Source organism: Paenibacillus chartarius, from assembly GCF_042432825.1.
In the GTDB taxonomy this organism is placed as follows: Bacteria; Bacillota; Bacilli; order Paenibacillales; family NBRC-103111; genus Gordoniibacillus; species Gordoniibacillus chartarius.
In genome coordinates this window covers 57,672-113,859 of sequence record NZ_JBHLWN010000098.1, presented here as the reverse complement: position 1 = coordinate 113,859, position 56,188 = coordinate 57,672, and the positions used below count along the sequence as shown (strand labels likewise).

Here is a 56,188-nt window from a genome sequence, read left to right as displayed (position 1 = left end):
CGCCGCATCGGAGTACGGAATGGCCTCGGATACGATGGCGGCGCTCTGTTTGTTCATGCTGAGCGACGCGAGGAAGCTGGAGGCGCTGATCATCACGAGCAGGACAATAATGGCGGTAACATATAGCAGGGACGCACGGGACCGAGACATCGGCATGGGAGCTCACCTTTTCAGGAAAGTAGGATCGAATGATGCGGTAATGATTCTATCGACATTTTGCTTCGTAAACTGAACAGTCCGATGAATCTAAGATGATTATACCAGACTCATCATGAACCGGGGGTCATCTTTGAAAAATGAGCATTGCAAATCGTGGAAGAGTCCATTACAATTCGTAACATATAATAACACTTATGTAACATTAAATATTAGGTTATATGACATGAATGGGGGCGTCATGATGGCATTGCAGAACATAAAGCTCCCCGCTTTATCTGAGGTTGTCCCCTATTACCAGCCGATCGTTTCCTTGCAAACACTTCGCGTATACGGCTATGAGGCATTGGGGCGGTGGCTTGCGGACGGCGAACGCGTACAAAGCCTTGGGCCGTTCTTTGCCAATCCTCATGTCAGGGATAACGAGCATATTCAGATCGACCGGCATCTGCGGCAGCTGGCCATGTCACATTTGGTTGCAGCGGGCGGGGAAGAACGGCTGTTTCTAAATTTGAAGCCGTCCTGGATTTACCGTACCTTCCGGGAACGGGGCCGGCTGGAGACGCTGGACATCATCGACCGCGCCGGCATCGATCCGCAGCGGATCGTTATCGAGATCACGGAGGAGGAGTTCACCTCGCCGCTGCAGGAGCTGACCGAGATTGTAGAGCTGTACAGGGAGCGCGGCTGTGCCATTGCGATCGACGACATCGGCAGCGGATCGAGCAATTTCGATCGGATTGCGCTGCTGCGCCCGCAGATCATGAAGGTAGATCTCACTATCATGAAGAAGAGCGGCACCCATGCCGGCTATCGCTCGCTGCTGCAGTCCTTCTCCATTCTGGCCGAGCGGGTCGGGGCGTCGCTGCTGATTGAGGGCATTGAGACGCAGGACGATTTGCGCGGAGCGCTGCAGGCCGGGGCTAGGTATTTGCAAGGGTATCTGTTCGCCCGCGCCGAGCCGGAGCTGCAGCCGGCCGGCGCATATGCCGGCTTGCTGCGGGAGGAAATCAAGCGCTTCGCGAACCGGGCGATCCGGCAGCAGGAGCGGCTGCAGGCGCTGCAGGAGCAGCTTCATGCAGCGCTGCATCAGGCGGGGGCGGATGGGGGAGACGCACCCGAGCGCGGATTCGACGCAGCGGATGAGGCTTTGGCGGAGCTGCTCGCAGAGCTGCCGCCGATCACGCAGCGCGTCTATTTGTGCAGAGAAGACGGTTATCAAGTATCCTCCAACTTCAGCCGCCGCAATGGGGGATGGGTGCGGGAGGAGCGATACCGGGGCTCGAACTGGAGCTGGCGTCCCTATTTCATCAGCAATATCGTGATGCTGAAGCGCCAGCGGCAGGGAACACTGTCGCAGGTATACACGGACCTTGACACGTCGCTGCCGATCCAGACGTTCTCTTGTCCGTACGGGGACAAGTTTTATTTGTTCGTGGATGTCGGGCTGGAAGCGGAAGGGTGAACCGCAGTGCGGTTAGCTCTTTTAACGTGCGATTTCAGCGGATGCGGATTGAGCTATGAATCAGACTCGAGGCGGTAGCCTCGGTCATGACGGGATTCATATTTATGTATCGCCCGGCGGCGAATCGGCAGTCCTTGGCCTTTGGGTCCGGAGCTGCCGATGTTTCTAAATTCGAGACCGAATTAAAATAGCTTCAGCGGCTTGCCCGACTTCATATAGATTTGATGAATCAGATCGGTAGCTTTGGCTGCCTCTTCACCGCTGATGGCGGGAGGCCGTTCTTGCTCGATGGCAGCAAGGAAATCTTCCGCCAGTTTTACAAACAATACGTCGTTATGAGCGCTGGCCGGGTCGAAATCGGGCTTCTCGACGCCCGGAACCTCGAACGTGAGAAAACCTTTGTAATCGGCGCTTACGCTGCCTAAAGTACCGGATATTTCGATCCGTTCCTGCTCCATGCCAACGCTGGCGGTGGAAGCTTGGATCATTCCGACCGCTCCGTTGCGGTAGCGAATGACGGCGTAGCCATGGTCCTCGGTTTCGATATCGTGATATACCTGGAAAAGCTTGGCGTCCAGCACCTCCTGCGCGCCTCCGCACAACCACTGGACCATATCGATCAGATGGCTGCCCTGCTGCATGAAAGGACCGCCTCCGTCCTGTTCGTAAGTCCCGTGCCATGAATCGTAGTAAGCCTTCGCCCGGAAGTGCTTCATCGTTACGTCAGCCACGGTAATTCGTCCGAGCTTGCCGGACTCCATGAGCTCCTTCAGCCACTCGATGTGGGGAATGAATCTGCGCATATAAGAAACGCCTAAACGGACGTTATGCTCGCTGCAGCGCCGGATCATTTCTTGCTGCTTAGCCGGATCGATGTGGAGCGGTTTCTCGCACAGGCAGTGCAGGCCAAGCTCTGCGGCGGCGAGTACATGGCCGTAGTGCGCCGCATTCGGCGTGCATATAATGACGGCCGTCGCTTCGGCTTCGGCCGCAACCTTGGCAAGATCGGTGCCGTAGAAACGGAGCCGATGCGTTTCCGCGAACAGCTTGACCTTCTCTTCGGTTCGTCCGACGACGCCGACGATTTCCGCCCGCTCCAGCTTCGCGAATGCAGACATATACGATCGGCTGATATTGCCATGGCCAATAATGATGAAACGATGTTTCCTCATGATGATTGCCCGTCCCTCTTTCCATTGGAGGTATTATCAACCATTATATATGAAACAAGCCCCCTCATGCCCCATAAAAATTGAACGGCTGCAGAAAAACTCGACGCCCCGCCAACACAAAGGGCAAGCCCGACGCGAAGAGCGTCAAGCTTGCCCCGAATCCTACCACTCCACCCACTCGCGGCGCAGGGTGAACAGCTCCCGCAGCTCTTCGGTGGACAGCTCCGTAATCCAGTTCTCGCCGCCGCCGACGATTTGCTGGCTGAGCCCGGCTTTGCGTTCGATCAGCTCGTCGATGCGCTCCTCCAGCGTGCCCAGCGTGACGAACTTGTGCACCTGCACATGGCGCGTTTGGCCGATGCGGAAGGCACGGTCGGTCGCTTGATTTTCCACGGCGGGGTTCCACCAGCGGTCGAAGTGAAACACATGGTTCGCCGCGGTCAAATTCAATCCCGTACCGCCCGCCTTTAAGGACAGCAGGAAGATCGCCCCGGTTTCCTCGACAGGCGCCTTGTCGTCCTGGAAGCCGGCGATCATTTGATCGCGGACTGCCTTCGGCGTACCGCCGTGCAGGAACAGCACCTTCTCGCCGAGCTCCTGTTCCAGGATGCGCTGCAGCAGATGGCCGGTTTCGACGAACTGGGTGAAGACGAGGCACTTGTCGCCCTCCTGACGCAGCTCCTGCACCATCTCGAGCAGGCGCTCCACCTTGTTCGAACGGCCCTGCCACGGCGCGCCGGGAGGCTCCTTCAACAGCAGCGAAGGGTGATTGCACAGCTGCTTCAGACGCGTCAGCGCCGACAAAATCAACCCGCGCCGCTGCATGACCGGCAGCTTATCCAGCCGCTCGAACATGTCGCGGATAAAGTTCTCGTACAGGGAGCCCTGCTCCGCCGTCAGCGAGACGAACGTCTTCGACTCGTTCTTCTCAGGCAGGTCCAGCTGAATCGCCGGATCCTTCTTCAGGCGCCGCAGCAGGAACGGCCGGATGAGTCTTTGCACCTGCCCCATGAGCTCGGGGTCGCGCGTCTTCTCAATCGCCGTCACGTAGCGGTGCGTAAACTCCCGAACCGAGCCTAAATAGCCCGGATTAATAAAATCGAAAATCGACCACAGCTCCGTGAGCCGGTTCTCAATCGGCGTTCCCGTCAGCGCGATGCGGTGAAAGCCTTTCAGCCGCCGGATGGCCGACGCCTGCTTCGTATAGGCATTCTTGATGTTCTGCGCCTCGTCGAGACAGATGGAGCTCCACTCCACGGAACCGAGCTCCGTTTCGTCCAGATGGGACAGCGTATACGACGTCAGCACGAGATCCGCCTCTCCCGCGGCTATGGCGAACGCCTCGCCTTTAAGCCGCTGCGGCCCGTAATGCAGGTGCACGCGAAGCGTCGGGGCGAAGCGCTTCAGCTCCATCTGCCAGTTGCCGAGCACCGAGGTCGGGCAAATCAGCAGCGATGGCGCAGGCTCTATGTCCGGAGACATCGCTTGCTGCCTTTTGACATGCAGCAAATAGGTGATCCACTGGATCGTCTTGCCGAGCCCCATATCGTCGGCCAGGCAGCCGCCGAGGCCGAACCGGCGCAGGAACAGCAGCCAAGAAATGCCCTCGATTTGATAGTGGCGCAGCGAGCCCTGGAACGAAGGAGGCGGCTCCATCAGCGGTATCGAGGACAAGGACGTCAGCTGGTCGACCATGTGGCGCAGGTGATCGTTAAGCTCGACCTCCAGTTTGAGCATACGCGACAAGTCTTCATCCAGCATGTCGTCGTCCGGCAGTCCTTCGACGGCTTCCTGTCCCCCGGAAAAATGCAATGCGAGCACTTCCCGCAGCGACATGCCGTTCTTCTTGCTCACCTGCTTGAGAGCCTGCTCCAGCTGGGCCAGCGTCTCCGCGTCAAGCTGGATCCATTGGCCGCGAATGCGCACGAGCTGCTTCTTCTCGGTCAGCAGCTTGCGGAATTCGTCCTCGGTCAGCTCCATATCGCCAATCGCGAGCTTCCAGTCAAACTGCATAATCTGCTGCAGGCCGAACATGGCGTCATTGGTGCTGCCCACGGAGGTGCGCAGCTTGGCGCGAAGGCGCGGACGCTGCTTGCGGATGCGTTCCCACCACGCCGGCAGGAATACGGTACAGCCAGCCTCGGCCAGCCGTACGCTGCCTTCGGCGAGGAAGCGCCAGGCCTCGTCGAGCGTAAGCTCCTCCTTCAGCTCGGGCTCCTCCGGCTCCGGTAGGACGCCGCCCTCGCGCGTTACCTCGTCGGAGGCGTCAAGCAGCAGCCGGAAATCGCCGCTCCGCACAGCCGCGAGCCCGGTATCGTCTTCGGCCAGCCACGGAACGAGCCGCAGCCACTTCGATACGTCGCGCTGCACCCGGCCGATCTCGTCAAGCCAGGCTTCCGGCAAAGGCGCTTCGCCCGGCACCGGCGTGCCATAGCGGTCTGCGACGACGCGCAGCACATCCTTGCGTTCGCGGTCCTGCAGCACAAGCTGCAGCCGCCACAAGCCGTCGTCCTCTGGCTCAATAAGCTGCAGGCAGGTGCGGAACGGCGCCGGATCGTGCTGCCAGCCGATCGCGACGAGCCAGTCGTCTTCGTCGAGCCACAGGTCGGCTTCGCCGCGCTGCACCATCGGGATCGCCGCCTCGAGCCGGCGCAGGCTCGCCTTCTGCGTGCCGTCCTCGTCGACCCAGGACGGAATCAGGCTGTCGAGCCAGCCCTGCACCTCCGGGGTCACGAGCGGCCGAAGCTCCTCCTCCAGCTGGAGCTTCCAGCCGATCTCGCCGGCGCGCCACTTCGCGTAGTCGGGCATGAACCGCCCTTCCGCGAGCGCCCGCCGTACCGGCTGGGCCAGCTGCCGCAGCGCCGCCGCCTCGCGGCTCCAGGCGATGCCGGCGTGCTGGGCGGGCGTCGGCTCGGCAAAGTAGTCCAGCGCCTCCGTCGCCGGCAGCTCGATTCCTTCGCGGGAGCGCCATTCGCCCGTCTCCACGAACGTGCCGTAGAATGACGGCACATGCCAGGCGAACAGCAGCTGCTTAAGCTCCATCGCGTCCCAAACGCCGCCCGTGCTCCGCGCGCCCCACAGAAATATAGAGCCGCCCGGCTTCCATTCGACATTCACGGTCAGCACAGCGGTATCGATCATGCAGGTACAGCTCCTTCGCATTCATTCATAGTCGGCCTTGCCGGACGATCAGTCCGTACCCGCTTTGGTCTGATCGCCCATTCCGTCTCCGTTATCCGGCTCAGCCTGAGCAATCCGTCCATCCGCGTCCCCGGTTCCCGCGCCGAACGGCAGCGTCTGCGCCGCATACCCGGTTCGCTTCAGCTCCTCCTGAAACGCCCGCAGCCGCGCGAACTTCACCGCCAGCCGGTTCACATACCGCTCCCAGTCGGCTTCCCGGTCCAGCTTCTTGTAGTAGGTATGAAGCTTCTTCAGCAGCTTGACGGCGGTTTTGTAGGACGTACGATTTTTCTCCAGCACCGAACGCTCGACCGCCTGCGTAAACAGCGGGAGCAGCAGCGCCGGGTCGTTCTTCTCCACATCCTTCAGCTCCGCGGCGTACAGATTGAGCGGCGAGATCCGGTTGGCCAGCTGCAGGTCGACCCATTGCCGGTATCGCTTCGTCTGGAGCAAATAACCCGTGTAATAGTTATAGGATCGGGGGAGCAGCGCTTCCATCACGCCGACCCATTCCGCATCGTTGTCGATATGCTTCACTACATCCGTCCAATACTGGCAAAGCGTCCGGAATTCGTCGTGCGTTGCCGTCGCCATCGCCGGCTTCAGCCACCGGAGCCAGCGCAGCAGAGACAAAGCATCCCCGTGCTGATGCGCTTCCTGCAAGTACAGGAAGAAGTCGCCCGGACGCTTGGCCGTCAGCTTCTCCAGCCGCTTCGGCAGCTCGCCGGTCGATTCGCCCAGCAGCACGTCGAAGTGCGCTCTGGCTAACGTCAGCACGGTGTGCAGGCGCCCCGAAGCGCCTTCCTTCGCCAGCAGCGCATCGAGCCGCTCCGATTCCTCAAGCCGCCATTTGGCGACCGGTACGTGGGACCAGATGAACCGGTACACGAACAGCCAGTCGATAGGCGACTCCCGCCCCTGCAGCGCCCACTCGCCGAGCATCGCCAGCGTTTCCCGCCAGAGGGAATGCCTGCTTTGAAACACGGCGTCCGGCAGCTTCTCCACGGTTTCCTTCAGCTTCTCGATACAGAGCGCCGCGCCTTGCTTGGAGCCGGTCTCGTGATGGTACGACAAGTACGACGCCTTCGTATCGAGATAGAAATGCTCGATCTTTCGCAGCATGAACAGCACGACGTGCAACCGGTACAAGCCGCGAACCGCCTCATCCCAATCCTGGGCGAACGCGTTCAGCGACTCCCAGGCCGCATCGCGGAACGTATCGATCGAATGCTGATGCGACAGCGAATAGCCGTAGAACCGCTGGTCGAAGAAGCGCTGCCACTCCGCAGCCGGCCCTACCGGTTCGGGCGCCAGGACGCGCGTTTCGGTCTTCTCCGTGCGCGCCGCAGCCGCTCTCATGCGCGAGCGCTGCAGGACCGCCTGCTTCAGCTCCTGCAGCAGCAGCTCCGGCCGTCCGTACGGCGCGTACAAATGGAACACCAGCGCCGCGATATGCGCGCACATCCCGTCGTCAGGGCAAGAGCATTCGCTGTTCTCGAACGACTCGATGTCGATCGTCACCTCGCATGCCCGCCGTTCCGGGTTTTGCACCGTCGCATAAATAAGCGTCCCGAATTTCAGTTCCACCTGCGCAATCAAATTTTTATGATAATACTCCCAACCGCGCTCCAGTATGGCGGCATCAAACCGTTTCGGCGCTTGCTGGAGCAAGTATTGAATGCGATTTTTCGGAAGCTGCAGCTTCAACATGTTGACCGGATCACCTCCGTTTCGCGCATGGCGCAGCCCGATACCCGGCAGCACCCTTCATAAGCTCTTCCCCTCAGTTTACCACGCCCGGCAAGATTTTGCCTACGTATTAGCTTCGGCCGGAGGGGCCTGAATTAAACGGCTTGTCCGCAAATCCGGCAAAAAGGAAAAGGAGCTTTCCGGACTTGGCCGGAAAGCTCCTCGCCATGACAGGGACTACCGATTAGACTACACCAGGAAAGCGCGGCTAACGATAACCAGCAGAATGAAGAGAACCAGAATCACACCTGTGCTAGTCCAGAGACCACCGCCGAAACCACCGCCGAAACCAGCGCCTGCGCCTGCAGTTGCAGTTGCGAATGCCATGTTGAAGTCCCTCCTTTGCTTTCGATCTAGTGTATCATATGCGGGATGGGTATGTCGGAGTGGACTCCTGCCCGTTCCTGGCGCCCAATCCGCGTCCTGACCCTGCATTCGACCCTTCAGGCAAAATGTACCCCTTCTCCCGCCGCCCGCATCCGTTCCCCCTTCCCGCGCTTCGTGCTATGATACAAGTACCGAAATACCCGCATGTGCAAAAAGGAGTTCTTATCGATGCTTACGCAAGCCCAGCAATTGCTGAAACAATATTACGGTTATTCCTCGTTCCGTCCCGGTCAAGAACAGATCATCCGCTCGATTCTTGCAGGACGCGACACGCTCGGCATCATGCCGACCGGCGGCGGCAAATCGATCTGCTACCAAGTGCCGGCGCTGCTGCATCAAGGGCTGACGCTGGTCGTCTCGCCGCTCATCTCGCTGATGAAGGACCAGGTCGACGCGCTGGGCGCGCTGGGCATTCCCGCCGCCTCAATCAACTCGACGCTGACCGGCACGGAGGTCGGGCGCACGCTGCGCGACGCCGAGAACGGCCGCTTGCGCCTCTTGTACGTCGCTCCGGAGCGGCTCGAGTCGGAGTGGTTCCGGGAGCGCGTGCGCGAGCTGAACGTGGCGATGGTAGCCGTCGACGAAGCGCACTGCGTGTCGCAGTGGGGGCACGATTTTCGCCCGAGTTATACCGCCATTGCGCCTTTCCTGCGCTCCTTGCCGAAGCGGCCGATCGTGGCGGCCTTCACCGCAACGGCGACGCCGGAGGTTAAGCACGACATTGCCGGGCTGCTTGAGCTGGAGCGTCCGGAGATCGTCATCACCGGCTTCGCCCGCGACAATCTGGGGCTGCACATCCTGCGCGGCGAGAACAAACGCGACTATATTACGCGCTATGTGCAGGCGCATACCCACCAGCCCGGCATCATCTATGCGGCGACGCGGCGCGAGGTGGAAGACGTCTATGAGATGCTGCGCAAGAAAGGCGTCGCCGTGGGCAAGTACCATGCCGGAATGACCGATGACGAGCGTTCCGCTGCGCAGGAGGCGTTCCTGTACGACGACATTCGGGTCATGGTCGCGACGAATGCGTTCGGGATGGGCATCGACAAGTCGAACGTGCGCTACGTAATCCATCACAACATGCCGAAAAATATGGAAGCCTACTACCAGGAAGCCGGCCGGGCCGGCCGCGACGGGGAGCCGGGCGAGTGCATTCTGCTGTTCGGGGCGCAGGACATCTTGACGCAGAAATTTTTCATCGAGCAGAGCCAGCTGTCGCCGGAGCGCAAGTCGAACGAATATAAGAAGCTGCAGTCGATGGTGGACTTCTGCTACACGCCGAAATGTTTGCGGAGCGCGATCCTGCAATATTTTGGCGATGTGGAGGGGGAGGAGCCGTGCGGCACGTGCTCGTCGTGCAAGGATGACCGGGAGACGGTCGACATTACGATCGAGGCGCAAAAAATATTTTCCTGCATCAAGCGCATGCGCGAGAGGTTCGGCATCTCGACGGTGGCGGGCGTGCTGAAGGGCTCTGCGGCGAAGAAAATATTGGAGTACCGTTTCAACGAGCTGCCGACCTACGGCGTCATGCGGAATCAGACGGAGAAGGAGATCGCCGACCTGATCAACGTGCTCGTGGCCGAAGGCTATCTCGGCTTGTCCGAGGGACAGTATCCGACCGTGAAGCTGCAGGAGGGAGCGCTCGAGGTGCTGCAGGGCCGCGTGAGCGTGTACCAGAAGGTGTCGCGCAAGCCGCTGGCGGTGTCCGTAGGCGACGACGGCTTGTTCGAGCGGCTGCGTCTCTTGCGCAAGGAGCTGGCGTCGCGGGACAAGGTGCCGCCGTACATCGTCTTCTCCGACAGCACGCTGCGCGAGATGAGCGAGCAGCGCCCGATTACGGCGGCCGAGATGCTGAATGTCAAAGGGGTCGGCGAGGCCAAGTTCCGCTCCTACGGCGCGGATTTCCTCGATGCGATTCAGCGCTGGGTAGGTGGCGAGCGGTCCGCGGGCTCGGTGGTGTGAGGGTTGTTAAGCAAAGGAAGCCCGGGGATGCTTTCCCACGGGCTGCTTCTGCACCGTAATTTGTTCGATGCCATATACGGGAAGCCGCCACAGTAAAAAAAGCTACCGCTCGGCGAGGCGCGTTCCCCCGCTAAGAAGATAGCTCCGTTTCATGACGAGAATAAGAGGTTTACGAAGGGAGGCTCAGCGCCGTCTGGATGTTCTGCAGATCGATCTTCCGCTGCTCCTGCGGATTCCACGGATGGTAAAGGCCTTTCTCCATCAAATATGTAGTAATCTGCTCGTGCATGTCGATCGCTTCGTCGAGATGCCGCGCGAGAACCGCCTTGACCTCCGGCGTTCCCGCCTCAGTGAGGGCCATCGCATAATTGCGTACCCCCGACTTGGCGGCAATCAGAAAATCCATGGCGATGACCTGGTCGGTCAGCACGTGCATGCCGGTGAGATGTTCCAATATCGTGTTCATGCCAACAACCTCCTACTGTTTCGTATTGGACAGGATGGCGCCGAGCTCCTGCAGCTGCCTGGTCGAGATGTCCACGTCCCGTTGTAAAATTTGCTTTAAAGCCGGGTCCGACACCAGCGCCCGCATCGTCTTGGATTTGGTCAGGCAGACGGTTTTGAATGCGGCGATTTCATGGACCTCGAGCGTTTCGTGCAATGCGTATACCATACGATAGTTTCCTCCCTGTCGCTTGAACGGTTACGGCTTGAGAACGACCTTGATGCAGTTGTCCTGCCGTGTATCGAATATGTCATACCCATGCTTCGCTTCGCTGAGCGGCATGACGTGCGTCACCACATCGCCCGGATCGACTTTGCCGGTATCGATCAGCTCGTACATATACGGCATGTAATGGATGACCGGAGCTTGCCCCGCCTTCACCGTAATATTGCGCTGGAAAATGTCGCCGAACGGAAATGCGTTATACCGTCCGCCGTATACGCCGGTCACCTGGATCGTGCCGCCCTTGCGCACGCTTTGGGAAGCGATCACGAGCCCGCCCATGGCGCCGGCCTGCAGCTTGAGGCCCGCGGCCAGCGACTCCAGCGGGGTCATCTTGCCGCTCATCCCCGAGCAATCGATGACGACGTCCGCGCCGCCCTTCGTGATCTCCTTCAGATGCATGCCGACGTTCTCGTAGTGCTCGACGTTCACGGTCTCCACGCGGTTGGTCCGCTTGGCATGCTCCAGCCGATAGTCGAGGTAATCAGCGGCGATGACCCGTTTCGCTCCTTTGAGCCAGCAAAACTTCTGGGCAAGCAAGCCTACCGGGCCGCATCCGATCACAATGACCGTGTCGCCGTCCTTGACGCCGGCGTTATCCACACTCCAGAAGGCGGTCGGCATCGCGTCCGCGAGCAGAACGAGCTTCTCGTCGGAATGCTCGGAGCTTTCGGGGATTTTGAAATGCGTAAAGTTCGCGAACGGCACCCGCAAGTATTCGGCTTGTCCGCCCGGGTGCCCGCCTGTAGTCCCCGAATAGCCGAAGAAGCCGCCCATATCCCCATGCTCGTTTGAGTTGTCGCACTGGCTTTCCAGGTGGTTCTGGCAGTACCAGCACTGCCCGCAGCTGATGTTGAACGGGATGATTACGCGATCGCCTTTCTTCAGCTTGGTTACGCCGGTGCCTGTTTCCTCAACAATTCCCATCGGTTCATGGCCGACAACATAGTCTTCCTGCATGTTAGGAATCATGCCGTGAAACAGATGCAGGTCGGAGCCGCAAATCGCGGTCGACGTCAGCCGGATGATCATATCGTCCGGCTTTTCGATTCTCGGATCGGGTACCTCTTTCACTACGACGTTCTTGATTCCTTGATAGGTGACGGCCTTCATGCCTGGTGCCCTCCCATGTGCTCATCCGGTGTACGGTCGAACATGCCTTTGCGTCTCGTGTCGTCGGGGAACAGCTTCATCTGGGCGATTTGGACCGTTTGCTCCGCGCCGAGTATATCGAGCTGGTACTGTTCCTGTAATTCGTAAGGGTGGAACCACTTCTTGCGAATCATCAGCTCGGCGATTTCCTGGTGCAGGGCGATAGCTTGGTGGAGCTGCGTACGGAGCAGCGCCCGGGCATCGGGGGACGCCGTCTCGGTCAGAGCGATTGCCAGGTTGCGGACCCCTTCCTTCGCGCGAATGAGAAAATCCATGGCGAATGTCATGTCCGCCATCTCCGGCATATTCAGCGAGTTGGCGGGGTCCAGGTAATCCATTTTCATCGATCAGGTTCACCTCAATTCAGTATGGGAGTAGGACGGCGGTCCGGTACCGGGGCGCTGAACGGCGCTTTGTTGTAGAGAGCTTGCAGATCGGCGAGAGCCTGGATGGACTGCTCGACGTCCTTTTGCAGCAAATCCTTCAGCTCCTGATCGAATACGAGCCCTTGCATCAGCTTCGATTTGGCCAGGCACAACGTCTTAAAGTTGATGGCCTCATGGATTTCCAGCGCTTCGTGCGGCGCTAATGTCATCATTGTCGTCACCTCCTGTTGCTGCTTCGAACGAGGCTATTTTTACCTAAAGCCTAGACGATATTCCGCAAGGTTCGAATAAATGTACGGATGAAATATTTACCTTCCCATATTCGGACATAACGGAACGGAAGCTGGAAGAGGAGCCGCTCTAGAGATCGAGGAGGGGTTTCGGTGGAACGGGTTTGCTTAGCATCACACGAAAAAAACGCCCTCCCGCACCGAAGCGGAAGAACGTTCTTATTTCGTTAGCACCGGTATCGAATTAATATTTGGTATTGCCGGATTGTGAAGTATTGCCGGATGCAAAGCCCTTGAACAGCGTCGGTACGTTCGAATAGCGCGTATTGGTGATTTTGCCTGTGCTGGTGGAGCTATCGGTCCGAAGGATGGAATCCTTCACATTAGAGATGTCGCTGCTGTCGACCGTCATGACGACCTTGTAGGTGGTGCCGCCGTTCTGCCGGACCAGCTTACCGATATCGTCCGCTCTGAAGTTCTTGATGTTGATCGTGCCTGCCGCGTTCATCTGAAACACCTTGTCATAAGCCTTGTAGGCAGCTCCGCCCGTAATATTCACGGTACCGGACGACTTCAGGGTCAAGGCATCCTCGCCGACATCCTGCCACGTTACATTTTGAATGTTGCAGTTGCCGTAGCAATGTACGCCGTCCGCCGCCGGAGCGCCGATAATGACGTTCTTCAGCGTAGCACCCGCTTCCAGCCGGAATACGGGCTTCTGGCCTTCAGCCTGGCTGCCGTCGCCGAGCGTGCTGGGGTTCGCCACATACGTCTGGCCTTTGCCGTCGAAGGTTTGGCCCGCAGCGACAACGATGGTGGAGTTGACTACAGTAGCCGCCATAGCAGGCTGAACCGCAGCAAACATCGAAAATACCAAGCCAAGGGAAAGTACGCCACTAAGCAATTTTTTGTTTTTGTTCATTATCATGATCATCCTTTCGAGATTTGAATTGGTTATCGGTGGAGAATTCTTCATGCGTTCATGCTGTACGCATCAAGCGAGTGGTCCTTGTTGCTAGCCGATGATGGAAGTCTGGTAGCCGCCTCACCGCCCTTCATATTTTTATTTACTGGATAAAATGGAAGATAATATAATGATATCGTTACCATTACCTTCCTGTTGATAATATAGCACGGTTTACTATCCAAAACTTTACACTGGATTGCTTGGTTGCTCCTGAAGTTTGCTTTATTTGCTATGATGTGCGGAAGGTCAATAAGGAAAATGTAACCGCTGCCATGAACGGAGCCGATAGATCACTCGATGAATGAAGGGAGAGTGCCCGATTGCAGGAAGCCGCTGCTAGTCCCGACAAGTATTATCTTTCCGACCAATCGTTCAGCATCCAGCATCTCCATAGAAGAGAGCCGTACAGTATGGAGGCCGCCCATTTTCACCCGTTCTATGAAATTTATTATTTGCTCAGGGGGGAACGAATCTATTTCATTAACGATAAGGTGTATTCGGTTAGCAAAGGCGATCTGATCATTCTAAACCCCTATGATATGCACAGGACTGACGGACCTAACGGCGATTCGCAGGGCTTCGAGCGGATTCTGGTCAACTTCACGCACGAATTCATGCAGCCGGTTGCGGAAGGGAAGCTGCGGCTGCTTCCCTTCACCCAGGATGCGCATCTCATCCGCTTCCCGCTTAAGGAGCAGCCTGTGATCGAAGGCCTGCTGTGGGGGCTGCTCGGGGAATGCAGGCAGCGGCAAGCCGGTCATGAGCAAGGCGTGCAGGCGCTTCTATTGCTGCTGCTCATCCGTATTCAACGCGCCGTGCTGCAGACGAACGACAGAGTCGAGCATTCCGTTCATCCTATGCATCAGAAAATATCGGAGATCGCCTCGTACCTTTCGGCGGAATGTCATCAGAGGCCGACTCTGGAGCAGGTAGCACAGCGATTCTTCATCAGCCCTTCGCATCTGAGCCGCGTCTTCAAAAGCATTACCGGGTTGAATTTCCGCGATTATATGCTGCTGCTTCGGATGAAGGAAGCGCAGCGGATGCTGAGAGAGACGAATAAGAAGGTGCAGCTGATCTCGGAGGAATGCGGCTTCGTGAACATTGCCCACTTCAACAAAGCCTTCAAGAAAATCGTCGGCGTGTCGCCGCTTCAATATCGTAAACTGAGCAATGGGAAGGGGAGGGGACGTAACGGGTAAGAAGCATGGCTTGACCATAGGGGGAAAGCGAATGATTCTGCCGTCGCATTCTCCCCGTACGGAGGCTGCGACGGCAGTTGGATTACATGACTACTCCGTCAACCGGTCCGGGTGCTGAGGCACCTCGAAAGAGGTTGTATCGACGTAGCTTTCACCTTTGTTGCGGTAATTGCTCGGGACATCCTGGCGCACGCTGCCCGGCTCACTGTTGGAGCTTTGCTCTTCTCCCGCAAGCACAGCGGCTTCTCCCGGCGTCGCATTCGTATCGGCGACTTCTTCCCAGCTTGCCTTCAGACCTTCCTGCTTCTCGTTTACATTGCGGTCGTTCGATGGCTTCATGACGGGACCTCCTTCACCTTCTTGGGTATAGAGATGGTTTCACCGTATTCCGCCAAAATTATGCAGTGGGGACACCATACAATGAAACTCTGCCGGGCCGGTTGGTGTATCGCGTACATAGGTGTCGCTTATGCGAAAGCCGGCCTTTTCGTAGGCGCGGGTCGCCCGTATGTTCCACGTGAGCACCTCCAGGTCGACGGTGCAGCCGGGGCTGCGGCGCCGCGCCTCGAGGACGAGCAACCGCGTAAGTTCCACGCCCCGTCCGCCGCCGCACAAGTCCGGACGCAGCCCGAGGCCAAGCCGGACAATCGGCGTGCCGGACTCGCTCACGAGCGGGAACAGCTGGCCGAAGCCGACGAGCACGCCGTCGGCATCGACCGCGGCAACATATTGATGTCTGCGCAGCTCTTCGTCGGCGAATTCGTCCCCGCGACGGACCAGCTCTGTCCAATCGGGCCAATCATATACGTTGTAGGGGGCCGGGTAGCGCCAGCCGCAGACGAGCGGACCGTGCTCTTCCGAGAAGGGGACGAGGCGCCAGGACGGGGCGGGGGAGTTATTTTCGCCGGGGGGTTGTGGTATCATGGAAAGCATTCACATCCTAGTTGATCTGATGGAGGAGCGATTCATCAAGTATGGCTAATGACTATCGCGTTCGAGCGGCGGAACCGGGCGACCGGGCACCGCTGAAGGAGCTTATGCTTGCATATATCGTCGATTTCTATGGAAGCCCGAGGCCGGCCGATGAGAAGCTGGACGCTTTAATGGACGAGCTGCTGCAGGGCCGGATCGGGCGCCAGTGGGTCGCGGAGGACACCGCGGGTCGGCTGGTCGGGTTCGTTACTCTTTATTATACGTACAGCACGCTCCGCGCTCAAAAGGCCGCGATCATGAACGATTTGTACGTGTCGGCGGATTACCGCAGGGCCGGTGTGGCCGCCGATCTGTTCGCTGCGATCCGCAGCTTCGCCAGAGCGGACGGCTGTGCGTATTTAGGCTGGGAGACAGGGGCGGATAACGTAAGAGCCCAGCGCTTCTATGAGAAAATGGGCGGCGAACGCGGGACCTGGCTCACCTATTCGATTGATCTGTAACCTGCTATACTGGGGACAGTTGGAATTTTGTCTAAGGAGCGGTGGTATCATGCGCAATGTAGTAGATGTAGCGTGGCTGGCTGACCATTACGAGCGGCGGGATGTCGTCGTGGTCGACTGCCGGTTTGCGCTGGGCAAGCCGGAGTCGGGACAGGCCGAATATGCGGAGGATCACATTCCCGGTGCATATTACCTGGACTTGGAGCGGGATTTGTCCGGTCCGGTTATGGAGCATGGCGGGCGGCACCCGCTGCCGGACCTTGGCGCCTTGTCGCTGAAGGTCGGCGAGATCGGCGTGGAAGCCGGCGTGACGGTCGTCGCATACGACGATCAAGGCGGGGCGATGGCGTCCCGGCTGTGGTGGCTGCTGCGTTTTCTCGGTCATGGGCAGGTCGCGGTGCTGGACGGCGGGTACAAGGCGTGGAAGGAAGCGGGTCTGCCGGTGACGGACGAGCTGCCGCATCCGCGCCAGGCGACGTTCTCGCCGAAGGTGCAGCGGCACATGATGATCGCCATTCAGGAGCTGAAGGAGCGGAAGGACTCGCCGGACGTCGTGCTCATCGACTCGCGGGAGCCGCGGCGTTATCTGGGTCTGGAAGAGCCTATCGACAAGGTGGCCGGGCACATTCCGGGCGCGCGCAACTACTTCTGGAAGGGCAGTCTTGGGGAGGACGGCCGCTGGCTGTCCCCGGAAGCGCAGCAGGAGCGCTTCGGCGAGCTGTACCCGAACGATGAGCTGATCGTGTACTGCGGTTCCGGCGTGACGGCGTGCCCGAACGTGCTGGCATTAGAGGAAGCGGGCTTCAAGAAGGTGCGGCTGTATGCGGGAAGCTGGAGCGATTGGATCTCGTATGAGGAGAATCCGATAGCTGTTGGCGAGGAGTAAGAGCGGCGAATCCGCGTCGGACGCGGGGTGGAGGGCTGTGGCGGGTTGCCGGGAGGCGGTCTGCTGCGGTCCTTTTTGCTGTTTTTCGTTTAATAGCTTGTTAACAGGCGAGGAAAGAAGTATCTTTGATAAGGTCTTGTGTATCCAGGAGAGCAGCGCTTGAACTCACTTGTTGAAACTTTTGCACTTATGATAGAAACCCAATAGTAAGACCAAGTTCAAGTTATGAATGGCACAATAAAACCTCCCTCGGCGGTCACCTAAGGGCGGGTTTTTACTTTTTCTTGAAGTTATTCGTGATGTATGTCAGAAGAGCAACAACAAAGGTTGAAAAATCGATCATGAAGAGGATAGCATCTTTAACTTCCGTGGCTCCACCTCCTTTTGAAGGGAAACCATGCCACCACAAATATGTGTAATGATTAAATCAATATAGCAAATTCAAGTAAATTCCTAAAAGGCCAAAAAGCCGCCAAATCGGCGGCCTATTTATAGATTGATTATCTTCTTAATGACATCGCGTATCCTTGATCATGCTTGAGAGCAAAGCTCTCATCCGAATTTACCAAGTAAATAATGCCCTCGATAAATCCAATAATGGTTGGGATCCAAGTCCAGCAGAAAATGAGGTAAACAATCCCTAATCCTATTTTGCCTAGGTAAAACTTATGTGCACCAAGGCCGCCAAGAAGCAATGCTAAAATGGCTGCGGTAATTCGATTCTTGGTGTAGATTGGCACTGCCAGGCCGCTTCCGCCAGCCGCGGCGCTTGAACTGCTTGAACTTGAGGAAGCCCCTCCTCCACCTGCATTCATAAACACCATAGGTTGTTGTTTATCTTCCAAACGCTCTATTTTTCTTTTGTTCTCCGCAACTAAATCATTCACACAATTTTTGCAATAATTTTTACGTTCGAGTTCTGTATTGCATTCATTACAAATAAATTTGCCGCATCCGACACAAGTGCCAATCGAAGGGGATTCGGCATGGAGATAACAATTCATTAGGACTCGCTCCTTGTAATGGGAATATAAGTACTACAATTCGACATTACACTTATTTTTCCTTCATAATTTTCCATTAAAGCAGTCAAAAAATATACCGGTGGTAGGGGGTTAGATAGAGTTTCACATGTCAAGCCATGACTTTGCGACTACATTCCTTCTGTGCCCGGATTGTCAAGTCTGAAATAGAAATTTCTGAACGATCGTCGAGGATAATGGAATGTTTATCCGGAAATTGCATTGACGATTAGTGAAATGAAACAAAACGCTCTTGTCGGTGATACGACAAGGGAACTGGACGAAATTGGGGGAAGGTTTTTGAAAGGGCATGGGGCTGTACCGGCACCCAAAAAAACATACAATTTCTCAGGCAACACCTGTATAAGCATTAACAATGAAGGACATTCTTTTCCGATACATCCATTCAACCCATCATTACTGCGTCTCTGTCGATACACACACAATACGATGATGAAAGTAATCTCTTCCCTTAATCATGGAGTAAGATTGAACGAAATCGGAAGGATTATTGAAATCGAGGCTAATAAAGGCGGCTATAATGTTATTAAGAATCTGTGCAGTCACGGTATTGGGAAATCCCTGCACGAGGGTCTGGTTATTACAATCGGGCCCTTTTTATCTACAGGTGCAGGGTATGTCGTTGAGCAACCGGTCACAGGGAGCTAGAAACGAGTTGATTCATATATTTTTTGAGTTCGTTGGAGGAGTATTATGGGAATTGTCGAATAATCATCATTAATTTTTGCTATGGAGATAATTGGGGGCCAATTAATCGTGAGGAAAAAGCTGCTTTATTCACTAGCATTAAGCGGGATCACCACTCTGTCTTTTGCGGGCGGTATTTATGCCGGATCTGCAGTTGAGTCAATTCAAGCTTATCTGAATAAGGACATCAAATTTACCATCGATAAAGCCGCTTGGGTGCCGAAAGATCCAGACGGACAAATCTTGGCGCCGATTGTATATGGTGGTTCTTCCTATCTACCTGTACGGGCGTTGGCCGAAGCAACGGGAATGGAAATTGACTGGGATGCTGCAACAAACACGATCCAGATTGAAACAAAGCGGACTGAATCTTCTGTTTTGCCAAACAACAATGTTCCCAATATGAATCCAGCTTCAGACGTACCCAATTCAATTGTAAATTTTATGCTGAAGGACGAGAACAAGTTAAACTTTTATGATTACGTTCAAAAAGTGTTTTGGTTAAAAACTGAGAACCCTGGTCAAGGAATCGTTGAGAATCAAAAGTTAGTATTTGACGTCGGCAAGCAGGATTTCAAGACCATGGTTATCCGTTATCTGGCAAATGAAAGCGACGGCTGGCACACATATCATGTTAAGGATCAAGACGGAAACGAGTATCCCATCGAGAACGCCAGCCAGTCCTATACCTATCAAGGTAATGCGGGGAATTTTCCTCCGGTAACCATAAATGCGTGGCAAGGTACCGTACGTTTCAACAAAGGACCGGTAACCCGAGTCTACCTGTACTATGCGCCGTTAAGTGAGAAACATAGCCAAGAAGGACTGCTTGCCGATTCCTATTTCAGCAAGTAGGTTTATGACATCACTTGGAGCGTACCGAAGCAGTATGCGAACCGATCCGTTTTGCACGTTTAGGTAAATACAGCGAAAGAAGCAGCATCCAACTCGTAGGAACGGAATGCTGCTTTCTTGTGTGACTCCTCTCCAATTCGAAAGGAAGCGGGCATTCTTTGCCGCATGGTTCAATATATCCATAGTTCGCCACAAACGGGGAAAGGATGCAAGGCGGCGGAACAACAATCAAAACACGAATGAACGGTGTTCGGGGCCGCATGGGTTGGAACATCCAATGAGCCGATTTGGAGGTAGTGTCCTTTTCGACGAATCCGGACTTCGAAACAAAAAGGAGCCCGCAGGCTCCCTTTCAAAGATTAATGCGACGGATGCATCGCCCGGTGCTGAACGACGACGCGGCGGATGAAGAACGCCAGTGCCAGACCGATCAGCGTGACGATCATGGCGAACAAGAACACGTGCTGCGAGCCGAAGGTCATCGCTTTGGCGATCTCGTTCATCTCGTTCGGCGCAGGAGAGCTGTGCAAATACTTCTCCATGCCGCTTGTCAGGATGCTGATCGCAACCGCCGTGCCGATCGCGCCCGCAACCTGCTGCAGCGTGTTCATTACCGCTGTCCCGTGCGGGTACAGCTCCGGCGGCAGCTGGTTCAGGCCGTTCGTCTGCGCCGGCATCCACACCATGGAGATGCCGACCATGAGTCCGATATGCAGGGCGACGATGAAGGCGATCGAAGATGCCGGCGTAATGCCGGAGAAGAACCACAGCATCGCTCCGACAATGGCGAGGCCCGGAATGACGAGCCACTTCGGACCGTACTTGTCGAACAGGCGGCCCATCCGCGGCGACAAAATGCCGTTCAGCGCGCTGCCCGGCAGCAGCATAAGTCCGGCGGTGAATGCGGACAGCTTCATGCCATTCTGGAGATACATCGGCAAAATAATCATGCTCGACAAAATGATCATCATGCAAGACAGCACCAGCAGGAGACCCATGATGAACATCGGGTACTTGAAGACGCGAAGGTTCATCATCGGTTCGCGCATCGACAGCTGCCGCAGCGCAAACAGCAGGATCGCAATCAGCCCAATGACGATACAAGCGATCACAACCGGGCTGGTCCAGCCTCCGTCGCCTTCACCCGCTTTGCTGAAGCCGAATACGACGCCGCCGAAGCCGATCGTCGACAATACGACGGACAGCACATCGATGCGGGGCTTCGTTACCTCGGTGACGTTCTCCAGGAACTTCAGACCTACCAGCAGCCCAATAATCAGGAACGGAAGCGACAGCCAGAAAATATAGTTCCATGCCAAATATTCAATCAGGAGACCGGCCACAGTCGGGCCGATCGCCGGTGCGAACATGATGACGAGACCGACGAAGCCCATCGCCGCTCCGCGCTTATCCGGCGGATAGACGACGAGGATCGTATTGAACATAAGCGGGATTAAGAGGCCCATACCGGCTGCCTGCAGAACGCGCGCGACCATCAGCATTTCAAAATTGAACGCCAGCGCTCCGACCAAAGTGCCGACAATCGAGCTGGCGAGCGAGAAGACGAACAGCTGTCTTGTCGTAAACCATTGCAGCAGAAGGCCGGTCATCGGCATCAGGACGCCGAGCGTCAGCAGAAACCCTGTCGTGAGCCATTGAGCGGTCGCGGCGGTAATGTGGAAAACTTCCATTAAATTGGTGATCGCAATGTTGAGCGCCGTTTCGCTGAACATGCCGACGAAGCCGCAAATGAGCAGCGACGCCATAATCGCCTTCGTATTGTATTGCTTCATTCTCGATTCCACTTCCTTCTCCTGAAAAATATCTATTTGTATATGGCCCGGAAATCAGGCCTGCTATCTGTTACGATAATATTTACAGTTCCTGAAGTCAATACTTGAAACCTAATTTATTTGTAAACCGGTGGTAATGATGCTCACTCACGGCATCCGTCTTGCCCATTTTTTCCAGCCGATTGTTATTATACCATCTCCGGTTCGCGAACGTACGGCTATAACGATTTTTTCCTATCGAAAAATGAGTTGGGCGGGAAGGCGATGAAGGCGTCGATCTGCGGACAAGCATCTGTAGAGCCGGCGGGGTTGTTGCGGGCGTAAGCGGCGCCATTTTACAGCATCTGGATGGCTGGCGCCCTATGTGCTACGATACAGGTACGTGATAACAGATGATTTCGGATAGAGGGGTCATGCATACGGATGAATACAGAGTTCCTGCGCGGATTTGTGGAGATTGCAAGGAGGAAGAGCATCGCGAAAGCAAGCGAAGCGCTGCATCTGACTCATACAGCGCTTAGCAAGCAGCTTCAAAGCTTGGAGAAACAGCTGGACGTGCGGCTCGTGACGCGATCCTCATCGGGCGTGGAATTAACCGAAGCCGGGCAGCTGGTGTACGAGGAGGCCGTTCATGTGCTGGAGAGGCTGTCCACTCTGAATGAGGCGCTCGGGGCGCATAGGGAATGGAGCCGTCTAACGATCGCAACGCTGCCGGATATTGCAGCCAGGTATTTGTCTTCAGCGGCATTATCCGAGCTGAAGAAGCAGGGCCGCGAGGTCGAGCTGGCCTTACACCACGCCACTCAGGAGGCCTACGAGTCGCTTCTGCAGGGAGTCGTCGACGTCCTTGTCGCCGAGCGCGTCAGCAAGCATCCTTCGGTATGGATGACGGATTTATACCGGGAGCCCTTGTTTGCGGTGATGCCCGCAGATCATACCATGGCTGCGCGCAGCTTGCTGTCCTTGGAGGAGCTCAGCAGAGAGAGGCTGATCCTCTACCCGTACGGCTGCACGATTCGCGCCAAGCTGACCAGTCTGTTCGAAGCGTCCGGACTGCCGATGAACATCGCCACCGAAATTGGCTTCCATGAGATGATCCTCGGCTACGTAACTTCCGGCAGCGGCATGACCGTGCTGCCGGAATCGCTCGTATGGCACGTAGCGCCAAGCCGGATCCGCATTCTGCCTCTGGACGATGCCGACGCCTGCCGCACGATTGCCGTCGCGAGCCTGCAGCCCGACAAGGCGGCGAAGCTGCTGCCGCATCTGCGTCAGGCGTTTACCGCCGCGCCGACACTGGCAACGCCGAAGATTTGAACGGAAATGTACGGATATGTCTTATACCGGCTGGCGATCTCCAGCTCCAGCAGCGTGAAGCGCTCAATCGTGCGGTTGTTGGCCAGCTTGCCGGCGTCGATGAACCGGAACGGGAGCGGCTCCAGCAGAGCGATGATCCGCGCGCGGACCGCCTCGTCGTCTCCGGTCACCAGTACGTCGCTGATCCGGCCCTCGAAGGTCGGTTCGGCAAATACTTGAAAGAACGTATTCTTGAAGGCGCCGACGACGTTCGAATCCGGGATTGCACTTTGTACCGCTTCGGCGGCCGAAGCTCCCCACTCCATGGTGAACCCGGAGAAATCGGAATTGAACGGATTCGAAATATCGATGACCGTCTTCCCCTTCAACTGCTCCTTATTCGCCTCGGCCCAATTCAAAATATCGCAGAATTTGAAGGCGGGAATCAGCACGTCCGCAGCCAGCGCCTCTTCATAAGTAACCGCAGCAACCTGCTTCAATCCCCATTCCTCCGCCAGCTTGGCAGCCTCCGCCGGAGTTCTCGAACCCCACACAACATTCGTATGATGCGGAGCAAGCGTGCGCACCAGCGCCTTCCCCATATGACCTGTTCCCAGTACCGCGATTTTCATTTACCATCTCTCCCTTCCGGTTATGTCTTCATCCTAACAGAGCACCATCGAACCCAGAAGTTCCGATAAATTGCAGCCATCCCACTTTTGGTTGGATCCGTCGAGAATCGAGTATCGAGCATAAGCGTCAGGCATGTCGAAAGGCGTCGTTAATATTCTGATAATAAACATGCTTATAATAATGATTTTAGATAGCGGAAGCGGGAGGAATGGGATGCAGTACGTGGCAAGACTAGTTCTCGGCATCAATCGCAGCTTCAAGATCAAGCTGATTCTCAGCTTGTCGGTTATCATTTTGCTCTCTTCCGTCGTGACGGGTTATCTGACTCACCAAAGCAGCATGCAGCTGCTCCGGGATGAGATCGGCAAGCAGTACTTGCGTACGAACGAAGACGTGATGGCCAAGTTCGAGCTGAATGTGCAGGAGGTGTACCGGATTTCCCAAGCGATCGTATTCAACCCGTTGATCGAAAATAAAATCAAGAACATCGAAGCACGGGCGCCAGCCTCCGATCCGTACGGTCTGTATGACGACAAGAAGCAGATCGACGAGCAAATTTTCCAAATCAAGCTGGATGCCCCCTATATCACGGGCTTGTATTTGTACGACATGAACGGCAATCCTTCTTACTTCAGCTTTAACACTACCGTGATCAATACGCTCGACGCCGGCATCTACCGCACGATCCGCGCCAAAATCGACAACACGTCGGGGGATTTGGCCTGGATGAGCCTGCCGCTGCCGAGCTCGCTGGAGCCGGGCGGCTACAGGCAATCCATCGTCGTCTCGCGCTGGATGAAGAACAGCCTTCTGCAAACTTACGGAATGCTCGTGATCACGATCGACGAATCGTTTTTTTCGGGCTTGTTCAAAGGGCTGATGAAGGAAGAAGCCGACGAGGTGTTTTTGTATAATTCCGCTCGGGAGCTGATTTACAGCAATAAGCCGATAGGGACGGAACCGCAGGCATACCAAGAGCGCAGCTCCGGAATAGGAAGACTGACCTTCGTCAATGACAGATTATATGCGCAGAGCTTTTCGGCGAAGTATGCGTTCGCCCTTCTTAGCGGCACATCGCTTGAGGAGGTCCGCCAGAAGAATCGAAATATTTCCGAGCAAATTTTGTATGCGGGCCTGCTCAGCATGCTGGTCAGCAGCGTCCTGGTCGTGCTGTTCACCGGCAAGCTGCTGAGGCCGCTGAAGCGGCTCGTGAAGGGGCTGCACAAGGTGCGCAACGGCGCCTTCGACACCCGCATCGAAGTGCGCACCAAGGACGAGCTGGCGTATATCGGGGAAAGCTTCAACGCGATGACGGAGCAGGTGGAGCGGCTGATTAAAGAAGTGTATATGACGCAGCTGAGCGAGCGGGAGGCGGAGCTGCGGGCGATTCAGGCACAGCTCAATCCGCATTATTTGCACAATTTGTTCAACGAAATCTATTGGAAGCTGTTCCTGCAGGGGCAGAAAGAGACATCGGCACTCATCAAGTCCGTTGCGGAGACCATGAACTATACGCTGATGCCGGTGCGAACGCTGACGACCGTGCGGGAGGAGCTCGAGCACATTCGCCACTACTTGAAGCTGCAGGCCGAGCTGTTCGAAACCGATCTCGAGACCCGCATCGAAGCGGATGAGGATGCCCTGAACGGGGCAATTCCAAGGTTTCTGCTGCAGCCCCTCGTGGAGAACGTGTTTATGCATGCTTTTCGCGACATGACGTCGGATAAGAGGCTGTTCATCGGCGTGCGCCGGACAGGGGAGGAGCTGGCGATGGAGGTGGCGGATAACGGAGCCGGTATGGATAGGGAGCTCGTCTCCCGCTTGCAGGGGCCGATAGGAAACCCTTATCCGCTCAGGGCGGACAACCGCGAAAGTCTGGGCATTCGCAGCGTTCGCAGGCGGATTGAGCTCGTTTATGGCCCGCCTTACGGACTTTACATCGATGCTGCACCCGGCAGCGGTACGGTGATACGGCTCCGTTTGCCATATGGGGAACATCGTAGTGGAGGTGCGGGAGATGCAGAACGGTAAAATATTGATCGTGGAGGATCAGCCGAATTTCCGCAGAGGTCTGGTGAAGCTGATCGAGGATGGGCAGCATGGCTGGCACGTAGCCGGCGAAGCGGCGAACGGTTCGGAAGCGCTGGACATGCTCGATTGTTTGCAGCCCGATCTGGTGCTCACCGACATTCGGATGCCGAAGATGAACGGGATCGATTTTATCGCCGAGCTGCGGCAGCGGTATCCGGACATGCTCTTCATTTTCCTGACGGCTTACAGGAGCTTCGACTATGCACAATCCGCCGTCAAGATGGGAGCGCTGGATTACCTGGTGAAGCCGTGTACGGAGGAGGACGTCCGCAAGGTGCTGGCCAAGGCGTCGAGCTGGTTCCGGGAGCAAGCGGAGCAGCGCCGTAACGACATGCTGAGGCTGCGGCGGGAGCAGGCGCAAGCGCTCCGCTGTGTTCTCTTGAACCTTCCCTGCGAGCAAGAAATGACGGCCGTGCTGGACGAGGCGCTATGCGGGAAAGAGCTGTGGCTCCTCCGCCTGGGCTGGGAGGCGGACCCGAATCTGATAGCAGGGCAGCAGGACATCGAAGCTCGGCATGCAGCCGTATTCGGCAATCTGGAACAGCGGCTTTATCAAGCGGACCCTGCCTCGCTTCTGGTTGCGGTAGAGCACAGCCGGCTGTTGGTAGCGGCGGAGGCCGAGTTGGATGAAGCGAGCGTATCCGAGGCGATCCGCTGCAGCTTGGACCCGTTTCCGGACATCAGCTTCCGGCTGATGCGGATGGGGTCCGCCCCACAGGCGAAGCATATGGCCGGTATCTATACCCGGATGAACAAAATGGCGGAGCTGGAGGAGGCAGGACACAAGAAGGCGGGGCAGGAAGCGCACGTACCTGCAGATGCTGTTATAGACCCGGAACGGGTACGGGATTTGGAGGTCCGGATATCGGGAATTTTGTCGCTCGGACAGATGGACCGGCTCCGTCATTTTCTCGAGGATTTGACGGTGCCCATTGCCGGTATGAAGCCGCGGGAGCGGAGCGCTTATGCGGCTGCCGTCTGTGCGGCATTGCAGAGCGTTCGGCGTCAGCTCGGAATCCAAGGGGCCGGGCAGACCGTGACGGACCCAAGCGCTCTGCTGCCCCCGGCTCAAGGAGAGTCGGCGACGATTCGCTGGGTGAAGGACCGGACCGAACGGTTTCTGCACGATTATCGGAGCTGGAGAGAAGCGGCCCACAGCGGAAGCTTGCTGGATAAAGCGCTGGCGTACATCGGAGAGAGATACATGGGAGATTGTCGGCTGGCCGACGCGGCGGCCCATGTGCGCCTGAACCCAAGCTATTTCAGCGTGTGGTTTAAGAAAGAGACGGGCGAGAGCTTCACCCGCTGCTTGACGCGGCTGCGGATGGAGAAGGCGGCGGAGCTGCTCCGGCATACCGACATGAAAATTTCGGAGATCGCAATTACTGTCGGTTATAACGAGCCCAACTATTTTACCAATGCGTTCAGGCAGTTTTACCGGCAGTCGCCGAAAGAGTGGCGCAGCGCTTTCGGAAGATAGGGTTGACTCGGAACCAGGGGAGATCATCGAACAGTTGAAGAGTCTGTAAAGTCCGGCTGCAGCTCAGCGGCCGGAACGAAGAAACCACTCCGTGCCCGGAGTGGTTTCGTTTTGAATATATTGCCCTTACTTGCATACCATGAGCAGATTGCCGTCAGGATCTTTAAAGGTAAACCAATGTCCGTTCTCGATCCCGGTTGTTAGCTGCACATTCTTGGTCTGCATATACTCGTAGGCTTGATGAATGTCGTCCGTACGGAACTGGAATGCGGGGACTTGATAGACACGGTCCGGGGCGAAGATTTGGCTGTCCAGCACAATATCGGGGCCATCCATCGGGAGAACGTAAATATGACCGAAGAGAATGTCGCCGTCCGCCGGCAAGCCGAGAAGGCTGCAATACCAGTCGCGTGCCTGTTCGATGTTACTGACCGGAATAAAAACTCCGCCGATCTTATTGGAAATAGGGCTCATAACCTTCCTCCCCAAACGGTTTGTATGTTGAATTCGCCGAATGTTAGAAATTTCCTGCACAGGGCAAAATCATCAATCACGAACGTTTACTTGAAATTCATATAGACCCAATCAATTTATAGATTTGTCTATATTTTTTTAAGGGTTGTTCTTCTGCGGATGTTTATAATGAATTTCGCAGGAGGTCAAATATGAAACCAACACGAATGAATGCCGCGAACCGCTGCGGGGGCGGACGCCTATGAAAGACGCATTGATGCAACGCAATCCGGGAGCCCCCGACCTCGCTCCAGCCCCGGCCGTCCAACGCAGGCGAAGCGGGCTGGCGCGCAGAATGCGCCGCAGTATACCGCTCTATGCGATGCTGCTGCCGGTCGTCGTCTATTATATCGTCTTCAAATATGTGCCGATGGGCGGCTTGGTGATTGCGTTCAAGAGCTATAATTTTGCCGACGGTATCCTTCGCAGCCCATGGGTCGGGTGGAAGAACTTCGAGCTCCTGTTCTCGACGCCGAACACAGCCTCGATGATCTGGAATACGCTGTGGCTGTCCGTTCTGAATCTGGCGTTCGGATTCCCGCTGCCGATCGCTCTGGCCGTACTCTTGAACGAGGTGAGACAAGCTTGGGTGAAGAAGTGGGTGCAGACGCTGGTCTATCTTCCGCATTTTTTCTCCTGGGTCATCGTATCCGGTGTCGTGCTGACGCTGTTTGCTACCGACTACGGGACGGTCAACCGGGTGCTCCAGCTGTTATCGCTTCAGCCGGTTACGTTCCTGTACGAGCCCGGCTCGTGGACGGCGATTTTTGTCGGGGCGGGAGTGTGGAAGGAGATGGGGTTCGGCGCCGTCATCTATTTGGCTGCCCTCACGGCGATCGACCCTGCGCTTTATGAGTCGGCCTCCTTGGACGGAGCCTCCAAGTGGCGGCAAATCTGGCATGTCACGCTGCCCGGGATCCGCCACACGATTGTCCTGATGCTGATCTTGACGATCGGCAAGGTGATGGAGGTCGGCTTCGATCATATCTACAACCTGCAAAATTCCGCCGTCGCCGACGTCTCCGAGGTCATCAGCACGTACATGTATAAGCTCGGTCTGCAGCAAGCGCAGTTCAGCTTAAGTACGGCGATGGGACTGTTCGAATCCGTCGTCGGCTTCATCCTGGTGCTGGCGGCAAACCGAATCGCCAAAGCTTACAATCACGCATTGTTCTAAATTTCGCGAATTATTGACGTAAAGAAGGTATGGCATGAAACCGTCGTGGGGAGACCGCTGCTTTTACGCTTTCAACTACATATTCTTAATCCTGATCGCCTTAAGCTGCCTGCTGCCGTTCGTCCATATCGCCGCCGTATCGCTCAGCGAGAAAGCGGCGGTCGACTCGGGCCACGTCTGGCTGTGGCCGGTCGGATTTCAGACGAACGCCTATCGCTTTTTCTTCACGGACACGCAGGCTCTCACCGCTTTTAGCAACAGCCTGGTCATTACCCTGGGTGGCGTAGCGCTCAGCATGCTCGGCACGATCGCAGGGGCTTATCCGCTGTCGCGCTCCTTTCTGGCGGGCAGGAGGCCGCTTGTGATGGGCATGGTGTTCACCATGCTGTTCTCGGGCGGCATGATCCCCACCTACATGGTGGTCAAGGGTCTATCGCTGATCGATACATACTGGGCTCTGTGGCTGCCCGGCCTGGTCAGCACCTACAACCTGCTGCTGATGAAAAGCTACTTCGAGCAGCTGCCGCACGAGCTGGAGGAGGCGGCGCACTTGGACGGCTGCGGGGACATCGCGTATCTTCTGCGTGTCGCGCTGCCGCTGTCAGGTCCGATGCTGGCGACGATCGCCTTGTTTTACGGCGTTCAGTACTGGAACTCGTTCATGAACGTGCTGATGTACATCAACAAGTCCGAGCTGCAAAATTTGACCGTTGTCGTGCAAGCGATGCAGCAAAAGAGCGAACTGATGCTGACGGCCATGGAGGACAGGCAGCAGCAGGAGCTCATGGGCGAAATGGTGAAGGCGGCGGGCGTCATCGTGCTCACTTTGCCGATGCTGGCTGCGTATCCGCTGCTGCAGAGGTATTTTGTCAAAGGCATCATGTTGGGCTCGATCAAAGGGTAAGCATTCCCGCCCGGGAAATCACCGCCGTTAGAAGCGGCTGATCATAGACAATATACTGAGGAGGAACGAAGGGAATGAAGAGCACCAACTGGAAGAAGGGAACGGCGGGGACAGCGGCGGTCATGGCTGCGACCGTTATGCTGGCAGGCTGCGGAGGCGAACAGTCGGCGGCGGGATCTCCTGCGGCGCAGACGCCGAAGCAGGAAGCGGCTGCCCCGGCGAAGCGCCCGGAAATAACGGTCACGATGTACGACCGTGGAGGGGTCCCGGCATCGGAGGGATCCTATGAGGACAATCGCTGGACCCGATGGATCAACCAGAACGGTCCGGTTCAGGTGAAGTATGTGCCGATTCTGCGCAGCGATTCGACGAAGAAGCTCAACATCTTGTTCGCTTCCGGGTCTGCGCCCGATATTATTCACGAGTACAACACGCCGTTCCGCGACAACCTGTACAACCAGAAGCAGCTGCTGCCGCTCGACGATTATTTGAAGCATATGCCGGAATACCAGAAGATATTGGATCGGTATCCGCAGCTGAAGAAGGCGGGTACGATGTCCGACGGGAAGCTGTACTACATCGGCAAAATGAAGGAAGCGACGCCGGCGCACGCGTTCTTCATCCGCACCGACTGGCTCAAGAAGCTGAACTTGACGATGCCGACTACAACGGAAGAGCTTCTGAAGGTAGCGCAGGCGTTCGCCGAGCAAGACCCGGACGGCAACGGCAAGAAGGATACGTACGGCTTGAACCTCTCGACGTATTCCCAGTACGGCGTGAACGAAATGTTCGGAGCGCAGATGTCGGACAGTCAGCTGTCCTGGGGCTTGAAGGACGGCAAAATCGGCATTTTGTGGGAGAACGACCTGGCGGCGCTGACCTTCAAGAAGGCGCTTTATGCAGGGGGCATCATCGACAAGGATTTCTTGAACGACAAGGACGGCGCGAAGGCGAAGCAGGATTTCCTGAACGGCAAGCTCGGCATCTACATGAACGGGAGCACGAGCTGGTATGATTTCCCGGTTAACGACGTGGCGACTTTGAAGAAAAATGTGCCCGGCGCCGAGGTCGATGTGCTGCCGTATCCGAAGTCGCCGCTTGGCGACTATACAGGGGCGATCGATAACCCGATTCAGATGATGACGGCATTCAACGCTAAAGCGAAAGACCCGGTGGCGGCCGCGCAATATATCAATTTCATGATGAAGCCGGAAACCGGCTCGAAGATTGTGAACGGCGATGAGGGCGTCCATTGGAAGAAGGATGCGAACGGCTGCCCGATGCCGCTCGATCCGCAGAAGGTGAAGAACGAAGTAGGCTACGCGGGGGATTATGAGATTTTCCTGAGCAGAGTCGACAAGTGCGACTTCCTCGTCAACAAGTTCGATGCGTCGAAGCCCGAGCAGAAGGCCGCTCTTGAGATGTATAAGAAAGCACAGGACACGTATATGAATCCGGGCAAGCAGTATGCGGGCATCGCTCTTACCCAATATATGCCGACGTTTGCCGGTGACCTGAACGTGATCCATACGACGCTGCACAAGCAAATCACCGACTTGTACGTGAAGGCAATGCTGAGCGGCGACAAATATACGCCGGAGCAGGCGGTGAAGGACGCCCAGGCGGCTTGGGAGCAGGCCGGCGGCAAGAAGCTGGAAGAGGATATCAATACCTGGTACGCCAAAAATAAAGACACGGCCTTCCTGATCAAGGATGTATGGGAGATCGTGAAGGAACAGAAGCAGGTCAAATAAATGGCACGGTAGGCAAGGGGCAGGTTCCGGAGCGTGCGTTGCTTTGGAGGCGGCCTCTTTCCTTATCGGCTTGATGAGGAAAGGAGCGGGGCTAGATGATAGACAAGGGGAGTTATTCCTTCTCGACATGCTGGAACATTAAGCGGCATACGTCCGGTGCCGCCATGATCGAGGAGATCGGCGGTCTCGGATTTCGCCGGGTGGAGCTCAATTACAACGTGACCGCGGATATGCTCGCCGAGATTGAGCCGATGATCGAGGCCGGGCGCATCGGGATATCCAGTGTCCACAACGTGTTTCCTTATGTGGAGGACCGGGATTACGATACGGATTCCGTTATGCTCGGATTCGACGACGCTGAGAAACGGCAAAAGGCGGTTCAGCTGCTGCTGCGGACGATGGAATACGCGCATCGGTATGGAGCCGAGGCTGTGGTCGTTCATCCCGGCGAGGTGCCGTTCGAATCGAATATCGACGCGCAGCTGAAGCTGCTGTACCGCGAGCAGGGCAAGGATTCGCCGGCATACCGCTCGCTGTGGGAGGCGATGCTGGAGCGCCGCGAACGGCTGTCCCCGGTCTACGCCGGGCGTATTCGGGACAGCCTGGAGCAGGTCAGCGAGGTCGCCGCCCGCAAGGGCTGGAACGTGATGATCGGCATCGAGACGAGGTCCCGCTGCTATCAAATCCCGACTCTGCAGGAAGCGAAGCTGATCTGCGAAGGGCTGCGGGGCGGTCCGGTCCGGCTCTGGTACGATATCGGCCATGCGATGATGATGGAGCGCATGGGGCTGTACAGCAACGGCGAGGAGCTCCGCGAGCTGCTGCCCTACCTCTACGGCGTACACATTCATGAGACGCTGGATTTGTCGGACCATTGGTGTCCATACGTCCATAGCGGCAGGGAGGACGCCTTCGATCCGTACCTGGAAGCGATCGGGCGGGCCGCCGTGAGAGTGTACGAGCTTAAGGACAAGTGTACGGCGGAGGACATCGAACGGAGCCATACGGCTATCGCCGCCAAGCTGGAACAGCGCTTCCGCCGCATCAGTGACGGCACCGAATCAACGGATAGAGGATGATGGGCAAATGTGGATTCAGGACAGCAATGCGTTTGACCGGGAGCTGGCGGCCAAGTATGCGCCTGTGCTTTACTTGGACGAGGCCGAGCCTTTCGTACCGGTACAAATCGGGGTGACGGCGCTCCGGCCGGGGGACCGTTCTCCTTCGTTCAACCGGGAGTTCCGGCATCCTTCCGGACATCAAGGCATAACGATTATCGAATATGCCATCTATTGGGATTACGATATTCAGCATCTTTACGAGCTTGAGCATGTATGGGTGTACATCGACGGCGGGGGGCGGGTGATCGACGGCGAGTCCAGCTTCCACGGCAAATATTTGCGGACGCTGCTTCCTGACAGGAGCAACCTGGAGGACGAGACGCATATCCGGCTGTATGCGCAGCCGGGCAAGCACGCCTTCATGCCGAAAGTTGATTATTTCGCGCTCGTGCCGAACCTTGTGGAATGCTGCACGGTTGATGCAGGCAAGGACGGTCTGACCGTAAATCGGATGCTGTCGGACCGGATCCGAAGCAGCCCCGAGATTGACCGGCGGGTGGAGGAACACCTCCGTTCCCTCGCCTTCGTTCCATCCATGCGTTTCAGAAGGCACCCGCTGGCTTCGGACATGTTCGTCGAGTGGCCGGAGCTGCTCGGACAAATTCCCGAACGGCTCGCCGCCTGCTTAGCCGAGATCGGCTATACCGGACCGCTCTATGTCTGACCTGCGATCGAACGAGCAAGGCAAGCCGCTCAGCTTTAGGGGCCTCGCCGGAGCGATGTGGCTCGAGATGTTTCTGCTGCTGCTCATGGGCAACAGCGATACGCTGATGCTCAGCTTCGTGTCCGATCAGGCGGTCGCCGCCGTCGGATATGCGAATCAGTTCGTTACGCTGTCCCTGCTGGTGCTGCGCGTCGTAACCGTAGGTACGCAGGTGCTGCTGGCCCAATATTTGGGCGCACGGATGTGGCAGGACGCAGCCAGGGTAGCCGCCCTTTCTTTGGCGATCAATCTGCTGGTCGGCGTCGTTCTGAGCATCGGCCTGTGGGCGTTCCGGATTCCGCTGCTTCGACTGCTGCATGTGGACGCGGACGTGCTTCCTGCAGCCGAGGTCTACTTGGCGGTCGTTGGCGGCTTCCTGTTCCTGCAAGCGGCGGTGAACGGGGCGACGGGTATTCTTCGCACATACGGCTACGCCAATGAGGCGCTGCTTGCCTCTGTGGGTATGAATGTGCTTCATGTGATCGGCAACGGGCTGCTGATCTACGGGCTCGGGACTATTCCGGCCATGGGGGTGACGGGGGCGGCGATAGCTACCGTTGCCAGCCGCTGGATGGCCATGATTGGACTGGCGGTCATGCTGGTTCGGCTGACGCCGGTACGAATCGAGTGGAAGGGCTTGCTTGCCGTGCGCCGGGAAGATATCCGGGCGCTGCTGCGTATCGGCATCCCGGCCGCCATCGAAACGCTCACCTACCATCTCGTGCAGACAATGTTTCTTTCATGGATTTCCTTAATGGGGACAGGAGCGGTCGCAGCGCGGCAGTATGTCATGAATATTACGATGTTTCTGACCCTGTTTACGGGCGCCTTCAGCTCGGCAAGCTCGATTCTGGTCGGGCGAATGGTCGGAGGGGGCGAGTATGACCGCGCATATGGTCAAGTCTGGCGAAGCCTCGGCTGGAGCCTCGGCTGGGTGACGCTGCTCAATCTGGCTGCCGTCATGTTCGGAAGAGAGCTGATGTCGATCTTCTCCGCCGACCGGCAGATTATCGAATGGGGAACACAGCTGCTGATGCTGAACCTGCTCTTGGAAACGGGGAAAGCGGTCAGCATGAATATCGTCGGCGCGCTCCGTTCCGTAGGCGATGCCCCGATTACCGTATGGGCCGGACTGATCTCTATGGCCGGAATCAGTCTCCCGGCAGGCTATCTGCTCGGCGTGGAGTGGGGGCTGGGTCTTGCCGGCATATGGCTGGCGACCTCGCTCGACGAGTGGCTCCGAGGGCTATCCCTGCTGATCCGCTGGAGAAGCCGCAGATGGCAGTCTATGACCCTCGTGACGCGGGCGGGGCCGTCCGTACCGGCTAAATGAAGGGGGTCCGCAGTCTTTGCCGCCTGTCGGCAGCATTTTAGCAGAAAAGAGGCTGTCCCCGAAAGCGGATGAATGCTGCTTGAGGGCGGCAGTCTCTTTCGTTGTAACTACGTGAAAGATCGGGCCGGGAGAATACGGATATGGCTGCTTGGACAATCGGCTGTTTCCGGTATTCTTTGACCACTTCTTGGGGGCCCCTGCTCTTTAGCCGTTGTTTTTTAGCTTTTCAATGAAATGATCACACCACTGGATATACAGTTTTTCATACTCAATCCCAAATTCCACGACGGATATGCTGGAGGCAATAGGATCCCGCGGATTGGACGGATCGACGATCCGGTTAAGCTCGTTTACCTTGTCCACATATATAGCCAATTTCCCCTCATGCTCCTTCTTTTTCTCCTCTAATCGGGGAATCATTTTTTCAAAATCAATAAGCCAGGAATTGTAAGCCTTCAAAAGGAACTCATCCTTGATGGTCTCCGGCTCAGTAGGCTCCATTGTCCACCGAATCAGTTCTTCCTTCCCGCTTTCTGTGATTCGATATACTTTTCGAGCGGGACGATACTCATTATGTTCGATTTCGTGGAGTGCCACGAGCCCCGCTTCCTCCATCTTCGCCAATTCGGGATAGATCTGATTGCTGCCAGCTTTCCAGAACGGCCCCATCCGACTGTTCATTTGCTGCTTAATATCGTATCCGCTTAGCGGTTCTCGCGCCAATAATGTAAGCATGGCGTAGCGAAAAGAACTCATCGGGCAGACCCCCTCCATGTATTAGGTTATTTTTAACATATAGCTGAATGTTATTTTATCAAGATCAGCATGAAAAATAAAGGTTAAATTTAACCTATGTTGTAATTGACACAACGAAATTGATGTGTTAGTTTTGTTATAAGTTAAATTTAACCTATAAATTCGAGAGGGAGAGCAATTATGACGAAAGGTTCATTGATAGTAGGTTGGGGAGAAATCATTCCGGGACGCGAGAAGGCGGCGCAGGCCACGCTCCAACATGCAATGCAATACTGTGTACGATTGCAGCAGGAAGGGAAGATTGATCGTTTTGAGGTCGTCGTTCTTGAACCGCATGGCAGCGATCTCAACGGCTTCGTTCTGATTACGGGAGACAAGGAGACAGTGGCCCGATTGCGGGTAGAAGATGAGTTTGTCGAAGTGATGGTGGGAGTGCAGCTGGTGCATCGGAATGTGAGGGTAGTCGGTGCTTACACGGGGGCTGGTTTGCAATCCTTGTTTAAGATGTGGGACGAACAAGAAGAGAAGCTGCTCGTTTAGCATATAAGGTATAGCGCTGAGCGGGGCTTGAGTCAGCGGCAGTCCGGCTGCGGGCTGCCGCCTTCTCCTTGTCCCGGCTAAATGGCAGCGGGCCGCAGTCCTTTGCCGCCTGCCGGCTTCATTTTCACAGCATCAATATGGGCAATCAGCGGCATGGCGCGTTGAATCGCCGCCTTCGTTTCGTCCAGGGCGAGGGAGGCTGCATGCGCTTCCGCATCGCTCCAAACCTCGGTGACCCAGATGGCGTCGGGATCGGTATCCGAGACGCTGACGATATAAAGCTCACATTCATGGATGGATTCCATCGCGGCCTGACCCTCCAGCAAAATGGCAACCAAAGCATCCCGCTGACCGGATTTCGCTGTAAATTTCACGTGCATGCCGAATTGGCTCATGTGGGTCGCCTCCGCATCGTGGTTGGTAATTATCTACTAGTATAGACATTTGTGTATCGTATTTATAGTAAAAACGCGACACCTCTCCGCAGAAAAAAGGGCAGCTCTCCGTCGGCCGTATGGACTCGGAAGGGCTGCCCTGTAATCGATTAGTCGATGTGAAGCTTGTAGATCATGGTCATATCCGGATCATTCGTGCTCCAGCTTGTATTCTGGTACCAGATTACATCGCTGCCGCTGACGAGCGGAGCGATATGGCCCGGTGAAGGCACGTCCCGAAGCTGGGCCGGCTGCCGCTGCAGCTTGCCGGAGCCGTCGATGACGGCGTAGAACAGATTGGACGGTTTGCCCTGCTTCTCGTTCCAGAGGAGGACGAATTTGTCGTCATTGATTTTGACCAGGTGAGTTTCCGAAATGTTGATTCCAGATGCGGCGGCATGATGGGTCAGCCAAAGCACTTTCACGTCTTTGCCATCCTTTGCCTGCTTCGGGATGACGCCGAGATACACGTTGTTCGTCTTGTTTGTACCATATTGCTCCGTGAGGGAGACGCTGGAGCCTGCAACGAGATAGTTGTCCGCGGCAACCTCCAAGCCGCCCAGGTGAGCTCCGGTGTAATTGTCGCCGATTGCTCCCGGGAATTTGAGGATGTCCAGCTCGGAGGCGATGCGGCCGTTCTCTTCCGTCTGCACGACGATCGAACGAGGATAAGCGTCGCCGTGATCGGCATAGACGATCCGGTCGCCATCGAATCGGACGTAGGCGGCGAACGAGTGGCTTACGTGATTTAGCGGCCATTGCCCGCCTTTGTACAGAATGGTCATTTGCTTCATATCGACCAGGAACGTAATATTCGATTGGTGGCGCTTGCCGTCATCCGGGGTAAGATAACGCTGCCGCGTCGAATATACGGCGAGCTTGCCGCCATGGCTGTCCATCGTCAGGTTGCCCGCATCGAACGGCTCGGACACGTACACGTCGGCGATGTCGATGCGGCCGGCTTCGTTCCAGGAGCCGTCATATTTGACGATGGAATAGACAGCCTTGTCTTTGTCCTCCTCCATGTTGGACTGGCCGGTTACGACGTAGAAATATCCGTCTTCTCCGTAATGAACGCCGCCGAACTGCGGCAGGCGCTTCGGAACGGTTCGCTCGCCGGTTTTCTCGAAGGCCGACGTGAATTCCTGGACCCGCAAGCCCTGATCCCCGATATCTTCAATGAGAACGATGCCGTTCATCGTGTTCAGGAAGTAGCGATGTGCAATACTAAAGTAGTTGCCATATTGATAATCGTCCGTACGCGAGGTCTCCGTTTGTATCGCTTGCACGGTTACTTCACTTGGAACTGGCTTGTACACCATGATCGCCTTATCGCCCGGCTGCCATACGACGGCACTCCCCAGCTGTTCCGATACGAAGCGGGTCGGAACGAGTACGCGGCCGTCCTTCATGCGGGCGGGCACGTCCAGCGGTACGGTGCGTCCGTTCACCGTGGCATTCGCGTTGTCGACCTGGAGCCGAATCGTCTGATCGTGCAGCTTGGCCGTCACGGTGCGGGTGTCGCCGTCCCAGGCAACGTCCGCTTGCAGCGCTTCCAGCAGCGCTCTCATCGGAATAAGCGAGAAGCCGTTCTCCACCTGCACCTGTACATCCGTCACGAGAAATTGATTGTTGACACAGACGAAGATCGTCTCTTTCGGATCGGGCATATTCGAATAGTCGAATTTCGTATACGTGCCGTCTTGACCGTAAGCGCCGCTGGGCCGCGGCTTTCTTGCTTGCGCAATTTCGGATTGACAGTCGTCCGCAGCAGCCGCAGCCGGGGCGGCGCCCGGAAGCAGGGGGAGCAGCAGCGCAGCTATGCCTACCGTTACCATGAAGCTCTTGATGATAGATTTGATCATGCGAATCCTCCGGTTGTCATTGTTTGCCATGCCTGATGCGATGTCTTCTTTATTCGACACGGATCGAGCCGTTCCTTCCGGATGGAGCACGTTGATCCGTGTCCATTGTCGTGTTTTTACAATACGGCGGGATGGTTTCGATTATAATAAGGCTATATATTCCACACGAGGGGGTCGCCGAGGAACGATGGAATGGAACTATTACAATACCTTTATCACCGTCGCCGCGGACTGTCCGGCGGAGTTCGGCATCGTGCCGCCCGGGCGCAAGAGCGGTCCGACGAAGCCGGGCATCGAATATGAGCTGCTTGCGAATCATCCGTACACCTATACGCAGGAGGAAGTTTTGTATCAAACCTACATCAGGCACAAGCAAATTCCCGAAGAGGAGGCCGCGGCCAAAGATGCGGAGCTGCGGGAGGCGTTCTACTTGAAGCCTCAGCCGTGTCTGCGGGCGTCGATGCTGCCGAAGAAATACGGGTGGGGGCTGCATTTTGACGAGAAAGGCAGAATCGCTCTGGTTGCGAAGGAATCGGCCGAGTACCAGCATTACGCCGGCGGGGCTCCGGAAGTGAAGGTGCTGGCAGCGATGCGAAACAGCAGGAAGGGGTAGGAGAGTATCGATGGCGATCTATGCGGCGTTCTGGCGGGGGATTAACGTCGGCGGCAAGAATATGATCAAGATGGCGGAGCTGAAGAAGACGCTGGAGCTTATGGGGCTCCGCCAGGTGCAAACATACATTAACAGCGGTAACGCTCTGTTCGAGTCGGAGGAACCGGCGGCAGCGCTCAGCGAGCGCATCGAAGCGGAAGTGCTGAAGCTTCAAGGGGTGTCTTCCAAAGTGATGCTGAGAACGGCGGAGGAGCTGGAGCGGATCGTGAAGGAATGCCCTTATCTTGGGGAGATGGACGAGAACGGCAAAAATGTGCACGTCGGCCTCTTGTCCGAACCGGCTTCCGGGCAGCAGCTCGATAAGCTGGCGGACCGAATCGGCGAGACGGACGAGTTTACGGTGTGCAGCCTCGAAATATATTTTCTATACCGTCGGAGCATTCTGGAGTCCAGGCTGGCAAGCAATGTGCAGAAGCTGGGCAAGCAAATTACGACGCGCAATATGAACACGATGAACAAGCTTCACGAGCTGGCGCAGAGAATGAAGGCGTAATCCGGTAGAGGGCTGAGGCACGGGGCGGCGGCATGCTGCCGTTCAAAGTTGAAGAGAACTCGACGTCTTGCCCGGCCCCGCTTTCTTCCACATCCATAGACCGGCAAGCCCCGTCACCGCAATGGCGAGAATTCCTTCCGGGCTCGGCATGGCCGCATAGCTTGCTTCTTCATGGACGGCAATGAATTTCTGCAAAATCAGCGTATCGATAAAAGCATTCCCCATCGTGTGCATGATGACGGCCGGCCACACGCTTCCGCTGATGAATCGAACCTCTCCGTACAGAACCGCCATGGCGATCATGCCGATCATCAAGCGGGGAATGTAGGTGATCATGCTCTCCGCAGTGTCCACGAATACAAACAAATATGGAAAATGCCAAGCTCCCCAAATCAGCCCAACCGTGATATGAACGAGAAGGCGAGGATACCCGAGCATGAACAGCTTGGGAGCCAGGTAGCCTCTCCAGGCAAACTCCTCGAATATATTTTTCACGAAGCTTGGCACAACCGCCATGCCGAAAGCCGCAGCAAAGGCGGCCGGCGACTGGAGCAGATCCGTCCAGCCGAGTCCCAAGCCGATCCCGACAATCAGTACGGCCATTAAGGGGAAAAACAGGAGACTGATCCAATACGGAACTGAATTTCCCTTGAAGCGCGGTTTCATGCCGAAGTCGTGCCACCCGTCTCCCATCCCGCTGCGCAAAATCACCATGCAGAGAAGCGGAGATACGATCCAGATCAGCTGTCCGAGGCTGCCGTTCGCATCCGTTCCGACCTGCATATCGACCAGACGGCCGATCCAGCCGCAGCTCAGCACAACGAGCGAAAATAAGATCACGTTCCGCCGCGTCTTGCTCCTCTTCACGTTCATGTGATCAGCTCCTCCTTGATCTTCTGAAGGTACTTCCCGTACCATTCCTGCAGGAAAGCATAATAATCGGCTCCGAATTCAAGCGTATCCAGTCTGCTCTTCACCTTCGGATCGTGCAGCAGCCCCGGGTTTTGCTCCAGATGCTCCCGGTTCTTCCGCTGAACCATGTTCAGGCTCGCGATGAACGACTCGATTTCACGCATGTACGCTTCAACGAGCTCGAGCTTTCTGGGGCCTTCGACGTAGTTGAAGAAAAACATTTTGACGAGTGCGGGGTCCCGCGGTTTGTCTAACTGGATCGGCTCGGCCGCCCAACGCAGGAATTCCTTCCGCCCTTCCGCGGTGATGGAATACACCTTCTTGGCTCTGGCTCCCCGATGCTCCGTCACGGTCTGTGCATGCCCGTTCTGAATGAGCTTCTTCAGAGCCGGCTGAATGCTGCCTTGGCTGGAATTGTAGAAAAAACCGGTGCTCGACTCCATGCTTTTCTGCAAATCATACGATGATTTATCGCCGTCCAGCAGCAGCCCTAGAATGATTTTATCCTGCATATGGAATTGCACATCCTTTATTGCTAATAGACATGTCTAGTAGATACATTGGCATATGTTGAGCATAATCCCTTAATTGAATGGTGTCAACGGGTAAAAAAATAACCACACCGGCGAAGGGCGTGGTTGCTACAGGCATTACTTGTTCGCGGCGGACCAGTGCGCAGGGCGGACGAAGGCCGGCGGCAGCTTGGTGTGTGCGTCCCCTTGGGCAGCGTTCAATTGCGCTTGGGTGAGGAAGAGACAGTTGGTGAGATCGGCACCTCTAAGGTCCGTGTCCCGCAGGTCCGCCCCGATCAGGTCGGCGAACCGCAGGTTAGCTTCTCTTAAGTCTGCGGCAATGAGATATGCGCCTCTCAAATTCGCGTACCGCAGATCGGCTCCCCGCAGCTTGGCGCCGACGAGATCCGCGCCTCTGCCGTATGCTTTCCGGCTGCGCGGCGGATTCCTGTCTTGCTTGCGGGCCTCGCTGCGGACGAGCTCGCTGGTCTCGAAGAGCAGGTCGCTTACTTTGGCGCGATGTGCGGCAACGTCAAGCTCCATGAGGGCGTCGGCAGGGAGATGGACGCAGCGCTCGGTTTCATGGAAAAGCTGATGCAGTGCGTGATGGAGCGGCTGTGTTGTTTGTAGAGTGAGTGCGGAGGCCAAATACCAGAGCAGCTCGTGGAGCTGCCGCATGACCGGGAACACCTCGAACATAGGCTTGGCCGTCTCCGGGGCTTGCCTCCAGTCGCGGCCGCCGAACGTGACCTGCGAAACGTGCTGGCCGGCGCCAAAGCATTCGAACACGGTACAGCCCCGGAAGCCTTGCTGCCGGAGCTTGCCGTGAATTCCGCAGCGATAATCGTCCTGAAGATTGCGGCAGGGGGTGCCTGCGGCTTTGTCAATCGCAAAGTCTATGGAAGCGGCGAATGCTAGAGAGACGCAGCACAGGCCGAAGCAGTTCTCGCAATCGCTATGTAAATGCAGCGGGCTTTGAGTTATGTCGGGAGCCGAGTCTGTGCGTTGGGAATCTTGCGGCAAAGCGGTTGCCTCCTTTTTGCAGCGTAAGGCTGGTTGGATTGCAGTCCTTCCATCGTAGTATGGATGCGAAGGGGGAGTCAAGATCGGCTTGGATTATAGTGACTGCAAATACAGCTTCCGTCTCAAAAAATATCCGTTGACTTTGACGTTACGTAAAGGTGTACCGTTAAGACGTCGGGAGGGTAAGCATATGGAATACACCGTACAGAAGCTCGGCCACATCGCGGGAGTAAGCACGAGGACGCTGCGGTATTACGACGAGATCGGCATTCTGAAGCCGGCCAGAACGAGCTCGTCGGGTTACCGGATCTACGGCCAGGCGGAGGTGGACCGGCTGCAGCAAATTTTGTTTTACCGCGAGCTGGGTCTTAGCCTGGAGCAAATCAAGGAGATCGTCACGTCCCCGGGCTTCGATGCCGCCGCCGCGCTTCGAGAGCACCGCGAGCAGCTCCTCGACCGAAGAAAACAGCTGGATGCGCTCATCTCCAACGTGGAGAAGACGATCGCAGCGGCCGAAGGGAGAATAACTATGTCCGATAAGGAAAAATTCGAAGGCTTCAAGAAGCGGCTAATTGAAGAGAATGAGGCCAAATACGGTGAAGAAGTCCGTCAAAAATATGGGGACGACCAAGTAGACAAGTCCAATCAAAAGCTGATGAACATGACGGAGGAGCAGCATGCGGCAGCGGCCCGCCTCGCTGGCGGCATTACCGCAGCTTTGGCGGAGGCCATGGAGAGCGGCGATGCGGCGGGCGAGCCGGCCCAGCGTGCGGCGGCTCTGCATAAGCAGTGGCTGACTATGTACTGGGATCAATACAACAAAGAAGCTCATGCGGGGCTCGCCCAAATGTATGTAGACGATGAGCGCTTCCGGGCTTACTACGATGCCGAAAGGCCGGGAACGGCTGAGCTGCTCAGAGACGCCATTCTCATCTTCACGGGCATGAACGAAAACTAGCAGGTCCAGCGGAAAGAGCCGCAGTCCCGACAGGGGCTGCGGCTCTCTTGCGTCTAACCGGGGTTTATAGATCGAACTTCTTCGCTTCCTCCGCCAGCTGATGCGCGGTATCTTTCAACGTAGCTGCCGCCGCAGCGATTTGTTCGATAGATAGCAGCTGCTGCTGGGCGGTTTCGGCCGCATTCTGCGCATACAGCGCGGAGCTGCGGGCGACCGAGCTGTTGTCGGCTGCGGAGGCGGCGATTTCCTCCGTTCCTGCAGCCATCTGCTGTGCGGCCGCAGCGACTTCTTGAATTTTGTCGGAGACTTGTTCTACAGATGCAACGATCCGCTGGAACGATTCGCGGGCCGCCTGGACGACTTCCTTGTTCCGCATGACGCCCAGGAGGCATTCATCCATGGAGGTTACCGCGGACAACGTATTTTTCTTCATCTTGGCAATCCGCGTTGCGATTCGTTCCGATGCTTCCGCCGACTGCTCCGACAGCTTCTTGACCTCGCCGGCGACGACGGCAAAGCCGCGGCCGAGCTCTCCGGCACGCGCCGCCTCGATCGAGGCGTTCAGCGAGAGAAGACTCGTTTGGGAAGCAATCTCGCGAATGAATTGAACGATCTGCTCAATTTCCTGCGATTCGGCCTCCAGTTTGCGGATCGTATCATCGGTGCGCTGCACAACGCCCGACATGTCGGTCATATGGTCTGCCAGCGTAAGCAGGGAGACCTCCCCTTGCCGTGCCTCGCGGTAGGCGATTTGCGATACTTCGGACACGTCGGAGGACGTTTCCGCAATTCGCTGTACGCCGCTCGACATTTGCTCCATGGCCTCGTTCGTTTCCGAAGAGATGCGAACCTGGGTGTCGGCTCCGGCAGCCAGCTTCTGCATCTCCTCGGCCACTTGATAGGAAGCCTGGGAAGTTTCCGCGGAGGAGGCGAACAGGGCGTCGGATGAGGCGGTGACGGTTGCCGCTGCTTGCTGGATGCCGCTCAGCATTTGCCGTAAATTGGCCTTCATCCGGTTGAGGGAGCTGACGAGCTCCCCGATTTCGTCGTTGCTCTTGACGACGATGTCGGTTTCATGGAGACGGCCGGTCGCAATTTCCAGCAGTGCACGCCGTACGATGCGGACCGGCCGCGCAATGCTCCGCGTAATGAACAGAGACAGCAGCAGCCCCGCTGCAGCGGAAGCCAGCAGGCCGTACAGCATCAGCGAGCGCACCGAAACGAAGATGGCGGCGCTGTCGGCGGACGCTTGTACGGCGCCTTCATGCTTGATTTTGACCAGGGCGTCCAGATAGGTGTGAAGTCCGTTAAATACTTTCTCGGACTCGGTAAGCAGCTTCGTAACCTCGGCACTCTTGGCGCCGGAGCCTTTGAGCAGGTCGACATCCGCCGACAAAGCGGCGAACGCCGGCTGGAAGCTCTTGTATTTGTCCCATTGCGCTTTGAAAGCGTCATAGTTGCGCTGCTCCTGCTCGTCCCGGATCATGGCGGAGTAAACCTTGAGCTGCTCATCCACGTTATTGACCGCTGCAAGAGCCTGTGTGGCGGCACTTTGTTTGGCTGAAGGGTCGGCGACTTGGAGCTGGAGGATATGAAGGGAGTGAGCGCGTTCCGCCAAAAAGCTGATGTTGTTGATCGACTCAACGCCTGGCAGCCATTGCCCGCTGATCTCGGTCGTTTTATTTTGCATCTGCTGCATGTTGTTGATACCGATCGCACCGACGGCGCTGGTCAGAATGATCACGATGAGGAAGCCGGAGAAGAGCTTCTTGCCGAGGGTAAGGCGAACGGAGCGAACTTTCTTCCATAGCGTCAGGAGAACCGTACGAATAGTAGTCAAGCGGAACATCCTTTCAATAGGATTGAAAATATTGGCGCGATATAGTTCCAATGTACCAGTCGAGTATTATCCGGATGTTAGAGTACTATTGGGGAATTATTAAGATTGTCGAATAATGAAGGAACTGATTCTAACATGGATTGTGTAAGCGCTGTAAAATATGTTCTATATATCGATCTATGGAGGAGTGTAAGCGTACTGCCAAGAATCATACAATCATCTATCGAGCAAAGGAGCCATTGCCGTGACAAGAATGGAGCAAGTCATCCATGAACGCAACCGGATCGTATTCATCATTTTCGCAGCAATCACGTTAATCAGCGGATTTCTGATCATCTCACAGCACAGCTCGCTTGTAACGCTCTTCATTATTTTCGGGTTTTGTGCAGTGTTCGGGATCCTTCATTGGCGGAAGATGATGATTCGGGTGCTGCCGTATTTTCTGTTAGTCATGAATATGGCCACGGTCGCAACCAGCGCGGGGGAGGGCGGCGGCAGCAGCTTGTTGACGTTCGCCCTTGGGGGAGCGACGCTGATGGTATATCCGAGCGTCCGCCTTATTCTTCTGCAGGGCATTGTATCCTTGGCGGCTGTCAATTATTTCATTGCAGTGAAAGGGGTTACGTACTCTGCACCGGACCCGGGAGCGGATATTCTCGTTTCCAACTTTTTGCTGCTGATGGTCTACGGGCTGTTTACGCTGGTGACGCAGTTGAACGTCAAGCTGTTCCTCCGTTCGGAGGAGCGGACAGCGGAGGCGGAGCGGTCGCGCATCGCTACGGAAGACATGCTCCGGCAAATCAGCGAGGCCGTTCAGACGCTGCAGGCGTTCAGCCATCATTTGAAGGAAAACGTCCGCAAAACCGGCGACATCACCCAGGAGGTCAGCACCTCGTTCTCCGAAGCGGCCAGAGGTGTAGAGCAGCAGGCTGCCAGCGTTGCGGACATCAACGAGTCGCTGCACCATTCGAATGACGGCATACAAGTGGTTGCTCGAAGCTCCCAGGACATGCGCTCCCTATCGGAGCATACGGCGTCGTATACGGAGCAGGGCAGCGTGCAGGTACGGGATCTGACGCAGCGCATGGAGCACGTTGACCATGTGATGGAGGCAATTACGCTGTCGATGGATCGGCTGAACGAACAGAGCGAGACGATTGCCGCAATGCTGGCGGAAATTACGGACATGGCCAATCAGACGAATCTGCTGGCGCTGAATGCGGCCATCGAAGCGTCCCGAGCGGGCGAGCATGGACGGGGCTTCGCCGTCGTATCGAGCGAGGTGCGCAAGCTGGCGGAGAATTCGCGTCAGTCCGCCGAGAACATCTCGACGATTATTCAGGATATCCGCCAAACGACCGGAACCTTAACGCAGCAGATCGGGCAGGGAAAAGGCGCAATCGGCGAGAGCAAGCAATCGGTGTTCCGCGCGAAGGAGCTGTTTGAGCAGATTCAGGAAAATACGAAGAAGGTTGTCGATCAAGCGGCGGACATGCAGGGCAGAACCCAATCGGTCCGCGACGCCTCCGTGCAAATTGTCGACGAAGTGACGTCGATCTCCGGAGTGACCGAGCAGCTCAGCGCCTCCGTGCAGCAAATTCTCGCCAGCATGGACGTGCAGAACCATCAGGTCCGCGATATCGTATCGAGCATCGGACAGCTGGATGAGCTGGTGACGGAGCTGACGAAGCTGACGTCCGCCCGAACGGCATAAAGATTCAGGCGTAATGAAAGACGAGGCCTCCCGTTGAGGGTAACCTCGTCTTTATATGTGTATAGGGGCGGCACAGCGTACCGCTGCGCACCGCGTTATTCCGCAGCGTCCTCCAGCAGCAGCACAACCGGACAATGATCGCTGCCGAGCACTTCCGCGTCAATCCGCGAATCGACCAGCTTCGGCGTCATGCGGGAGGACATGAGGAAGTAGTCGATCCGCCACCCGACATTCCGCTCCCGAACCTTCGGCATTTGCGACCACCACGTATAGGCGTCAGTCCGGTCCGGACACAGATGACGGAACGTGTCGACGAAGCCGGATTCGAGCAGACGCGTCATTTTCGCCCGCTCCTCGTCGGTGAACCCGGAATTGCCGCGGTTTGATTTGGCATTCTTCAGGTCGATCTCCTCATGAGCCACATTCAGGTCGCCGCAGACGACGACCGGCTTCCCGGCGTCCAGCTGATGCAAATAAGCCAGGAACCGATCCTCCCATTCCAGCCGGTACGGCAGCCGGGATAAGTCACGTTTGGCGTTCGGCGTATACACATTCACGAGATAAAAATCCTCGAACTCAAGCGTCAGTACCCGGCCTTCCGGCTCGCTGTTCTCTTCCAGACCGTAGCGCACCGTAAGCGGCTTCCGCTTCGTGAACACGGCGGTGCCGGAGTATCCTTTCTTCTCCGCGTAGTTCCAATATTGAACATAGTCGTCGCCGAGCTCGAGATCCAGCTGTCCAGCTTGCAGCTTCGTCTCCTGAACGCAGAATACGTCCGGGTCCTGCTCTTTGAAGTAGTCGAGCATGCCTTTGTTTACACATGCCCGGATACCGTTCACATTCCATGAAATCAGCTTCATTCCGATAGTCTCCTTTGACTCGAAGGCTGCCGCCTGCGATGGGCTCGCCCGGCGTGCGGCGGCGGCCGGCATCTCTATAATCCTACTCTATATACAAGGTTTAGATGGTGCTATTATAGCAAGAGGATCGCCAGGCTTCCATGATTGATTACGGCTTGGCGGGAACGTGGAGGAAACTGGATGCACCATCTCATGAAAATAAGCGACCGTTTCTGGTACTACACCCCGGTGGGGGAAACCGACCGCCCCATCCTTGGGATGGTGGTCGGCACAGAGCGGACGCTGATGATCGATGCAGGCAATTCGCCGGCGCATGCCCGCGAATTCTTGAAGGCGCTTGCCGGACAGAACGTTGCGGAGCCGGATATGGTCGTGCTGACGCATGCGCACTGGGATCACATTTTTGGCTTATCGGCACTGGAAGGTGTTCTTTCGGTCTCATCTGCACATACGCGCGAGAAGATAGCCGGACAAATTGGGCTGTCCTGGTCGGACGAGGCTCTCGAGGAACGGGCCCGGTCCTGGACGGTGACGCAGCACTCGATCGATGCGATCAGGAAGGAATTCGGGCAAGAGCGGGAAATCGCCCTCGTGGAAACGCGCATGACGTTTACGGACCGGCTTGAGGTGGATCTTGGCGGCGTAACGTGCGTGCTGCAGCATGTCGGCGGCGATCATGCCGCGGATTCCAGCGTCGTCTACATTCCTGAGGAGAAGCTATTATTCCTTGCCGACTGCTTATGCCCCGACATTCACGCGCCGCAGCGAAACTATACGCCGCGCGGAACTGTCGAGCTGCTGGACCGGCTGGATGCGTTCGATGCAGAGGTGTATATATGGTCGCACGGCGGACTAACGTCGAAGGAGGAGTATCGGCAGGAGGCTGCGCTGCTGCGGGCGATTGCCGGCTGTACCGAGCAATTCGGGGGGGACCGGAGTCGGATCGCCGCCGCATACGCGCAAGAGCTGTCGAGAGAGCTGAACGAGTACGAGCAGGAGACGATCGATTATTTCGTCAGCGGATACGGGCTTGGGAACAAGCCGATATGACTTATACCGCCGTAAACATAAGACCCGGCCGGTAATAAGGGTAATCCATCAGGGTCTGGACTTTGAGCGCGGTGTCGGTATCCGTAAGGTGCTCCGCTACAGCCAATCCCAGATCGATCGAAGCGGCAACCCCGCCCGCTGTGATGACGGCGCCATCTTTTACGATCCGTTTTTTGGCTAGCACGCGGCAGTAGGGAAGCAGCAGGTCGTATGCGGAAGGGTTCGTTGTCGCCGTTTTACCGGCAAGAAAGCCGCATGCGCCGAGAAGCAGAGCTCCCGTGCAAACCGACACGAGCAGCGGCGCGTTCTCTGCGGTTCGTAACCAGCCGATGAAGCGGTCATCAAAGCGCAATTGTCTGGTCGCGAAGCCTCCGGGCACAAACACGAGGTCGTATTCGCCCAGGTTGGGCTGGATCCGGTTTGCCTTCATCGTCAGGCCGCGGTCGTCCGTAACCCATTCGGTCAATGCGCAAAAATCCCACGAAACGTTCGTATCCGGGTCAATCACCCGGAGCCGCGTCACCGCATCATAGAAACCGACAACATCCAGCGTCGTCAATCCGTCAAACAATACGAAAGCCATTTTCATTCTTCCATCCCCGCCTTCCGTAATTTTGTGAACTTGGCGTCAGTATAGCGGACGGGATGATGATGTGCATCGGCCAATTGGAAGAATGTTGCCCAGCCAATTGATGGATCCGCTATACTGTTCGTTAAGAGGTGGGAGCGCAGATGAACTGGAAGCTGGAGATATCCGCGGGAAAGCCGGGTTATCATCAAATCGTCCATTATTTCGAGCGGAAAATTGTAAGCGGAGAGCTTCCCCCAGGGAACAGGCTGCCGCCCGAGCGCGAGCTGGCGCTGCAGCTGGCCGTCAACCGCAGCACAGTCTCGGCGGCGTATGAGGAGCTGCGTGCGAGGGGGCTGATCACATCGGTTCAGGGAAGCGGTACGAGAGTCAGCGAGTTGTTGTGGGACACTTCGGAGAGACAGGCGCCGAACTGGCGGAGGTACGGCGGCGGCAGCTTGTTCCATCCGGCGGAGCCGTACTACAAGCGGATTGGCCAAGCGCTCTCGCTGCCCGGCATCGTCAATATGAGCCTTGGCGAGCTGTCGCCGGACTTGATGCCCCTTGCCCGCCTAGCCCAATTGTCGGGGGAAATCGACTATGACAGGCCGTTCAGCTATTGGACGAATTCCCGCGGGGATGCTTGGCTGCGCGAGACATTGTCTGCATATTTGGGCCGGCAGCTGTCGATCGGGGCGGCTCCCGGCCAACTGATCGTCACCGCGGGAGTCAAGCATGCGCTGTATTTGATCGTCTCGGCGCTGTTGCAGCCTGGAGATACCGTTGCCGTGGAAGGGCCGTCGTATCTGTATGCGATGCAAGTCTTTACCCCGGCGGGAATCCGCATGGTCAAGCTTGATGTCGACGAGCACGGTCTGATTCCGGAGCTCGTGCCGGAGCTATTCCGGAGGCATCGGATCAAGATGGTGTTCGTCAATCCGACCTATCAGAATCCGACCGGTACGACGCTGCCGCTTGCCCGCAGGCGGCGTCTGCTTGAGCTGTGTACGGAGCTGGGGCTGCCCATCGTAGAGGATGATCCGTACGGCCGGCTTTCGTTAAGCGCCGGAGCCTCTCTGCCGGCTCCGATTAGGGCGCTGCCCGGCGCCGAGCAGTCGGTCATTTACTTGGGCACATTGTCCAAAACCGTATCTCCAGGGATGCGAATAGGCTGGATCGCGGCGCCTTACCCGATTGCCGAGCGTCTGGCGGAAGCGAAAAGCCGCATGGGCTACACAACGAGTCATCCAGGGGAACGGCTTGCGCAGAGATGGCTGGCTTCGGACGAAGCAGAGAGCCATCTGGCGTTTGTGACGGATGCTCTTGCCCGTCGCCGGGCCGTCATGCTTGAGGCGATCCGTAAGCATGCCGCAGCTTGCACCGCCCGATTCGCGCCCAACGCCCCCCAGGGAGGGTTCTACATCTGGCTCAAGCTCCGCTCGCCGGTTCCGGACAAAGAGCTGTTTGAGGCATGCATACGGAGCGGCGTGATCGTCATGCCCGGATTGATTTACGGTGCGGAGAAGGGGTATTTGCGATTGTCGTATGCTTCGGTCAACGACAATCTGATCGAAGAAGGCATTGCAAGACTTGGCAGCGCTCTGCGCAGCCTTTAGGGTGAAATCGATTAGTATTACGCCGCTTCCAAAGGTAGAAACCTTTAAGCCCCCGCCGCATATACTGGGCTCATATCATGCTCAGTAATGAAGGGACGGGATAACCATTATGCGTAATCCGACGAATCCGTGGTCATTTCAAGGAGGGAAGCCGCCCGGCCTCGCGGTTAAAGCGAAACGGTTGATGGGGCAGCCGGCAGGCATCAGCTTGATCAACGGCCAAGGAGTGTCCGGCGTCATTTGCAACGTCGATAGAGGCCAGGTGGAAGTGCTGCAGTATTTGTACGGGTTCCAGTTTGCGACATTCCATTATGCACTCGACGAGATTGCGGATATTTTGCCGTTTCCGAATTGCCGGCTGTAAGCTGGTTCGAGCAGAGCGGGGCCCTTCGGCGATTTTGCCGCGGGGGCCCTGTCACGCTTTCTTTGCTTGTAGAACAAGGATTCGTTACTTCGGCCGTTATTACTAGCCGAGCGCATCATGCGCCCGACTCTGAGTCAATGAGGTTATTGGGGTTATTGGGCTGTGCCGATGACTGCTGTATAGGTATCCGATTCCCATGAAACCTCAGCGCCTAAAGCCTCGGAAGCGAACCTTAGCGGGACATAAGCGGCACCTTCATCAGAGATGAACGGTGCAATCGATAAGGCGGCCTCAATACCGTTAATAAACGCCCTAGTGGTGCCGATATAAATCTCGATCTCTGTGTCGCCTTTTCTAATGTTCACAATACCTTGATACTCAGGCTTTTTGGACCTGCCAGTGGAATCGACAACAGATGAAGGTGCAGGAGTCCACTTAAGGGTGGCTCCCATAGACTCAAATACTCCACGCAAAGGAATAAATGTGCTGCCGTTGATGACTTTGGCTCTAGGAGTCAAGTCGATATACCTGCCTTCAAGACGAACTCCAACATCGTCGGCGTTGAACTTTCTAGGCGGGTTCTCTGACGTCGCAGGCGGCTTGGTTGGCGTTGCGGGTTGAGTGGTTCCATCCGAAACAGTCGTGAACGACCAAGTTTTGCCCTGCACCGTTACCGTGTAAGTTTCGCCGTGGGCTAACTCGTTCTTAGGGATGATGTGCCAAGTATGGTTATCCTTCAGTTTGAAGATTTCAAGGCTGTTGCCCTTACTGTCTTTCATGGATGCGGTTACGTCTGTGAATATGTTACCAATATCCGCGTATGACGCAATATAACCGGAAGTTTCCAAGCCGAATTGAGTTAGCGGATTTGGGTTTTCCGATGGTCCATAAAAACTGACAGGAACATCTTTCTGCCCGTCATAAGGGTAAACCGAAAGGCCGGTGCCTGACGCGGGCCTAATGAAAGTCAACACACTAGTTTCACCTTTATGTGCAAAGGCAAATTCCGTTATAGCAGGATCCATCATTGGAGTGCGATGATACGGCATGTTCATTAAGTTATCAATCGACGTAAACGCTGAAGCCTGATTGGAAGCGACATTCTCATACACCTTCCAAGCTGCCCTGCTACTAAAACCGACAGTTGCTAGCCTGTCGGCAAAACTCACACCTGTGAACCCCGGTTTTCCTGCCTCTTCCCTATGCGCAGACACTGGACCTCTAAAAACGAAGTTGTTTGCCTCAAGGTAAGCAAGATGATTTTCGGCAGCTATCTGCATAAAGGGATTCAGCTTTACCTTCTGAACACCCATCTTTTCACGAATACCGTTATAGTAGTTTAATGCTTCAACAACATCTTCGGAATATTCATGCCCATCCACCATAACGGTATTAGCAGCTGCCGATGCTGCCTGCACCGCAGGAGCAACATGCACTGCTTTTGCCAGTACTGCCTGTCCCCCACAAATTAAGGCTAGTGCCATCGTTACTTTCGAGGCCTGAACAGCAAAGCGTCTTTTCTTCATGCTAACCCTCCATCGCAGAAAGCAAATAGATATGGTTGTTCCTACTGCTATAATAGCTGAAATTCCCCTATAGCTCTGTTGATTATAAGTCACATTGATCAAAAATGTTACTAAAATCCTTTCAGCAAAGGCCAGGATAAATTCTAATGTTGATATTTGACCATAAGAAAACCGCCGTGGTGATTGTTTTGTTTTATATTGACTGTACGTTCAGTCATAATTATAATGATGGGGAATGAAATAATTCTCATATTGAGGGGGCTAATTGAGGTGGATCTTTTTTATGAAATCCAGGGGAACGGATCCCCATTAGTCATGATTCATTCAGGAGGTGTCGACTCTAGGGTGTGGAAAAACATCGTACCCACCCTTGCGCAATCCTTCAAGGTTATTACCTTCGATGGCCGAGGAACCGGACGCTCGCCTGCTTTACTGGAGCCGATCTCGCTGGTGGAGGATTTGCGGAAACTTCTCGAGCATTTGAGGCTGGATTGTGTCACACTTGTCGGTCATTCTATGGGCGGTCAGGTCGCTACCGATTTTGCGTTATCCTTTCCTTCCATGGTTGAGCGGCTTGTGGTGATCGCTCCTTCTTTAACGGGATTTACCTATTCACAGGAATTTACCAATTATATGGCATCGGTGAATGCGGCTGCTCCCGATATTTCCAAACTTGTTGAATTGTCCTTAGCCGGACCGATTTATCGCGCTGCGATGGCCAGCCCTCATCGGGATTTTCTGCGTGAGTTGCATGCTCACTACATGACAAGGGTATTTACCGAGTGGAGAAGCTTCGAAGTCCTCTGGCCGGAGCCGCCTGCGATTCTGCGGTTAGAGGAGATTGCCGCGAGAACGTTGTTTATACAAGGTACAATAGAATGGCCGGACATGTATAAGATCGCCGGGCACTTCAAGCGTGTACCTGCGATTCGGTTTACCGAAATCCAAGGAGCCGATCATATGCTTGTCGTCACACATGGGGAAGAACTAGCAAATAACATCCGACAATTTGTACAGGGAGAACTCGATAATGCCGCGGACCCAGGAAGAGAATGAACGTATTCGTAAAGCTGCCAAGGAAAATATTTGTTCGGCTGCCATGGAGATTTTTATTGAAAAAGGATATCACGGCGCTGCGATTGACGATATTGCAAAAAGGGCCGGCGTCTCAAAGGGCCTAATGTACAATTATTATAAAGGGAAAGAAGAGCTGCTGGCGGAAATGGTAAACAAGCGGATCGAAGAAATCAAACATGTGATGCAGACTGCCGCTGCTCTCGAATCACCGACTGATCAGCTGATGCACATTATCGATGGTGCGCTTAACAACGTGAAACGGCGTCCAAAGGAATACAAATTCTACCTGCATTTGCAAACACAGCCTGAAGAGGACAAAGTACTGTCCCAATACAGCCAGATGCTCAATGATGCGATGGCCGAACAATTTGAAATTCAATGCGGAATGTTTGCAATGCTCGGGGGCGCGGAATCGCGGATAAGGTCACTTTACTTCTCCTCCACTCTGCATGGAACGATGCTGATGCTTTCCACTTATCCCGATAAATACCCGGTCGATGAGATCAAGGAGCACATCATCAGACAGTTTTGTGGCAGGATAACCGGATGAAGAGGATGTAAGCGCCATTCGGCCCCCACCTTGTTATCAGGATGAGGGCCGGGCTATTCCGTACCTAAGGATTAGATGTAGCTGGACCGCCTCCGTGATCAACCGCCGTTCACGAACTACCCCTTCAGGGCTCCTACCATAACACCCTTAACAAAATATTTCTGCACGAACGGATACACGCACAGGATCGGCACAGTGGCGACCATAATCGTCGCGTATTTGATCGTCTCCCCGATCTGGAACCGCTCGGCATTCGCCGCATTCGCGGTCATCGCGTCCGTCGAGTTGGAAATCAGAATTTCGCGCAGGACGAGCTGGAGCGGGAACAGGTCGTGATCCTTGAGAAAGATCGACGCGTAAAACCAGCCGTTCCATTTCTCCACCGCGTAATACAAAATCATCACCGCGATGACCGGCATCGACAGCGGCACAAAAATGCGCAGCAGGATGGTCAAATGCCCGGCGCCGTCCATCTTGGCCGATTCCTCGAGGCTCTCGGGCACGGACTGGAACGCCGTCCGCATAATGATCAGGTTGAACGTGTTGACGGTGAATGGGATAATCGTCGCCCATAGGGAGTCGATCAAGCCGACGCCCTTCACGACGAGGTACAGCGGAATGAGCCCGCCGCCGAAAAACATCGTCAACACGATGACCATCATAAACATTCGGTTCCACATGACGCCCCGCCGCGACAGCACATAGGCGCCGATCGCCGTAAAGATGAGATTGACCGCAACCCCGAACACGAGAATAAACAGCGTATTTCGATAGCCGGTCAGGATGCCGGGATTCTTAAATACGCTTACATAAGCCTCCAGCGAGAAGCCGAGCGGGTAGAACAGAAAGCCTTGATGAGCGACGAGCCGTCCCGCATCGCTGAACGAAGCGAAGGCGACGTAGAGCAGCGGATACAGGGTAACGACAACCAGCACCAGCAGCAGCCCGTGCACAATGACATCGAACGCGACATCGGCCCAGCCGTGATCCTTTTTGATTTTCATAGCGGCCCTAGCCTCCTTCCGGTTACCATAGACTGTTTTCGTTCAGCTTGCGGGCGATCCGGTTCGCCATAATGAGCAGCGTCAGATTGACGACAGAGTTGAACAATCCTACTGCCGAGCTGTAGCTCCAGCCGAATTCGAGCAGACCTTTGCGGTATACGAAGGAAGAGATGACGTCGGCTGTTTCGTACGTGACGGAGTTATAGAGCAGAATGATTTTCTCGAATCCGACGTTCAGCAGGTTGCCCATCCGCAGGATGAACATGATCGTGATGGTCGGCAGGATGCCCGGGAGCGTAATGCTCCACATCATTTTGAGCCGTGACGCGCCGTCTATGCGGGCCGCTTCGTACTGCTCCTGATCGATGGCGGTCAGCGCGGCGATGTAGATGATCGACTCCCAGCCGATCTTCTGCCAAATTTCGGACAGCACATAGATCGGACGGAACAGCTCGGGCTTCTGCAGCATCGCCTGACCGTCATAGCCGAGCGCAGTCGCAACCCCGTTAATGACGCCGCCGCTGTTGGTGAAGCTGACGATCATGCCGCAGATGACGACGAGCGAGATGAAGTACGGCATGTAGCTGACGGTCTGCGCGAAGCTCTTGAACCACTTGCTCCGCACCTCGTTCAGCACAAGCGCCAAAATAATCGGAGCGGGAAATTCGAACACGAGTGTATAGAAAGAGATGACCAGCGTATTCTTGAGAATGCGCCAGAAGTAGTACGAGCTGAAGAAATCTTGAAAATGCGCAAGCCCGACCCATTCGCTGCCGAGGATGCCCTTGGCCGGGGAGTAATCCTTAAACGCAATCAGGGCGCCGTACATCGGGGCATAGTGAAAAATGACATAATACACGAGCACCGGCACCATTAGCAGATACAAGTATTTGTTGAGCGCGAAGTCGCGGATGAAGCGGGCGCGGAAGCTCTGCTCGCCCGCTTCGGCGCCGGCGCCTTCGAGCCGTATGCTTCGCATCGAAGCTAGCTTTGCCATCGGAATACCTCCTCAGTCGACGGGAAGGGGGAGAGCCGCGGCTCCCCCCAAGCCATCTTAGCGCTTATTGTACCGGTCGAGTGCGGCGGCCTGGATCTCCAGCGCCCGGTCGATTTTGAGCGATTTCATCTTGCTGACGTACGTGTCGAAGCTGTCGACCGGCTCGGCGCCGAGGATAATTTTCAGAATCATCTCGTTGACGAGGGTGTTGACGTCATTCATAATTTTTGCGAATTCGGAGCTCTCCTCCGGCGTCGGCGTAATCGGCGGCAGCTGATGCTTGGCAATGTCCGTCTTCTGCCACGTCGATACGGCGTCGCGCTGCACCTGCATCTGCAAATATTGCTCAATATAACGCTTATCCTGGACGAAAGGTCCGTTCGAGTTGCCGCGGATATAGAGAGCAAGCGCTT

The 56,188-nt window shown here is 56.0% G+C and carries 57 protein-coding genes (2 of these 57 only partly in view); 26 read left to right on the top strand and 31 right to left on the bottom strand.

The genetic code is table 11. The features are described 5' to 3' along the window. On the bottom strand, positions 1-150 hold the 5' end (the start) of the coding sequence (locus ACFFK0_RS24505; RefSeq protein WP_377473009.1) for an ATP-binding protein. It extends 2,733 nt beyond the left edge of the window; the window shows 150 of its 2,883 coding nt (coding positions 1-150); the start codon lies at positions 148-150; its stop codon lies beyond the left edge, outside the window. Between the two features lie 247 nt (positions 151-397). On the opposite strand from ACFFK0_RS24505, the gene ACFFK0_RS24500 reads away from it, so the two are divergent. Further along, positions 398-1,621, top strand: coding sequence for an EAL domain-containing protein (locus tag ACFFK0_RS24500; protein ID WP_377473007.1), 1,224 nt, complete (start codon positions 398-400; stop codon positions 1,619-1,621). A 182-nt stretch (positions 1,622-1,803) separates the two neighbouring features. Here the strand turns inward: ACFFK0_RS24500 and ACFFK0_RS24495 are convergent, their stop codons facing one another. The 4 genes from ACFFK0_RS24495 to ACFFK0_RS24480 all read right to left on the bottom strand — a co-directional run bounded on the left by ACFFK0_RS24495 (position 1,804) and on the right by ACFFK0_RS24480 (position 8,049). Next, positions 1,804-2,793, bottom strand: a complete 990-nt coding sequence (locus ACFFK0_RS24495; protein ID WP_377473006.1) for a Gfo/Idh/MocA family protein — start codon at positions 2,791-2,793, stop codon at positions 1,804-1,806. A 162-nt stretch (positions 2,794-2,955) separates the two neighbouring features. Next, positions 2,956-5,934: a DEAD/DEAH box helicase gene (locus ACFFK0_RS24490; protein ID WP_377473005.1), complete on the bottom strand. Its 2,979-nt coding sequence runs from the start codon at positions 5,932-5,934 to the stop codon at positions 2,956-2,958. 48 nt (positions 5,935-5,982) lie between these two features. Next, entirely contained in the window at positions 5,983-7,737 is a 1,755-nt protein-coding gene (locus ACFFK0_RS24485; RefSeq protein WP_377473004.1) for an SWIM zinc finger family protein, read from the bottom strand. Between the two features lie 174 nt (positions 7,738-7,911). Then, positions 7,912-8,049, bottom strand: coding sequence for a sporulation protein YjcZ (locus ACFFK0_RS24480; RefSeq protein ID WP_377473003.1), 138 nt, complete (start codon positions 8,047-8,049; stop codon positions 7,912-7,914). 228 nt (positions 8,050-8,277) lie between these two features. On the opposite strand from ACFFK0_RS24480, the gene recQ reads away from it, so the two are divergent. Next, positions 8,278-10,077, top strand: a complete 1,800-nt coding sequence (recQ, locus tag ACFFK0_RS24475) for a DNA helicase RecQ (RefSeq protein WP_377473002.1) — start codon at positions 8,278-8,280, stop codon at positions 10,075-10,077. Between the two features lie 169 nt (positions 10,078-10,246). Here recQ and ACFFK0_RS24470 read toward each other — a convergent pair whose 3' ends face one another. The 6 genes from ACFFK0_RS24470 to ACFFK0_RS24445 form a co-directional block, all read right to left on the bottom strand. Further along, entirely contained in the window at positions 10,247-10,543 is a 297-nt protein-coding gene (locus tag ACFFK0_RS24470) for a spore coat protein (RefSeq protein WP_377473001.1), read from the bottom strand. A 12-nt stretch (positions 10,544-10,555) separates the two neighbouring features. Beyond that, positions 10,556-10,750 carry a hypothetical protein gene (locus tag ACFFK0_RS24465; RefSeq protein WP_377473000.1) on the bottom strand — a complete coding sequence of 65 codons (195 nt, stop codon included), beginning with the start codon at positions 10,748-10,750 and terminating at the stop codon, positions 10,556-10,558. A 30-nt stretch (positions 10,751-10,780) separates the two neighbouring features. Continuing rightward, a complete protein-coding gene (locus ACFFK0_RS24460; protein WP_377472999.1) occupies positions 10,781-11,917 on the bottom strand; it encodes a zinc-dependent alcohol dehydrogenase in 1,137 nt (378 codons plus the stop codon). Next, positions 11,914-12,300 carry a spore coat protein gene (locus tag ACFFK0_RS24455; RefSeq protein ID WP_377472998.1) on the bottom strand — a complete coding sequence of 129 codons (387 nt, stop codon included), beginning with the start codon at positions 12,298-12,300 and terminating at the stop codon, positions 11,914-11,916. Before ACFFK0_RS24455 ends, ACFFK0_RS24460 begins: the two co-directional genes overlap by 4 nt. A gap of 14 nt (positions 12,301-12,314) precedes the next feature. Continuing rightward, entirely contained in the window at positions 12,315-12,554 is a 240-nt protein-coding gene (locus ACFFK0_RS24450; RefSeq protein ID WP_377472996.1) for a spore gernimation protein GerQ, read from the bottom strand. A 262-nt stretch (positions 12,555-12,816) separates the two neighbouring features. After that, complete coding sequence (locus ACFFK0_RS24445; RefSeq protein ID WP_377472995.1) at positions 12,817-13,494, bottom strand: pectate lyase; 678 nt, start codon at positions 13,492-13,494, stop codon at positions 12,817-12,819. A 365-nt stretch (positions 13,495-13,859) separates the two neighbouring features. Between ACFFK0_RS24445 and ACFFK0_RS24440 the strand changes: the two genes are divergently transcribed. Further along, positions 13,860-14,741, top strand: a complete 882-nt coding sequence (locus ACFFK0_RS24440; RefSeq protein WP_377472994.1) for a helix-turn-helix transcriptional regulator — start codon at positions 13,860-13,862, stop codon at positions 14,739-14,741. Between the two features lie 90 nt (positions 14,742-14,831). Here the strand turns inward: ACFFK0_RS24440 and ACFFK0_RS24435 are convergent, their stop codons facing one another. Both ACFFK0_RS24435 and ACFFK0_RS24430 read right to left on the bottom strand, forming a co-directional pair. Continuing rightward, positions 14,832-15,080, bottom strand: a complete 249-nt coding sequence (locus tag ACFFK0_RS24435) for a hypothetical protein (protein ID WP_377472993.1) — start codon at positions 15,078-15,080, stop codon at positions 14,832-14,834. A 39-nt stretch (positions 15,081-15,119) separates the two neighbouring features. Continuing rightward, positions 15,120-15,665: a GNAT family N-acetyltransferase gene (locus ACFFK0_RS24430; protein WP_377472992.1), complete on the bottom strand. Its 546-nt coding sequence runs from the start codon at positions 15,663-15,665 to the stop codon at positions 15,120-15,122. Between the two features lie 50 nt (positions 15,666-15,715). Here ACFFK0_RS24430 and ACFFK0_RS24425 point away from each other — a divergent pair, with 50 nt between their 5' ends. Together ACFFK0_RS24425 and ACFFK0_RS24420 are read left to right on the top strand one after the other, a co-directional pair. Then, positions 15,716-16,174, top strand: a complete 459-nt coding sequence (locus ACFFK0_RS24425; RefSeq protein WP_377472991.1) for a GNAT family N-acetyltransferase — start codon at positions 15,716-15,718, stop codon at positions 16,172-16,174. 49 nt (positions 16,175-16,223) lie between these two features. Beyond that, positions 16,224-17,060, top strand: a complete 837-nt coding sequence (locus ACFFK0_RS24420) for a sulfurtransferase (RefSeq protein WP_377472990.1) — start codon at positions 16,224-16,226, stop codon at positions 17,058-17,060. Positions 17,061-17,334: 274 nt separating this feature from the next. Here the strand turns inward: ACFFK0_RS24420 and ACFFK0_RS24415 are convergent, their stop codons facing one another. Further along, a complete protein-coding gene (locus ACFFK0_RS24415; RefSeq protein ID WP_377472989.1) occupies positions 17,335-17,469 on the bottom strand; it encodes a putative holin-like toxin in 135 nt (44 codons plus the stop codon). A gap of 91 nt (positions 17,470-17,560) precedes the next feature. Next, a complete protein-coding gene (locus ACFFK0_RS24410) occupies positions 17,561-17,794 on the bottom strand; it encodes a TM2 domain-containing protein (protein ID WP_377473022.1) in 234 nt (77 codons plus the stop codon). Positions 17,795-18,304: 510 nt separating this feature from the next. On the opposite strand from ACFFK0_RS24410, the gene ACFFK0_RS24405 reads away from it, so the two are divergent. Next, on the top strand, positions 18,305-18,751 hold the full coding sequence (locus ACFFK0_RS24405) for a M24 family metallopeptidase (protein ID WP_377472988.1): 447 nt from the start codon (positions 18,305-18,307) through the stop codon (positions 18,749-18,751). Between the two features lie 108 nt (positions 18,752-18,859). Continuing rightward, the gene (locus ACFFK0_RS24400; RefSeq protein WP_377472987.1) at positions 18,860-19,645 is read left to right on the top strand and encodes a stalk domain-containing protein; all 786 of its coding nucleotides are present in this window, start codon (positions 18,860-18,862) and stop codon (positions 19,643-19,645) included. A 359-nt stretch (positions 19,646-20,004) separates the two neighbouring features. Here the strand turns inward: ACFFK0_RS24400 and ACFFK0_RS24395 are convergent, their stop codons facing one another. Beyond that, positions 20,005-21,438: a DHA2 family efflux MFS transporter permease subunit gene (locus ACFFK0_RS24395; protein ID WP_377472986.1), complete on the bottom strand. Its 1,434-nt coding sequence runs from the start codon at positions 21,436-21,438 to the stop codon at positions 20,005-20,007. A 423-nt stretch (positions 21,439-21,861) separates the two neighbouring features. Between ACFFK0_RS24395 and ACFFK0_RS24390 the strand changes: the two genes are divergently transcribed. Beyond that, entirely contained in the window at positions 21,862-22,755 is an 894-nt protein-coding gene (locus ACFFK0_RS24390; protein WP_377472985.1) for a LysR family transcriptional regulator, read from the top strand. Here the strand turns inward: ACFFK0_RS24390 and ACFFK0_RS24385 are convergent. Next, the gene (locus ACFFK0_RS24385) at positions 22,710-23,366 is read right to left on the bottom strand and encodes an NADPH-dependent F420 reductase (RefSeq protein ID WP_377472984.1); all 657 of its coding nucleotides are present in this window, start codon (positions 23,364-23,366) and stop codon (positions 22,710-22,712) included. The genes ACFFK0_RS24390 and ACFFK0_RS24385 overlap by 46 nt on opposite strands. Before the next feature lie 214 nt (positions 23,367-23,580). On the opposite strand from ACFFK0_RS24385, the gene ACFFK0_RS24380 reads away from it, so the two are divergent. Together ACFFK0_RS24380 and ACFFK0_RS24375 are read left to right on the top strand one after the other, a co-directional pair. Then, complete coding sequence (locus ACFFK0_RS24380; RefSeq protein WP_377472983.1) at positions 23,581-25,398, top strand: sensor histidine kinase; 1,818 nt, start codon at positions 23,581-23,583, stop codon at positions 25,396-25,398. Further along, the gene (locus ACFFK0_RS24375) at positions 25,385-26,938 is read left to right on the top strand and encodes a response regulator (RefSeq protein WP_377472982.1); all 1,554 of its coding nucleotides are present in this window, start codon (positions 25,385-25,387) and stop codon (positions 26,936-26,938) included. The genes ACFFK0_RS24380 and ACFFK0_RS24375 overlap by 14 nt, the downstream gene beginning before the upstream one ends. A 126-nt stretch (positions 26,939-27,064) precedes the next feature. On the opposite strand, the gene ACFFK0_RS24370 is transcribed toward ACFFK0_RS24375, so the two are convergent. Beyond that, positions 27,065-27,412, bottom strand: a complete 348-nt coding sequence (locus ACFFK0_RS24370; protein WP_377472981.1) for a VOC family protein — start codon at positions 27,410-27,412, stop codon at positions 27,065-27,067. A 241-nt stretch (positions 27,413-27,653) separates the two neighbouring features. Between ACFFK0_RS24370 and ACFFK0_RS24365 the strand changes: the two genes are divergently transcribed. The 6 genes from ACFFK0_RS24365 to ACFFK0_RS24340 all read left to right on the top strand — a co-directional run bounded on the left by ACFFK0_RS24365 (position 27,654) and on the right by ACFFK0_RS24340 (position 34,443). Further along, positions 27,654-28,628: an ABC transporter permease gene (locus ACFFK0_RS24365; protein WP_377472980.1), complete on the top strand. Its 975-nt coding sequence runs from the start codon at positions 27,654-27,656 to the stop codon at positions 28,626-28,628. A 34-nt stretch (positions 28,629-28,662) separates the two neighbouring features. Continuing rightward, a complete protein-coding gene (locus tag ACFFK0_RS24360; RefSeq protein WP_377472979.1) occupies positions 28,663-29,532 on the top strand; it encodes a carbohydrate ABC transporter permease in 870 nt (289 codons plus the stop codon). Positions 29,533-29,606: 74 nt separating this feature from the next. Next, entirely contained in the window at positions 29,607-31,286 is a 1,680-nt protein-coding gene (locus ACFFK0_RS24355) for a type 2 periplasmic-binding domain-containing protein (RefSeq protein WP_377472978.1), read from the top strand. Positions 31,287-31,381: 95 nt separating this feature from the next. Continuing rightward, complete coding sequence (locus tag ACFFK0_RS24350) at positions 31,382-32,365, top strand: sugar phosphate isomerase/epimerase family protein (RefSeq protein ID WP_377472977.1); 984 nt, start codon at positions 31,382-31,384, stop codon at positions 32,363-32,365. A gap of 7 nt (positions 32,366-32,372) precedes the next feature. Next, positions 32,373-33,071, top strand: a complete 699-nt coding sequence (locus tag ACFFK0_RS24345; RefSeq protein ID WP_377472976.1) for a hypothetical protein — start codon at positions 32,373-32,375, stop codon at positions 33,069-33,071. After that, complete coding sequence (locus ACFFK0_RS24340) at positions 33,064-34,443, top strand: MATE family efflux transporter (protein WP_377472975.1); 1,380 nt, start codon at positions 33,064-33,066, stop codon at positions 34,441-34,443. The genes ACFFK0_RS24345 and ACFFK0_RS24340 overlap by 8 nt, the downstream gene beginning before the upstream one ends. A gap of 204 nt (positions 34,444-34,647) precedes the next feature. Here ACFFK0_RS24340 and ACFFK0_RS24335 read toward each other — a convergent pair whose 3' ends face one another. Next, on the bottom strand, positions 34,648-35,199 hold the full coding sequence (locus ACFFK0_RS24335) for a PadR family transcriptional regulator (RefSeq protein WP_377472974.1): 552 nt from the start codon (positions 35,197-35,199) through the stop codon (positions 34,648-34,650). Between the two features lie 180 nt (positions 35,200-35,379). Between ACFFK0_RS24335 and ACFFK0_RS24330 the strand changes: the two genes are divergently transcribed. Beyond that, positions 35,380-35,739, top strand: a complete 360-nt coding sequence (locus ACFFK0_RS24330) for a hypothetical protein (RefSeq protein ID WP_377472973.1) — start codon at positions 35,380-35,382, stop codon at positions 35,737-35,739. Positions 35,740-35,816: 77 nt separating this feature from the next. Here ACFFK0_RS24330 and ACFFK0_RS24325 read toward each other — a convergent pair whose 3' ends face one another. After that, positions 35,817-36,134 carry a putative quinol monooxygenase gene (locus tag ACFFK0_RS24325; RefSeq protein WP_377472971.1) on the bottom strand — a complete coding sequence of 106 codons (318 nt, stop codon included), beginning with the start codon at positions 36,132-36,134 and terminating at the stop codon, positions 35,817-35,819. A 149-nt stretch (positions 36,135-36,283) separates the two neighbouring features. After that, positions 36,284-38,038, bottom strand: coding sequence for a copper amine oxidase N-terminal domain-containing protein (locus ACFFK0_RS24320; RefSeq protein WP_377472970.1), 1,755 nt, complete (start codon positions 38,036-38,038; stop codon positions 36,284-36,286). A gap of 187 nt (positions 38,039-38,225) precedes the next feature. Between ACFFK0_RS24320 and ACFFK0_RS24315 the strand changes: the two genes are divergently transcribed. Beyond that, complete coding sequence (locus ACFFK0_RS24315) at positions 38,226-38,651, top strand: DUF6157 family protein (protein ID WP_377472969.1); 426 nt, start codon at positions 38,226-38,228, stop codon at positions 38,649-38,651. A gap of 10 nt (positions 38,652-38,661) precedes the next feature. After that, entirely contained in the window at positions 38,662-39,204 is a 543-nt protein-coding gene (locus ACFFK0_RS24310) for a DUF1697 domain-containing protein (RefSeq protein WP_377472968.1), read from the top strand. Between the two features lie 42 nt (positions 39,205-39,246). Here ACFFK0_RS24310 and ACFFK0_RS24305 read toward each other — a convergent pair whose 3' ends face one another. The 3 genes from ACFFK0_RS24305 to ACFFK0_RS24295 form a co-directional block, all read right to left on the bottom strand. Next, positions 39,247-40,077, bottom strand: a complete 831-nt coding sequence (locus ACFFK0_RS24305) for a CPBP family glutamic-type intramembrane protease (protein ID WP_377472967.1) — start codon at positions 40,075-40,077, stop codon at positions 39,247-39,249. Next, complete coding sequence (locus ACFFK0_RS24300; protein ID WP_377472966.1) at positions 40,074-40,628, bottom strand: PadR family transcriptional regulator; 555 nt, start codon at positions 40,626-40,628, stop codon at positions 40,074-40,076. The genes ACFFK0_RS24305 and ACFFK0_RS24300 overlap by 4 nt, the downstream gene beginning before the upstream one ends. Before the next feature lie 138 nt (positions 40,629-40,766). Next, positions 40,767-41,651, bottom strand: a complete 885-nt coding sequence (locus ACFFK0_RS24295; protein ID WP_377472965.1) for a pentapeptide repeat-containing protein — start codon at positions 41,649-41,651, stop codon at positions 40,767-40,769. Positions 41,652-41,841: 190 nt separating this feature from the next. On the opposite strand from ACFFK0_RS24295, the gene ACFFK0_RS24290 reads away from it, so the two are divergent. Continuing rightward, complete coding sequence (locus ACFFK0_RS24290) at positions 41,842-42,609, top strand: MerR family transcriptional regulator (protein ID WP_377472964.1); 768 nt, start codon at positions 41,842-41,844, stop codon at positions 42,607-42,609. A 64-nt stretch (positions 42,610-42,673) separates the two neighbouring features. Here ACFFK0_RS24290 and ACFFK0_RS24285 read toward each other — a convergent pair whose 3' ends face one another. Further along, positions 42,674-44,449, bottom strand: coding sequence for a methyl-accepting chemotaxis protein (locus ACFFK0_RS24285; RefSeq protein ID WP_377472963.1), 1,776 nt, complete (start codon positions 44,447-44,449; stop codon positions 42,674-42,676). A gap of 253 nt (positions 44,450-44,702) precedes the next feature. Here ACFFK0_RS24285 and ACFFK0_RS24280 point away from each other — a divergent pair, with 253 nt between their 5' ends. Then, positions 44,703-46,163: a methyl-accepting chemotaxis protein gene (locus ACFFK0_RS24280; RefSeq protein WP_377473021.1), complete on the top strand. Its 1,461-nt coding sequence runs from the start codon at positions 44,703-44,705 to the stop codon at positions 46,161-46,163. 95 nt (positions 46,164-46,258) lie between these two features. Here the strand turns inward: ACFFK0_RS24280 and ACFFK0_RS24275 are convergent, their stop codons facing one another. Further along, positions 46,259-47,023 carry an exodeoxyribonuclease III gene (locus tag ACFFK0_RS24275; protein ID WP_377472962.1) on the bottom strand — a complete coding sequence of 255 codons (765 nt, stop codon included), beginning with the start codon at positions 47,021-47,023 and terminating at the stop codon, positions 46,259-46,261. Between the two features lie 180 nt (positions 47,024-47,203). Between ACFFK0_RS24275 and ACFFK0_RS24270 the strand changes: the two genes are divergently transcribed. Further along, complete coding sequence (locus ACFFK0_RS24270; protein WP_377472961.1) at positions 47,204-48,073, top strand: MBL fold metallo-hydrolase; 870 nt, start codon at positions 47,204-47,206, stop codon at positions 48,071-48,073. A 1-nt stretch (position 48,074) separates the two neighbouring features. Here the strand turns inward: ACFFK0_RS24270 and ACFFK0_RS24265 are convergent, their stop codons facing one another. Next, entirely contained in the window at positions 48,075-48,662 is a 588-nt protein-coding gene (locus tag ACFFK0_RS24265) for a DJ-1/PfpI family protein (protein ID WP_377472960.1), read from the bottom strand. A gap of 143 nt (positions 48,663-48,805) precedes the next feature. Here ACFFK0_RS24265 and ACFFK0_RS24260 point away from each other — a divergent pair, with 143 nt between their 5' ends. Together ACFFK0_RS24260 and ACFFK0_RS24255 are read left to right on the top strand one after the other, a co-directional pair. Beyond that, complete coding sequence (locus ACFFK0_RS24260; RefSeq protein WP_377472959.1) at positions 48,806-50,257, top strand: aminotransferase-like domain-containing protein; 1,452 nt, start codon at positions 48,806-48,808, stop codon at positions 50,255-50,257. 109 nt (positions 50,258-50,366) lie between these two features. Then, positions 50,367-50,621, top strand: a complete 255-nt coding sequence (locus ACFFK0_RS24255; RefSeq protein WP_377472958.1) for a hypothetical protein — start codon at positions 50,367-50,369, stop codon at positions 50,619-50,621. 152 nt (positions 50,622-50,773) lie between these two features. On the opposite strand, the gene ACFFK0_RS24250 is transcribed toward ACFFK0_RS24255, so the two are convergent. Then, positions 50,774-52,147 carry a stalk domain-containing protein gene (locus ACFFK0_RS24250; RefSeq protein WP_377472957.1) on the bottom strand — a complete coding sequence of 458 codons (1,374 nt, stop codon included), beginning with the start codon at positions 52,145-52,147 and terminating at the stop codon, positions 50,774-50,776. A gap of 225 nt (positions 52,148-52,372) precedes the next feature. On the opposite strand from ACFFK0_RS24250, the gene ACFFK0_RS24245 reads away from it, so the two are divergent. After that, a complete protein-coding gene (locus ACFFK0_RS24245; RefSeq protein WP_377472956.1) occupies positions 52,373-53,203 on the top strand; it encodes an alpha/beta fold hydrolase in 831 nt (276 codons plus the stop codon). After that, on the top strand, positions 53,178-53,774 hold the full coding sequence (locus tag ACFFK0_RS24240) for a TetR/AcrR family transcriptional regulator (protein WP_377472955.1): 597 nt from the start codon (positions 53,178-53,180) through the stop codon (positions 53,772-53,774). Before ACFFK0_RS24245 ends, ACFFK0_RS24240 begins: the two co-directional genes overlap by 26 nt. Before the next feature lie 116 nt (positions 53,775-53,890). Here ACFFK0_RS24240 and ACFFK0_RS24235 read toward each other — a convergent pair whose 3' ends face one another. From ACFFK0_RS24235 to ACFFK0_RS24225, 3 genes are all read right to left on the bottom strand, one after another. Next, the gene (locus ACFFK0_RS24235) at positions 53,891-54,778 is read right to left on the bottom strand and encodes a carbohydrate ABC transporter permease (protein ID WP_377472954.1); all 888 of its coding nucleotides are present in this window, start codon (positions 54,776-54,778) and stop codon (positions 53,891-53,893) included. A gap of 22 nt (positions 54,779-54,800) precedes the next feature. Further along, positions 54,801-55,757 (bottom strand): ABC transporter permease, encoded by a 957-nt coding sequence (locus ACFFK0_RS24230; protein ID WP_377473020.1) that lies wholly within the window; start codon positions 55,755-55,757, stop codon positions 54,801-54,803. Between the two features lie 75 nt (positions 55,758-55,832). Next, on the bottom strand, positions 55,833-56,188 hold the final stretch of the coding sequence (locus ACFFK0_RS24225; RefSeq protein WP_377472953.1) for an extracellular solute-binding protein. The gene runs 1,288 nt beyond the window's last position; only the last 356 of its 1,644 coding nucleotides appear in the window; its start codon lies beyond the right edge, outside the window — the gene reads right to left on this strand; it ends in the stop codon at positions 55,833-55,835.

Coding starts and splice junctions, on each gene's coding strand:
- ACFFK0_RS24250 (WP_377472957.1), bottom strand. CDS start 52,147: ATGAAGAAAAGACGCTTTGCTGTTCAGGCCTCGAAAGTAACGATGGCA.
- ACFFK0_RS24455 (WP_377472998.1), bottom strand. CDS start 12,300: ATGAAAATGGATTACCTGGACCCCGCCAACTCGCTGAATATGCCGGAG.
- ACFFK0_RS24435 (WP_377472993.1), bottom strand. CDS start 15,080: ATGAAGCCATCGAACGACCGCAATGTAAACGAGAAGCAGGAAGGTCTG.
- ACFFK0_RS24280 (WP_377473021.1), top strand. CDS start 44,703: ATGGAGCAAGTCATCCATGAACGCAACCGGATCGTATTCATCATTTTC.
- ACFFK0_RS24425 (WP_377472991.1), top strand. CDS start 15,716: ATGGCTAATGACTATCGCGTTCGAGCGGCGGAACCGGGCGACCGGGCA.
- ACFFK0_RS24365 (WP_377472980.1), top strand. CDS start 27,654: ATGAAAGACGCATTGATGCAACGCAATCCGGGAGCCCCCGACCTCGCT.
- ACFFK0_RS24310 (WP_377472968.1), top strand. CDS start 38,662: ATGGCGATCTATGCGGCGTTCTGGCGGGGGATTAACGTCGGCGGCAAG.
- ACFFK0_RS24370 (WP_377472981.1), bottom strand. CDS start 27,412: ATGAGCCCTATTTCCAATAAGATCGGCGGAGTTTTTATTCCGGTCAGT.
- ACFFK0_RS24275 (WP_377472962.1), bottom strand. CDS start 47,023: ATGAAGCTGATTTCATGGAATGTGAACGGTATCCGGGCATGTGTAAAC.
- ACFFK0_RS24460 (WP_377472999.1), bottom strand. CDS start 11,917: ATGAAGGCCGTCACCTATCAAGGAATCAAGAACGTCGTAGTGAAAGAG.
- ACFFK0_RS24345 (WP_377472976.1), top strand. CDS start 32,373: ATGTGGATTCAGGACAGCAATGCGTTTGACCGGGAGCTGGCGGCCAAG.
- ACFFK0_RS24430 (WP_377472992.1), bottom strand. CDS start 15,665: ATGATACCACAACCCCCCGGCGAAAATAACTCCCCCGCCCCGTCCTGG.
- ACFFK0_RS24355 (WP_377472978.1), top strand. CDS start 29,607: ATGAAGAGCACCAACTGGAAGAAGGGAACGGCGGGGACAGCGGCGGTC.
- recQ (WP_377473002.1), top strand. CDS start 8,278: ATGCTTACGCAAGCCCAGCAATTGCTGAAACAATATTACGGTTATTCC.
- ACFFK0_RS24270 (WP_377472961.1), top strand. CDS start 47,204: ATGCACCATCTCATGAAAATAAGCGACCGTTTCTGGTACTACACCCCG.
- ACFFK0_RS24390 (WP_377472985.1), top strand. CDS start 21,862: ATGAATACAGAGTTCCTGCGCGGATTTGTGGAGATTGCAAGGAGGAAG.
- ACFFK0_RS24420 (WP_377472990.1), top strand. CDS start 16,224: ATGCGCAATGTAGTAGATGTAGCGTGGCTGGCTGACCATTACGAGCGG.
- ACFFK0_RS24330 (WP_377472973.1), top strand. CDS start 35,380: ATGACGAAAGGTTCATTGATAGTAGGTTGGGGAGAAATCATTCCGGGA.
- ACFFK0_RS24480 (WP_377473003.1), bottom strand. CDS start 8,049: ATGGCATTCGCAACTGCAACTGCAGGCGCAGGCGCTGGTTTCGGCGGT.
- ACFFK0_RS24495 (WP_377473006.1), bottom strand. CDS start 2,793: ATGAGGAAACATCGTTTCATCATTATTGGCCATGGCAATATCAGCCGA.
- ACFFK0_RS24290 (WP_377472964.1), top strand. CDS start 41,842: ATGGAATACACCGTACAGAAGCTCGGCCACATCGCGGGAGTAAGCACG.
- ACFFK0_RS24235 (WP_377472954.1), bottom strand. CDS start 54,778: ATGAAAATCAAAAAGGATCACGGCTGGGCCGATGTCGCGTTCGATGTC.
- ACFFK0_RS24450 (WP_377472996.1), bottom strand. CDS start 12,554: ATGATGACATTAGCGCCGCACGAAGCGCTGGAAATCCATGAGGCCATC.
- ACFFK0_RS24360 (WP_377472979.1), top strand. CDS start 28,663: ATGAAACCGTCGTGGGGAGACCGCTGCTTTTACGCTTTCAACTACATA.
- ACFFK0_RS24320 (WP_377472970.1), bottom strand. CDS start 38,038: ATGATCAAATCTATCATCAAGAGCTTCATGGTAACGGTAGGCATAGCT.
- ACFFK0_RS24470 (WP_377473001.1), bottom strand. CDS start 10,543: ATGAACACGATATTGGAACATCTCACCGGCATGCACGTGCTGACCGAC.
- ACFFK0_RS24335 (WP_377472974.1), bottom strand. CDS start 35,199: ATGAGTTCTTTTCGCTACGCCATGCTTACATTATTGGCGCGAGAACCG.
- ACFFK0_RS24305 (WP_377472967.1), bottom strand. CDS start 40,077: ATGAACGTGAAGAGGAGCAAGACGCGGCGGAACGTGATCTTATTTTCG.
- ACFFK0_RS24465 (WP_377473000.1), bottom strand. CDS start 10,750: ATGGTATACGCATTGCACGAAACGCTCGAGGTCCATGAAATCGCCGCA.
- ACFFK0_RS24230 (WP_377473020.1), bottom strand. CDS start 55,757: ATGCGAAGCATACGGCTCGAAGGCGCCGGCGCCGAAGCGGGCGAGCAG.
- ACFFK0_RS24325 (WP_377472971.1), bottom strand. CDS start 36,134: ATGAGCCAATTCGGCATGCACGTGAAATTTACAGCGAAATCCGGTCAG.
- ACFFK0_RS24380 (WP_377472983.1), top strand. CDS start 23,581: ATGCAGTACGTGGCAAGACTAGTTCTCGGCATCAATCGCAGCTTCAAG.
- ACFFK0_RS24375 (WP_377472982.1), top strand. CDS start 25,385: ATGCAGAACGGTAAAATATTGATCGTGGAGGATCAGCCGAATTTCCGC.
- ACFFK0_RS24350 (WP_377472977.1), top strand. CDS start 31,382: ATGATAGACAAGGGGAGTTATTCCTTCTCGACATGCTGGAACATTAAG.
- ACFFK0_RS24500 (WP_377473007.1), top strand. CDS start 398: ATGATGGCATTGCAGAACATAAAGCTCCCCGCTTTATCTGAGGTTGTC.
- ACFFK0_RS24490 (WP_377473005.1), bottom strand. CDS start 5,934: ATGATCGATACCGCTGTGCTGACCGTGAATGTCGAATGGAAGCCGGGC.
- ACFFK0_RS24260 (WP_377472959.1), top strand. CDS start 48,806: ATGAACTGGAAGCTGGAGATATCCGCGGGAAAGCCGGGTTATCATCAA.
- ACFFK0_RS24245 (WP_377472956.1), top strand. CDS start 52,373: ATGATGGGGAATGAAATAATTCTCATATTGAGGGGGCTAATTGAGGTG.
- ACFFK0_RS24240 (WP_377472955.1), top strand. CDS start 53,178: ATGCCGCGGACCCAGGAAGAGAATGAACGTATTCGTAAAGCTGCCAAG.
- ACFFK0_RS24385 (WP_377472984.1), bottom strand. CDS start 23,366: ATGAAAATCGCGGTACTGGGAACAGGTCATATGGGGAAGGCGCTGGTG.
- ACFFK0_RS24340 (WP_377472975.1), top strand. CDS start 33,064: ATGTCTGACCTGCGATCGAACGAGCAAGGCAAGCCGCTCAGCTTTAGG.
- ACFFK0_RS24300 (WP_377472966.1), bottom strand. CDS start 40,628: ATGCAGGATAAAATCATTCTAGGGCTGCTGCTGGACGGCGATAAATCA.
- ACFFK0_RS24265 (WP_377472960.1), bottom strand. CDS start 48,662: ATGAAAATGGCTTTCGTATTGTTTGACGGATTGACGACGCTGGATGTT.
- ACFFK0_RS24255 (WP_377472958.1), top strand. CDS start 50,367: ATGCGTAATCCGACGAATCCGTGGTCATTTCAAGGAGGGAAGCCGCCC.
- ACFFK0_RS24445 (WP_377472995.1), bottom strand. CDS start 13,494: ATGAACAAAAACAAAAAATTGCTTAGTGGCGTACTTTCCCTTGGCTTG.
- ACFFK0_RS24315 (WP_377472969.1), top strand. CDS start 38,226: ATGGAATGGAACTATTACAATACCTTTATCACCGTCGCCGCGGACTGT.
- ACFFK0_RS24395 (WP_377472986.1), bottom strand. CDS start 21,438: ATGAAGCAATACAATACGAAGGCGATTATGGCGTCGCTGCTCATTTGC.